Annotated in this window: 48 protein-coding genes and 1 pseudogene (1 of these 49 only partly in view); 28 read left to right on the forward strand and 21 right to left on the reverse strand. The window is 66.3% G+C overall.

Annotation, left to right across the window (positions count from 1 at the left end; genetic code table 11):
* Window positions 1-141 precede the first annotated feature (141 nt).
* Window positions 142-2,160, forward strand: coding sequence for an ASKHA domain-containing protein (locus GRZ55_RS18795; protein ID WP_169288578.1), 2,019 nt, complete (start codon window positions 142-144; stop codon window positions 2,158-2,160).
* A gap of 4 nt (window positions 2,161-2,164) precedes the next feature.
* On the opposite strand, the gene ligD is transcribed toward GRZ55_RS18795, so the two are convergent.
* On the reverse strand, window positions 2,165-4,702 hold the full coding sequence (gene ligD / locus GRZ55_RS18800) for a DNA ligase D (RefSeq protein ID WP_169288501.1): 2,538 nt from the start codon (window positions 4,700-4,702) through the stop codon (window positions 2,165-2,167).
* Between the two features lie 7 nt (window positions 4,703-4,709).
* Window positions 4,710-5,555: a Ku protein gene (locus GRZ55_RS18805; protein ID WP_169288502.1), complete on the reverse strand. Its 846-nt coding sequence runs from the start codon at window positions 5,553-5,555 to the stop codon at window positions 4,710-4,712.
* Window positions 5,556-5,746: 191 nt separating this feature from the next.
* Between GRZ55_RS18805 and GRZ55_RS18810 the strand changes: the two genes are divergently transcribed.
* The gene (locus GRZ55_RS18810; protein WP_169288503.1) at window positions 5,747-6,676 is read left to right on the forward strand and encodes an alpha/beta hydrolase; all 930 of its coding nucleotides are present in this window, start codon (window positions 5,747-5,749) and stop codon (window positions 6,674-6,676) included.
* A gap of 12 nt (window positions 6,677-6,688) precedes the next feature.
* Here the strand turns inward: GRZ55_RS18810 and GRZ55_RS18815 are convergent, their stop codons facing one another.
* Entirely contained in the window at window positions 6,689-7,588 is a 900-nt protein-coding gene (locus GRZ55_RS18815) for a LysR substrate-binding domain-containing protein (RefSeq protein ID WP_169288504.1), read from the reverse strand.
* Window positions 7,589-7,716: 128 nt separating this feature from the next.
* Here GRZ55_RS18815 and GRZ55_RS18820 point away from each other — a divergent pair, with 128 nt between their 5' ends.
* From GRZ55_RS18820 to GRZ55_RS18840, 6 genes are all read left to right on the forward strand, one after another.
* Window positions 7,717-7,875 carry a hypothetical protein gene (locus GRZ55_RS18820; protein WP_169288505.1) on the forward strand — a complete coding sequence of 53 codons (159 nt, stop codon included), beginning with the start codon at window positions 7,717-7,719 and terminating at the stop codon, window positions 7,873-7,875.
* An 11-nt stretch (window positions 7,876-7,886) separates the two neighbouring features.
* Entirely contained in the window at window positions 7,887-8,033 is a 147-nt protein-coding gene (locus tag GRZ55_RS18825) for a hypothetical protein (RefSeq protein WP_169288506.1), read from the forward strand.
* Window positions 8,034-8,122: 89 nt separating this feature from the next.
* A complete protein-coding gene (locus GRZ55_RS18830; RefSeq protein ID WP_169288507.1) occupies window positions 8,123-8,317 on the forward strand; it encodes a hypothetical protein in 195 nt (64 codons plus the stop codon).
* 141 nt (window positions 8,318-8,458) lie between these two features.
* Window positions 8,459-8,593 (forward strand): hypothetical protein, encoded by a 135-nt coding sequence (locus tag GRZ55_RS23640; RefSeq protein ID WP_256379818.1) that lies wholly within the window; start codon window positions 8,459-8,461, stop codon window positions 8,591-8,593.
* 160 nt (window positions 8,594-8,753) lie between these two features.
* Entirely contained in the window at window positions 8,754-9,752 is a 999-nt protein-coding gene (locus GRZ55_RS18835) for a GlxA family transcriptional regulator (protein ID WP_169288508.1), read from the forward strand.
* Between the two features lie 20 nt (window positions 9,753-9,772).
* A complete protein-coding gene (locus tag GRZ55_RS18840; RefSeq protein ID WP_169288509.1) occupies window positions 9,773-10,381 on the forward strand; it encodes a hypothetical protein in 609 nt (202 codons plus the stop codon).
* Between the two features lie 10 nt (window positions 10,382-10,391).
* On the opposite strand, the gene GRZ55_RS18845 is transcribed toward GRZ55_RS18840, so the two are convergent.
* A complete protein-coding gene (locus tag GRZ55_RS18845; protein ID WP_169288510.1) occupies window positions 10,392-11,276 on the reverse strand; it encodes a LysR family transcriptional regulator in 885 nt (294 codons plus the stop codon).
* Window positions 11,277-11,372: 96 nt separating this feature from the next.
* Between GRZ55_RS18845 and GRZ55_RS18850 the strand changes: the two genes are divergently transcribed.
* On the forward strand, window positions 11,373-12,353 hold the full coding sequence (locus GRZ55_RS18850) for an NAD-dependent epimerase/dehydratase family protein (RefSeq protein WP_169288511.1): 981 nt from the start codon (window positions 11,373-11,375) through the stop codon (window positions 12,351-12,353).
* A gap of 41 nt (window positions 12,354-12,394) precedes the next feature.
* Window positions 12,395-12,811, forward strand: a complete 417-nt coding sequence (locus tag GRZ55_RS18855; protein WP_169288512.1) for a DUF6220 domain-containing protein — start codon at window positions 12,395-12,397, stop codon at window positions 12,809-12,811.
* Window positions 12,812-12,860: 49 nt separating this feature from the next.
* Here the strand turns inward: GRZ55_RS18855 and GRZ55_RS18860 are convergent, their stop codons facing one another.
* Entirely contained in the window at window positions 12,861-13,697 is an 837-nt protein-coding gene (locus tag GRZ55_RS18860; protein WP_169288513.1) for a DUF1194 domain-containing protein, read from the reverse strand.
* 88 nt (window positions 13,698-13,785) lie between these two features.
* Window positions 13,786-16,305, reverse strand: a complete 2,520-nt coding sequence (locus tag GRZ55_RS18865) for an FAD-dependent oxidoreductase (RefSeq protein WP_169288514.1) — start codon at window positions 16,303-16,305, stop codon at window positions 13,786-13,788.
* 250 nt (window positions 16,306-16,555) lie between these two features.
* Here GRZ55_RS18865 and GRZ55_RS18870 point away from each other — a divergent pair, with 250 nt between their 5' ends.
* From GRZ55_RS18870 to GRZ55_RS18890, 5 genes and pseudogenes are all read left to right on the forward strand, one after another.
* The gene (locus tag GRZ55_RS18870) at window positions 16,556-17,815 is read left to right on the forward strand and encodes a sarcosine oxidase subunit beta family protein (protein ID WP_169288515.1); all 1,260 of its coding nucleotides are present in this window, start codon (window positions 16,556-16,558) and stop codon (window positions 17,813-17,815) included.
* Window positions 17,816-17,819: 4 nt separating this feature from the next.
* A pseudogene (locus GRZ55_RS23485) lies at window positions 17,820-18,086 on the forward strand (sarcosine oxidase subunit delta); the annotation flags it as partial.
* Window positions 18,087-18,229: 143 nt separating this feature from the next.
* A complete protein-coding gene (locus GRZ55_RS18880; RefSeq protein WP_169288517.1) occupies window positions 18,230-21,223 on the forward strand; it encodes a sarcosine oxidase subunit alpha family protein in 2,994 nt (997 codons plus the stop codon).
* Window positions 21,216-21,803, forward strand: a complete 588-nt coding sequence (gene soxG, locus GRZ55_RS18885; RefSeq protein ID WP_169288518.1) for a sarcosine oxidase subunit gamma family protein — start codon at window positions 21,216-21,218, stop codon at window positions 21,801-21,803. Before GRZ55_RS18880 ends, soxG begins: the two co-directional genes overlap by 8 nt.
* 78 nt (window positions 21,804-21,881) lie before the next feature.
* Window positions 21,882-22,496, forward strand: a complete 615-nt coding sequence (locus GRZ55_RS18890; protein WP_169288519.1) for an isoprenylcysteine carboxylmethyltransferase family protein — start codon at window positions 21,882-21,884, stop codon at window positions 22,494-22,496.
* Here GRZ55_RS18890 and GRZ55_RS18895 read toward each other — a convergent pair.
* On the reverse strand, window positions 22,480-23,190 hold the full coding sequence (locus tag GRZ55_RS18895) for a nitroreductase (RefSeq protein ID WP_169288520.1): 711 nt from the start codon (window positions 23,188-23,190) through the stop codon (window positions 22,480-22,482). The two genes, GRZ55_RS18890 and GRZ55_RS18895, sit on opposite strands and share 17 nt — an antisense overlap.
* Before the next feature lie 167 nt (window positions 23,191-23,357).
* On the opposite strand from GRZ55_RS18895, the gene GRZ55_RS18900 reads away from it, so the two are divergent.
* A complete protein-coding gene (locus GRZ55_RS18900; protein WP_169288521.1) occupies window positions 23,358-24,536 on the forward strand; it encodes a pyridoxal phosphate-dependent aminotransferase in 1,179 nt (392 codons plus the stop codon).
* A gap of 6 nt (window positions 24,537-24,542) precedes the next feature.
* Here the strand turns inward: GRZ55_RS18900 and GRZ55_RS18905 are convergent, their stop codons facing one another.
* The gene (locus GRZ55_RS18905; RefSeq protein ID WP_246734874.1) at window positions 24,543-24,845 is read right to left on the reverse strand and encodes a hypothetical protein; all 303 of its coding nucleotides are present in this window, start codon (window positions 24,843-24,845) and stop codon (window positions 24,543-24,545) included.
* A gap of 212 nt (window positions 24,846-25,057) precedes the next feature.
* Here GRZ55_RS18905 and GRZ55_RS18910 point away from each other — a divergent pair, with 212 nt between their 5' ends.
* The gene (locus GRZ55_RS18910) at window positions 25,058-26,227 is read left to right on the forward strand and encodes a diphosphate--fructose-6-phosphate 1-phosphotransferase (RefSeq protein WP_169288522.1); all 1,170 of its coding nucleotides are present in this window, start codon (window positions 25,058-25,060) and stop codon (window positions 26,225-26,227) included.
* A gap of 13 nt (window positions 26,228-26,240) precedes the next feature.
* Here GRZ55_RS18910 and GRZ55_RS18915 read toward each other — a convergent pair whose 3' ends face one another.
* Window positions 26,241-26,453, reverse strand: a complete 213-nt coding sequence (locus GRZ55_RS18915) for a hypothetical protein (RefSeq protein ID WP_169288523.1) — start codon at window positions 26,451-26,453, stop codon at window positions 26,241-26,243.
* A gap of 125 nt (window positions 26,454-26,578) precedes the next feature.
* Between GRZ55_RS18915 and otsB the strand changes: the two genes are divergently transcribed.
* Both otsB and otsA read left to right on the forward strand, forming a co-directional pair.
* Window positions 26,579-27,337, forward strand: coding sequence for a trehalose-phosphatase (gene otsB / locus GRZ55_RS18920; RefSeq protein ID WP_169288524.1), 759 nt, complete (start codon window positions 26,579-26,581; stop codon window positions 27,335-27,337).
* Between the two features lie 197 nt (window positions 27,338-27,534).
* Window positions 27,535-28,929, forward strand: coding sequence for an alpha,alpha-trehalose-phosphate synthase (UDP-forming) (gene otsA / locus GRZ55_RS18925; RefSeq protein WP_169288525.1), 1,395 nt, complete (start codon window positions 27,535-27,537; stop codon window positions 28,927-28,929).
* Between the two features lie 6 nt (window positions 28,930-28,935).
* Here the strand turns inward: otsA and GRZ55_RS18930 are convergent, their stop codons facing one another.
* Window positions 28,936-30,540, reverse strand: coding sequence for an alpha-amylase family glycosyl hydrolase (locus GRZ55_RS18930; protein WP_368856645.1), 1,605 nt, complete (start codon window positions 30,538-30,540; stop codon window positions 28,936-28,938).
* Between the two features lie 360 nt (window positions 30,541-30,900).
* Between GRZ55_RS18930 and GRZ55_RS18935 the strand changes: the two genes are divergently transcribed.
* Both GRZ55_RS18935 and GRZ55_RS18940 read left to right on the forward strand, forming a co-directional pair.
* Window positions 30,901-32,841 (forward strand): autotransporter assembly complex family protein, encoded by a 1,941-nt coding sequence (locus tag GRZ55_RS18935; RefSeq protein WP_246734875.1) that lies wholly within the window; start codon window positions 30,901-30,903, stop codon window positions 32,839-32,841.
* Window positions 32,841-37,448 (forward strand): translocation/assembly module TamB domain-containing protein, encoded by a 4,608-nt coding sequence (locus GRZ55_RS18940; RefSeq protein WP_246734876.1) that lies wholly within the window; start codon window positions 32,841-32,843, stop codon window positions 37,446-37,448. Before GRZ55_RS18935 ends, GRZ55_RS18940 begins: the two co-directional genes overlap by 1 nt.
* Before the next feature lie 12 nt (window positions 37,449-37,460).
* Here the strand turns inward: GRZ55_RS18940 and GRZ55_RS23710 are convergent, their stop codons facing one another.
* From GRZ55_RS23710 to GRZ55_RS18965, 5 genes are all read right to left on the reverse strand, one after another.
* Window positions 37,461-37,820, reverse strand: coding sequence for a hypothetical protein (locus GRZ55_RS23710; protein ID WP_306785616.1), 360 nt, complete (start codon window positions 37,818-37,820; stop codon window positions 37,461-37,463).
* Between the two features lie 79 nt (window positions 37,821-37,899).
* Entirely contained in the window at window positions 37,900-39,765 is a 1,866-nt protein-coding gene (locus GRZ55_RS18950; protein ID WP_169288527.1) for an acetyl-CoA hydrolase/transferase C-terminal domain-containing protein, read from the reverse strand.
* 3 nt (window positions 39,766-39,768) lie between these two features.
* The gene (locus GRZ55_RS18955) at window positions 39,769-41,874 is read right to left on the reverse strand and encodes a 3-hydroxyacyl-CoA dehydrogenase NAD-binding domain-containing protein (RefSeq protein WP_169288583.1); all 2,106 of its coding nucleotides are present in this window, start codon (window positions 41,872-41,874) and stop codon (window positions 39,769-39,771) included.
* Between the two features lie 10 nt (window positions 41,875-41,884).
* Window positions 41,885-43,291: an acetyl-CoA C-acetyltransferase gene (locus GRZ55_RS18960; RefSeq protein ID WP_169288528.1), complete on the reverse strand. Its 1,407-nt coding sequence runs from the start codon at window positions 43,289-43,291 to the stop codon at window positions 41,885-41,887.
* Window positions 43,291-45,591 carry an acyl-CoA dehydrogenase gene (locus GRZ55_RS18965; RefSeq protein WP_169288529.1) on the reverse strand — a complete coding sequence of 767 codons (2,301 nt, stop codon included), beginning with the start codon at window positions 45,589-45,591 and terminating at the stop codon, window positions 43,291-43,293. The genes GRZ55_RS18960 and GRZ55_RS18965 overlap by 1 nt, the downstream gene beginning before the upstream one ends.
* 195 nt (window positions 45,592-45,786) lie before the next feature.
* On the opposite strand from GRZ55_RS18965, the gene GRZ55_RS18970 reads away from it, so the two are divergent.
* Window positions 45,787-46,026: a hypothetical protein gene (locus GRZ55_RS18970; protein ID WP_169288530.1), complete on the forward strand. Its 240-nt coding sequence runs from the start codon at window positions 45,787-45,789 to the stop codon at window positions 46,024-46,026.
* Between the two features lie 32 nt (window positions 46,027-46,058).
* Here the strand turns inward: GRZ55_RS18970 and GRZ55_RS18975 are convergent, their stop codons facing one another.
* Window positions 46,059-46,973 (reverse strand): PhzF family phenazine biosynthesis protein, encoded by a 915-nt coding sequence (locus tag GRZ55_RS18975; protein ID WP_169288531.1) that lies wholly within the window; start codon window positions 46,971-46,973, stop codon window positions 46,059-46,061.
* A gap of 171 nt (window positions 46,974-47,144) precedes the next feature.
* Between GRZ55_RS18975 and GRZ55_RS18980 the strand changes: the two genes are divergently transcribed.
* The 5 genes from GRZ55_RS18980 (at window position 47,145) to GRZ55_RS19000 (ending at window position 51,960) form a co-directional block, all read left to right on the forward strand.
* Complete coding sequence (locus tag GRZ55_RS18980; protein WP_169288532.1) at window positions 47,145-48,455, forward strand: efflux RND transporter periplasmic adaptor subunit; 1,311 nt, start codon at window positions 47,145-47,147, stop codon at window positions 48,453-48,455.
* Window positions 48,456-48,473: 18 nt separating this feature from the next.
* Window positions 48,474-49,190, forward strand: coding sequence for an ABC transporter ATP-binding protein (locus tag GRZ55_RS18985; RefSeq protein ID WP_169288584.1), 717 nt, complete (start codon window positions 48,474-48,476; stop codon window positions 49,188-49,190).
* Complete coding sequence (locus tag GRZ55_RS18990; protein ID WP_169288533.1) at window positions 49,180-50,388, forward strand: ABC transporter permease; 1,209 nt, start codon at window positions 49,180-49,182, stop codon at window positions 50,386-50,388. The genes GRZ55_RS18985 and GRZ55_RS18990 overlap by 11 nt, the downstream gene beginning before the upstream one ends.
* A 63-nt stretch (window positions 50,389-50,451) precedes the next feature.
* Window positions 50,452-50,796, forward strand: a complete 345-nt coding sequence (locus GRZ55_RS18995; RefSeq protein WP_246734877.1) for a cytochrome c — start codon at window positions 50,452-50,454, stop codon at window positions 50,794-50,796.
* An 84-nt stretch (window positions 50,797-50,880) separates the two neighbouring features.
* Window positions 50,881-51,960, forward strand: coding sequence for a glycoside hydrolase family 3 protein (locus GRZ55_RS19000; RefSeq protein ID WP_169288534.1), 1,080 nt, complete (start codon window positions 50,881-50,883; stop codon window positions 51,958-51,960).
* Window positions 51,961-51,966: 6 nt separating this feature from the next.
* Here the strand turns inward: GRZ55_RS19000 and GRZ55_RS19005 are convergent, their stop codons facing one another.
* The 3 genes from GRZ55_RS19005 to GRZ55_RS19015 form a co-directional block, all read right to left on the reverse strand.
* Window positions 51,967-52,818, reverse strand: coding sequence for an alpha/beta fold hydrolase (locus GRZ55_RS19005; RefSeq protein WP_246734878.1), 852 nt, complete (start codon window positions 52,816-52,818; stop codon window positions 51,967-51,969).
* Window positions 52,819-52,952: 134 nt separating this feature from the next.
* On the reverse strand, window positions 52,953-53,681 hold the full coding sequence (locus GRZ55_RS19010) for an NUDIX hydrolase (protein WP_169288536.1): 729 nt from the start codon (window positions 53,679-53,681) through the stop codon (window positions 52,953-52,955).
* Between the two features lie 28 nt (window positions 53,682-53,709).
* Window positions 53,710-54,819 (reverse strand): endonuclease/exonuclease/phosphatase family protein, encoded by a 1,110-nt coding sequence (locus tag GRZ55_RS19015; RefSeq protein ID WP_169288537.1) that lies wholly within the window; start codon window positions 54,817-54,819, stop codon window positions 53,710-53,712.
* A gap of 130 nt (window positions 54,820-54,949) precedes the next feature.
* Here GRZ55_RS19015 and GRZ55_RS19020 point away from each other — a divergent pair, with 130 nt between their 5' ends.
* On the forward strand, window positions 54,950-55,420 hold the full coding sequence (locus GRZ55_RS19020) for a BA14K family protein (RefSeq protein ID WP_169288538.1): 471 nt from the start codon (window positions 54,950-54,952) through the stop codon (window positions 55,418-55,420).
* Window positions 55,421-55,486: 66 nt separating this feature from the next.
* Here GRZ55_RS19020 and GRZ55_RS19025 read toward each other — a convergent pair whose 3' ends face one another.
* Together GRZ55_RS19025 and ilvC are read right to left on the reverse strand one after the other, a co-directional pair.
* A complete protein-coding gene (locus GRZ55_RS19025) occupies window positions 55,487-55,777 on the reverse strand; it encodes a PilZ domain-containing protein (RefSeq protein WP_169288539.1) in 291 nt (96 codons plus the stop codon).
* A gap of 290 nt (window positions 55,778-56,067) precedes the next feature.
* Window positions 56,068-56,823 carry the 3' portion of a ketol-acid reductoisomerase gene (gene ilvC, locus GRZ55_RS19030; protein ID WP_169288540.1) on the reverse strand. Its footprint extends 264 nt past the window's final position, so only the last 756 of its 1,020 coding nucleotides appear in the window; its start codon lies beyond the right edge, outside the window; the stop codon is at window positions 56,068-56,070.

Raw genomic sequence — 56,823 nt, forward strand, 5'->3', positions numbered from 1 at the left:
CGCGGCAGCCCCGGCCGGCGGCGATGCGGGCCGCCGCCGCGGCGGCCGCGAGGCAAGGCTGGCGCGGGGATAGGCGAAACGTCGAATGCAGGTTGACCGGAATTGACCTCCCCCCAGACCCTCGACCCGCTGGTCCTCTTCATGCCGTCCGGCAAGCGCGGGCGCTTTCCCATCGGCACGCCCATCCTCGACGCCGCGCGCGAGCTCGGCGTCTATGTCGAGAGCGTGTGCGGCGGCCGGGCGACCTGCGGGCGCTGCCAGGTCGAGGTGCAGGAAGGCATCTTCGCCAAGCACAAGATCAATTCCACCCTCGACCACATCTCCCCCGTCGGCGCCAAGGAGCGCCGCTATGCCGAAAAGCGCGAGCTGGCGCCCGGCCGCAGGCTCTCCTGCTCGGCCACCATCCAGGGCGACCTCGTCATCGACGTGCCCCAGGACGTCCAGATCAACGCCCAGATCGTGCGCAAATCGCCGATCGAGCGCGTCATCGAGCGCAACCCCGCCGTCCAGCTCTGCTATGTCGAGGTCGACGAGCCCGACATGCACAAGCCGCTCGGCGATCTCGACCGGCTCAAGGTCAGGCTGGAGGCCGAATGGGGCTGGGAAGATCTGCTCGTCTCCCAGCATCTCCTGCCGCAGGTCCAGTCGATCCTGCGCAAGGGCAATTGGGGCGTCACCGCCGCCATCCACCGCGATCTCGATTCCTCGCGTCCCACCATCATCGCGCTCTGGCCGGGATTGAAGAACGAGGCCTACGGCATCGCCTGCGACATCGGTTCCACCACCGTCGCGATGCACCTCGTCTCACTGCTTTCGGGGCGTGTGGCGGCCTCCGTCGGCGCCCAGAACCCGCAGATCCGCTTCGGCGAGGATCTGATGAGCCGCGTCTCCTATGTCATGATGCAGCCCGAAGGCCGCGAGGCCATGACGAAGGCCGTTCGCGGCGCCATCAACGACCTCGTCGCCAAGGCCTGCCGCGAGGGCGAGGTGGAAGCCGATTCCATCCTCGACGCCGTCTTTGTCGGCAACCCGATCATGCATCACCTCTTCCTCGGCATCGATCCGACAGAGCTCGGCCAGGCGCCCTTCGCGCTCGCCGTCTCGGGCGAGGTCCATACATGGGCCAGCGAACTGGCGCTCACAATCAATGTCGGCGCGCGCGTCTACGTGCTGCCCTGCATCGCCGGCCATGTCGGTGCCGACGCGGCCGGCGCCGTTCTATCGGAAGGCCCGCACCGCCAGGACCGCATGATGCTGCTCGTCGATGTCGGCACCAATGCCGAAATCGTGCTGGGCAACTCGAAGCGCATGGTCGCCGCCTCCTCGCCCACCGGGCCCGCCTTCGAGGGCGCGGAGATTTCGGCCGGCCAGCGTGCCGCCCCCGGTGCGATCGAGCGGGTTCGGATCGATCCGGCCACGCTGGAGCCGCGCTTCAGGATCATCGGCTCCGACCTCTGGTCCGACGAGCCGGGCTTCGCGGAAGCCGCCGAGCAGCTCGGCATCACCGGCATCTGCGGGTCTGCCATCATCGAGGTCGTGGCGGAGATGTATCTGGCCGGCATCATCTCCGAAGACGGTGTCGTCGACGGCGAGATGGCCGCCCGCACCCCGCGCATCGTCCAGACCGGCCGCACCTGGGCCTATGTGCTGCACGACGGCAAGCAGAAGCATCTCGTCACCCAGAACGACGTGCGCGCGATCCAGCTGGCCAAGGCCGCGCTCTATGCGGGTATCCGGCTTCTGATGGAAAAGCAGGGTGTCGAAAAGGTCGACACGATCGGCTTCGCCGGCGCCTTCGGCTCCTTCATCGATCCCAAATACGCGATGGTGCTGGGCCTCATCCCGGACTGCCCCCTGTCGGAGGTCAAGGCGGTGGGCAACGCGGCCGGCACGGGCGCCCTGATGGCGCTTCTCAACCGCGAGTACCGACGCGAGATCGAGACGACGGTGAAGTGGATCGAGAAGATCGAGACGGCGCTGGAGCCGCGCTTCCAGCAGCTCTTCATCGACGCCATGGCCATCCCGAACCGGATCGACCCTTTCCCAAACCTCGCCGCCGCGGTGCCCCTCCCGGAGCGCCGCATGGCAACGGCCAACGGCGAGTCGGCGCCCCGCCGGCGCTCGCGCGAGGAGCGCGCGGCGCGGCGGGCGCGCGACTGATGCGTCAGTCGATCTCGGCGTCGACTGCCTTCAGCATCTTCGCCGTTATGGACTGGCGCCAATTGGAAGCCTCCGCCCAGGGATCGGCAGCCTTCAGCCGCTTCTCCATGTCGCCGATGCGGAAGCTGTTGGCGGCCTTCAGCGATTTCAGCTCGTCCCAGGAGACCGGCACCGCGACCGGCGCGCCTTCCCGCGATCTCGTCGAATAGGGAGCGATCGCCGTCGCCCCGCGCTCATTGCGCAGCCAGTCGATGAATATGCGCCCCTTGCGCTTGGCCTTGGAGGCCTGAGCGACATACCGGTCCGGCTCTTCTTGCGCCAGCATCCGCGCAAAACCGCGTGAAAAACCTTTCACCTCCGGCCATGCCGCTCGCCGCGTCAGCGGGGCGATGACGTGGACGCCCTTTCCGCCGGTGACCAGCGGGACCGTCGCCAGACCCAGGTTGGACAGCCTGTCCCTGATGTCGAAGGCCGCGCCCTTCAGGTCCTCGAAATCCAGCCCTTCGTCCGGATCGAGGTCGAACACCAGCCGGTCGGGCCTTTCCAGCACGTCGCCGCGCGAGCCCCAGATATGAAATTCGAGCGTGCCCATCTGCACGCCGGCCACCAGCGAGGACAGCGTGTCGAGCCGCAGATAGGTCGCCTTGCCGCCGTCCTTCTCGGCAATCTCCTGCCGTTTCATGGCGGCGGGAAAACCCTTGTGGTCGTGGCGCTGGAAGAAGCATTGCCCGCCCTCGCCTTCGGGACAGCGCACGAGGCTGACCAGCCGACCCTCGACCAGCGGCAGCATGCGTTCGGCCACGCGCTCGTAATGGGCCGCCAGGTCGGCTTTGGTCAGGCCCTGCCCCTCGAACAGCACCTTGTCGGGGCTGGAAAGCTTCACGCCCGCGATCCGGTCGCGCGTCTCGTGGCTTGTCATGGCCTGTCCTCCGGCTTCTTCCAGAACCACTTCCGCTGCGTCCTTGTCGCCGCGGATCCCTTTCAGAACGCCGTGCCGCACCACGCCATCGGCAGTAAACTCGGCGAAATCCACCTCGACGACCAGATCCGGTGTGACGAAGCGCGCGCCTCTGGCCACGTCTCTGGGCAGGCTGTCGAAGGGCGATGTTTTCCGCGCCCGGCTGGGCAGGGTCTCTCCCAGTTCTTCGAGCGTGCCGGCCGAAAAACTCCCGACGCGTCCCTTGTAGACGAATTTGCCATCTTCCTGCACGCCGATCAGGACGGAAGAGAAGGGCCGGGCCCTTTTGTCGGTCGGCGAAAAGCCGCCGATCACGAATTCCTGCCGGCGTGTGCACTTGACCTTCAGCCAGTCCTTGCTGCGGCCGGAACCATATGGTGCATCGGCCCGCTTGGCGATTATGCCTTCATGTCCCGCCCGGCAGATCTCCGCGAAGACCTTTTCGGCATTGCCGCGCACATGGTCCGAATAGACCAGCGCGCCCTGCCCGCGTCCCACGATCTTCTCCAGCCGTTCCTTGCGTTCGGTCAGCGGCAGGTCGGCGATCTCCTTGCCGTCCTCCATGATCAGGTCGAAGACGAAGCAGGACATGTCGCCGCCCTGCTTGATCGCCTTCTGCAGCGAGGAAAAATCCGTGCGTCCCTTGCCGTCGAAGGCGACGATCTCGCCGTCGATCAGCGTGCCGTCCGTATTGAGCGCGGCGGCGGCCGCGGCGATGCCGGGAAACTTGTCCGTCCAGTCCTTACCGTTCCGTGTGAAGATGCGCGCCTTGCCGCCGGCCACCGCGATCAGCGTCCGGTAGCCGTCATATTTGAGTTCCGAGAGCCATTCGCTGCCCTCCGGCGCATCTGCGACCAGTGTCGCCAGCTGTGGTTCGCGCCAGCGCGGCATCTTCGCCTTGGAAGCCTTCGGCGCGCCAGCCTTCTGGGGCGGCATGGAGGCCCTCTTGGCGGCCGCCGCCTTCGGCTTGTCCGTCAGATCGCTTGCCGCGAGCGCGCGCCCGCCCTTCGCGATCTGGTTCATGGTCCGGTCGGTGGCGACCGACTTCTGGTACTTGCGGGTGATGTCGCCGCGTGTCGTCGCCACCTCGTCCTTGTGCTTGATCAGCAGCCAGTTCTCGCGCTTCTCGCCCTTACGGGGCTTCATGCGCACCAGCGCCCAGCTGCCCTTCATGCGCTCGCCATGCAGCGTGAATCCGAGCTTGCCTTGTCTGAGCCCTTCCTCAGGATCGTTTTCCGGCTCCCAGCTGCCGCGGTCCCATAGCATCACCGTCCCGCCACCATATTGTTTGGGCGGGATCACGCCCTCGAATTCGCCATAGGCGAGCGGGTGGTCCTCGGTTCTGACGGCCAGGCGCTTTTCGGACGTGTCGAGGCTCGGACCGCGCGTTACCGCCCAGCTTTTTAGGACCCCGCCCCATTCCAGGCGGAAATCGAAATGCAGGCGCGTGGCATCGTGTTTCTGGACCACGAAGGAGAGATTGCCCTCGGCCCCGCGCGGTTCATGCTTGGCGCCCGGCTCCGGCGTCAGGGAAAAATCCCGCTTGTCGCGGTATTCCTTCAGCAGTGTATCGCCCTTCCCCATGGCGACCTCAGGCGGACTTCTTGCGCCGCGAGGTGGCGGAGGATGCGGCGCGCTTCTTGCCGCCGCCGCTGTCTTCGAGGCTCTTCTTCAGCGCCGACATGAGGTCGACCACATTGTCGCCCTTGGGACGGCTCCCGCCGCTCTCCACCGAGACCTTGCTCTTGCGACCCTTCGACTTGTCGGCCACCAACTGGCGGATGGCATCGGCATAGCGGTCCTTGAAGGCGCCGGCATCGAAGGGCGCGGTCTTTTTCTCGATCAGGTCGGCGGCGACCGAAAGCAGCTCCTTCTCCGCCTTCTTTTTCGAGATCGACGAGAAGAAGGGGTCTGTTTTGCGGATCTCCTCTTCGTAGTGGAGCGTCTCGAGCAACAGCCCGCTGCCGCATGGCCGCACCGCGACCAGATACTCGCGCCCGCGCATGGCGAGCTGCCCGAGGCCGGCCTTGCGGCTCTGGGCGAGCGCGTCGCGCACCACCCGGAAGGCGTCTTCGGCGAGTTCGTCGGTCGGCGCCAGAAAATAGGGCTTGTCGAAATAGATCGGCGGGATCTCGGTGATGTCGACGAACTGGATGAGTTCAAGCGTCTTTTTGGTCTCGAGCTTGATGCGATCGATCTCTTTCGGCTCGATCAGCACATATTCGTCGCTCTCGACCTCGTAACCCTTCCAGATGTCGTCGGCATCGACAGGTCCGATGCCCGGCACCACCTTCTCGTAGCGGACGGGTTTGCCCGACGGCTTGTGGATCTGGCGAAAGGAGATGCTCGATCCGCTGTTGGTGGCAGAATACATCTCGACCGGAATCGAGACGAGCGAGAGCCGCAACTGGCCCTTCCAGACAGGTCGGACAGCCATGACAAATTACTCCCGAATCAACGCAGAACCCATGCGCCTGAAAGCCGTGGCGCTGAAAATGGTTCCCCCGCCCTGCCTGGCACCCGGCAATCGTTGCGATCCCCGGGTCACGGAGTCATACTAAAGTCTGATCCACCCGCCCTCGCCGACAGCCGGTCCGGCTGTCGCGCAATCCCGATCGAGTTCCCGCCATGCAGTCCCTGAAGTCCCGCCTCGTCGCCTTCGTCCTGCGTCACACCCGCAAGAAGGCCTTCCGGAGCCCTGAGGGCTTGCAGGCGCTGATCGAGCGGACCCGCAAGATCCAGGATCACCGTCCGCCGCCGAAAGTGGCGTCCCGCCTCGACATCGAGACGCGAGAGATCGCCGGATGGCCCGTCTACGAGGCGCGGCCAAAAGGGTCGACGCCTGCCCGCCGCATTCTGTACCTCCACGGCGGCGCCTTCTGTTTCGAGCTGACGCCCTTTCACTGGCGGCTGATCGCCGAGATGGCCGAACGCCTCGGCGCCCATGTGAGCGTGCCGATCTATCCCCTTGCCCCGGAACACGATTTCCACGATGCCTATGCCTTCGCCGGCGCGGTGTGGCGCGATGTCGTAACCCATGATGACGAAGTCATCGTGATGGGCGATTCGGCGGGCGGCACCATGGCCCTCGTGCTCTCGATGATGGCCGCCAAGGAAGGCTGGGCGCGGGCGTCGCGCCTCGTCCTGATATCGCCGGCCGTCGACGCCACCCTGGCCAACCCGCGCACGCACGAGATTGCGCTGATCGATCCCTGGCTGGACATTCCGGGCGGCAGATACGCCTTCGAGCAGTTCGCCGCGGATGTGGAATTTTCGGACTGGCGCATCAGCCCGATTTTCGGGGATCTGGCCGTCCTGCCGCCGGCCCTTGTTCTCACCGGCACACACGATCTGCTTTATCCCGACACGGTCAGCTTTGCCGAGAAGGCCCGGGCAGCCGGCGTGGACGTGACCATGATGACGGCCGAGCGCATGTTCCATGTGTGGCCGTTGATCGACATGCGGGAGGCGCGTACCGCGCGCGACCGGATCGTCGAATGGCTCGAAGCTCCGCGCCCCGGCCACGCGGCCGAAGCGCGCGTCGCCGCAAAGGCCTGACCGCCCGGACGACTAGAAGCTGCCGGTTTCCTTGAAGGCCTCGAAGGCGGCGCGCACATGGTCGGCGGCTGCCCGCACGGGGGCCGATGGCTCTGCCGCCACGACCATGCCCAGGCTGTATTCGCCGATTTCAGGAAGTCCGTCCTTGTGGCCGAGTTCGACCAGTTCGTCGCCTATGAAGGTCTTGGGCAGAGGTGCGATGGCGAGGTCGGCCAGGATGGCGGCCCGCTGACCCGCCGTGTGGGCGCTCATATAGGCGACCCGGTAGTTTCGCCCGTCGCGACCTAGCGCCGTCAGCGCCCCTTCCCGCCAGGCACAGCCCTCTTCCCAGATCGAGACCGGCAACGGTTCGCGCATGTGCGCGCAGCCGCCCTTGGCGCCGGCCCACACGATCGGCTCCGTCAGCAGTATCTCCCCGCCAGATGGCGGCGTCGTGCCCCGGCAGGTCAGGATCGCCATGTCGAGCGTGCGATCTGCCAGCCGCCGCTGGAGATTGGAACTCTGGTCGATCACCACGTCGACCGCCACCGAAGGGTGCGACTGGGCGAACCGCTTGAGCACATGCGGAAGCACGCGCTCGCCGAAATCGTCGGGCGATCCGAGCCGGACCACGCCCGAAATGTCCGGCATGATGAATTTCGAGACCGCCTCGCGGTTCAGCGCCAGGAGGCGCCGCGCATAGCCAAGCAGCATCTCCCCGTCGATCGTCAGCGACACCGACCGCGCGTCACGCACGAAGACGGGGCGCCCCAGCAATTCCTCGAGCCGCTTGATCTGCATCGAGACGGCGGAGGGGGTGCGGAAGACAGCGCTTGCGGCGGTCGTGAAGCTCCCGGTCTCTGCGATCGCAACGAAGGTTCGCAACAGATCGAGGTCCAGAAGCGGCAGGGGATGATTGAGAGGTGCGTTCATGGCTCACATCAATTTCGCTGAATGAAGGCATCATTTCATTTCGTTGGATTGAACGCCAGAGTGACCCCATAGTCAAGTCCTGAGAGCGGGCATGGTGCCCGCCCGACAGGCGAAAAAGGAGTGTCACCATGTTCACCATCAACGCCTTCACTCACTTCGTCGACGGGATGAAGGCCGTGCACCGCCGCCGCCAGACCGAACGCGTGCTCAGGGAACTGCCGGCCCATATCCGCAACGACATCGGGATCGAGGAACTGCCGCCGATCCCACGCCGCGTGCGGTTTTGAGGGTGCTGGCCATGCGCCTCGTCGCCGGGCTGGCCCGCTTCCTGCGGGAGTTCGACGAGGCCTACGAGCACGCCCGCACCGGCCGCCGGCCGGCACGGCTGAACGCCCCGGGAGGCCAGCCCGGCCGTCGTGGCAGGAATTGTCACGAGACTTCGTGAAGACGGCGCACCCGGTCGGTTTCGGGTGTCGCCACACCCGCGCCTCGCCATGATCGAGGCACCCGCATCCGCCTCATGGGAAGACCGCCATGTCCTTGATCGACACATTCCTTCACCACCTTGCGGAACGGCGCCAACGCCGCCGACGCTATGCCGAGACGCTGGAGATTCTCAGCTTGCCGCCCGAGATTCAGCGCGACATCATCCGCCGGGAAGACGAGTCCGACATGCCCGCGGCGCGCAGCGAACGACGGCGCGAAGCGCGCCGCGACATCGCCGCCTGAAGCCATGTCGCATTTGGCGCGGCCGACTTCGCTTCTGTCTCTTTCGCCGCACCATGGTGTGCATATATGTGCCCCATCTACGGCAGCCTACTTCGCCAGAAGGCCGCTCCGTGTGACACCTCGATTTGCATGGAGTCCATCATGAAATTCTTCCGCTTCCTGAAGACCATCCGCCCCCTCAACCCGACCACCGTGCGCGAGCGCCAGCGCCTCGCCTCGACCATGCCGGGCCAGACCGGCGCGGTCACCGCCTCGCGCCACGGCATCTTCGTCTGAGCCCTCCTGCACAAGCACGGGGCACCGGTTGGCCGCGCGCGGAAAATCGCCATTCCGCGGCGGCACATTCCATTGACAGACAAGCGCTTTCCTGATGAGCCTTTGCTGATCGCGACACGACCTGTGCGCGGGTGATTTGGCCCGTCAGCGGGAGAATGGCATGGTTGGCGTGCAGCCCGTGAGACGATCGATCGTCTTCTTCCTGGTGCCCGATTTCACCATGGTCGCCTTCGCGACCGCGTTGGAACCGCTCCGCTCGGCCAACCGCATGCTCGGCTTCGATGCCTATAGCTGGCGGCTCGCCTCCGTCGACGGCAAGCCGGTTCAGGCCTCCAACGGGGTAGAATGCGCCGTCGACACGTCACTCGAGGACGAACGGCGCAAGATGACGGGCGCCGAACGTCCTTCCATGGTCATTGTCTGCGCCGGCCTCAACATCGAGACCTACGCGCCCCGCACGGTCCTTGCCTGGCTGCGCGAGGAATATAATCGCGGCGTGGCGATCGGCGGCCTGTGCACCGGGGCCTATGTGCTGGCACAGGCTGGACTGCTCGCCAACCGCCGCTGCGCCATCCACTGGGAGAACCTGCCTGGCTTTGCCGAGCGCTTTCCCAAGGCCCACGTCTTCGCCGATCTCTTCGAGGTCGACCAGAACGTCTACACCTGCGCCGGTGGCACCGCCGCGATGGACATGATGCTCAAGCTGATCGGCGACGATTTCGACGACCACATCGTCAACCGCGTCTGCGAGCAGATGCTCACCGATCGCGTGCGCAGCCCCACCGACCGCCAGCGCCTGCCTTTGCGCGCGCGCCTCGGCGTCCAGAATTCGAAAGTCCTGTCGATCATCGAACTGATGGAGGCCAATCTGGCCGAGCCGCTGTCGCTGGTCGAGATCGCCGGCCATGTCGGGCTGTCGCGGCGCCAGATCGAGCGGCTCTTCCGCCACGAAATGGGCCGCTCGCCGGCCCGCTACTATCTGGAGATCCGCCTCGACCGGGCGCGCCATCTGTTGCTTCAGTCCTCCATGCCGGTGGTCGAGGTCGCGGTTGCCTGCGGCTTCGTCTCCGCTTCCCATTTCTCCAAATGCTACCGCGAACTCTACGCCCGCTCGCCGCAGCAGGAACGTGCCGACCGAAAGCAGATGCTGGCTGCTTGAACCCGCCGAGGATCACCTGCATGCGATACACCGCCCCGGCAGCTGCCGCGTTTCTCTTGGCATCGTCTTTCGCGGGCGCTGCTTCCGCCCAGACGTTTGCCGTCGACGAGCTCTTCGACGCCGCCATCGGCGACTTCAACCGCGATGGCCGTCCCGATCTGGCCGTGCTCGTCCAGTCGGACAGCGACGACGCGGACACAAGCCTCTTCATCTACTTCCGCGAGGATGCCGAGGATGGGGTCCTGTCGCTGGCCTTCTCCGGTCCAGACATGCTCTGGGGCACCGGCGGCTCGCGAAGGTTCCATGGACAGGAGCCGTCGCTGAAGGTCCTGGCCAACGGCTCGCTGGCCGTTACCGAACAGAACTGGGGCGTGGGCCGTCAACGCTGGTCCTCGACGATCACGGTCGCCTGGCGTGACGCGCGTTTCGTGGTGGCAGGCTACACCTACAGTTCCTTCGACACGCTGCAGGAGGAAGAACCGCTCAATTGCGACCTCAACCTCCTCACCGGCCGTGGCACCATCAATGATCGCGACGTCGGTTTCACCGGTCGCACGATCGCGCTGGCCGACTGGTCCGGGGAATACGGCGAGAACCCTGGGCTGATCATCTGCCGCGGCGACCGATAGCCGCCCTGCCTCAGCCGCGCCCCATGATCCTGAACGATTCCACGAGACTGTCGAAGGCGGCGCGCACCCGCGGCACCCGCGCGAGATTTTCGTGCGTGACGATCCAGGTTTCCAGGATGGCGACGTCGAAATCGGGCAGCAGCCGCACAAGTTGCGCGTCGCGTTCGCCCACCGGCACCTGCGCCACGGCGACGCCGAGGCCGGCGCGCGCGGCGGCAAGCTGCGCGGGATGGCTGTCTGTGCGCAGGACAAGCTGTTCGCGCCTCAGCCCCATCTTCTCCGCAAACGCCAGGTCGCTGGGGTTGCGATCGGGCCCAAGAAACGCGTGACGCACCAGATCCTCGACACCTGACGGCAGGCCGCGTCGCTCCACATAGGCCGGCGAGGCAAACAGCCCCAGCGGTATCGCCGCCACCTTCCGGGCAAACAACGCTCCCTGCTTCGGCGCCACGGTGCGCACCGCCAGATCGACCTCCTGGGCCAGAAGGTCGGCCGGCAGGTTGCTCAGCGACAGTTCGACCCGGATGGCGGGATGCTTGTCCCGTAGCCGTGCAAGCATGGCCGGCACCACCTCGATGCCCATGAACTCCGGCACGCTGATGCGGACCCATCCCGCGATCTCGGCCCCGCTGGCGGAGGCCTGCCGCACGAAGCGTTCCGAAGCCATCGCCATCGCACGCGCTGGCTCGAGCAGCGCCTCGGCCGCTTCAGTCGGCCTCAGCCCGTTCACGGAGCGGGTGAAAAGCACTGTGCCGAGTGTTCGCTCGAGCGTCTCGATGCGGGAGCGGACGGTCGGATGCGACAGGCCGAGCCTGCGCGCGGCACCCGCCAGGCTCCCCTCCTCCAGAACCGCCAGGAAGATGCGCTGATCGTCCCACTGGATCGTCTTGCTCATAAAATTATGACTAGCAGATGCAGGAACGTTTGCAATTCCATTTCATGCAGCCACCCGCCATCTTCACAGCATGATCAATTTCGAGGAGCGACTGCCATGAGTGACCAGAAGCATGCACTGATACTCGGCGCCACCGGCGGTGTCGGCGGTGCCGTCGCCGCTGCCCTGTTGCGCCACGGGTGGCGGGTGCGGGGAATGGCCCGCCAGGCACCTGCACAGGCGGGACGGATCGAATGGTTCCTGGGCGATGCCATGCGCCGCGAGGATGTCCTGCGCGCGGCCGAAGGCGTCTCCGTGATCGTTCACGCCGTCAATCCGCCCAATTACGGCAATTGGGAAAAGCTGGTTCTGCCGATGATCGACAACACGATCGCGGCAGCCCGTGCGGCCGGCGGGGCAAGGGTCGTCCTGCCGGGAACGGTGTATAATTTCGATCCGAAAACCAATCCGGTTATCGGCTCGGATACAGCCCAGCGACCGAAAAGCCGCAAGGGCGCCATCCGTGTCGCGCTGGAGGAACGGCTGGAACAGGCTGCCCCCGAAGTGCCGGCCCTCATATTGCGGGCCGGCGACTTTTTCGGTCCCGGCGCCCGCTCCAGCTGGTTCTCCCAGGCCATGATCGCGCCCGGCAAGCCGGTGAAGCGCATCATGAACCCTGCAAGAGGCGCTGGCCACAGCTGGGCCTATCTGCCGGATCTGGCCGAGACCTTTGCTCTTCTTCTCGACCGCCCGGAACGTCTGCGCCCGTTCGAGCGCCTGCAATTCGAGGGTCACTACGACGACAATGGCCATCGGCTGACAGACGCCATTCGTTCGGCCGCTGGCCGGGATGTCCCCGTTCGGGCCTTTCCCTGGTGGGCGATGCGCTTGCTCTCGCCGTTCAACAGCTTCATGCGCGAGGCGGCCGAGATTGCGCCCTACTGGCGTCATCCCGTTCGCCTCGACAATACGCGCCTCGTTGAACTCCTGGAGGCCGAACCCCGCACGCCGCTTGCCGAAGCGGTCCGCGCCAGCCTCCACGACATGGGCAGCCTGGAGACGCAACCTGTGAGCGCTCGTCACGCGGCTACCGCGTGAGGCCCCCAAATCCGACCTCCCCCCTGAAAGGTCAATCCCGCATGGATAAGCGACACGACACTTTCACCGACCTGCATCTGGGCACCCCGATCTGGTTCACGCTCCTTGCGCGTTTGCTGCCGGTGGCACTGTTTGCCCAGTTCGTGACAGCCGGTCTCGGCCTGTTCTTCGATGCCCAGCTGATTGGCCTGCACATGGCGCTTGGCTTCACCCTGGCGCTACCGCCCCTGGGACTTCTGGCGGGCGCGCTTCTGGTGCCAAGGCTGCGCGGCTTCGCCTGGTGGGCTAGCGTCCTGTTCCTTCTCTATCTGGTCCAGGTCGCACTCGCGGCAGGCGGCAATCCTCTGCCGATGTCGCTTCATCCCGCCAACGGGGCCTTGCTGCTGGCCGCCAGCCTTGTCCTGCTCTTCAAGGTCGAGCGGCGGCGCGGCCAGCTCCAGCCGGCTTCGAAGGCCTGACGGGGAAAGAGTTCCAGGATCTCGTGCGAGGCGGCCGCTTCTGGCCGCCTCACGGCACCAGACCGCCGCCCCAGCGCCGCTCGCCGATCATGCAGTCATACTCCCCCGCCATCGACACCGTCAGCGCCTTCACCTCGCGCTCCGCATAGCGGCGCCATGTCGGCGACCAGGGACCGGCCAGTTCCAGCACGATCTTGCGCCGCACAGCCTCGGGAAAATCTGCCCAGTCCGTGACCGGGATCGAGAACGCGCCCGGCCCGCCGATGACGCAATTGGCGTAGTAGTCGTCGAGATCGTCAATGTCGAAACGGCCGGCCGGTCCCATATTGGTCATCAGCGGCAACCCGTTGATGGTCACGCCTTGGGCCACCAGCGCGTCGCGGATCGGCACGACCGGCGGCCCGCTATTGTTCGGCCCGTCGCCCGATACGTCGAGAACGCGGCGCATACCCGTGAAGTGGCTTTCGGCGAACAGGTCGCCGGCAAAGGCGATCGCGCCGGAAATCGAGGTGCGCCGTGCACTGCGCGGCGGCGTCCGCGCCATCTGTTGGACGACCTGTTGTGCATCCGCCCGGCTCTCTATGATCGTCCACGGTACGACCAGGAACTGCGAGCCCTCCCCCGCCCACTCGAAGATCGCGATCGCGATGCGCCCGTGCATGCCGTCCTTGATGGCGTTGATGACCGAGTCATGCGTGAGCGCCGCGACGTAGCCGTCGCGCTGGATGCGCAGTTCGTCGTAGGACATGGAGAGCGAGACGTCGGCTGCGATGATCAGTTCGACATCGACGGGTTCAGCCCTGGCCGCCGGCACGGACCAGCCGGAGGAAAAGACGAAGGCGGCACCGAGGACCAGCGCCGCCGCTGGATGACCAAGTGCTATCATTCGTCATGATAGCGCGAGTCCCGCGCCGCACACGCCGCGCGGGAACAATTCGGGTTACAACCCCATCACTTATGCGCGATCACCGGGCCTATGCGTCCATGCGCAGTGCCGCGTTCTCCGGATCATAGGGACTTTCGCCGATCACCGTCGCCTTGTGCGGCTTGCCGAGAATGGTGATGTCGAGTTCCGTACCCTGCGCCGCGACCTCGGGCTGGACCATCGCCAGCGCCAGGCTCTTGCCCACCCGCCAGCCATAGGTGCCGTGCGTGGCACGGCCGACCAGCCGTCCATCCTTGTGGATCGCCTCGTTGCCGCGCGCGTCGGCGTCGGTAACGCCGTGAACCTCGAGCGTCACGAAAGACCATCGCGGCCCCTTATCCTTCAGCCGCACCAGCGCTTCGCGCCCCAGGAAGTCCCCTTTATCCAGCCGCACGAAGCGGTCGAGCCCGCTCTCCCAGGCCGAATATTCGATCGACATCTCGCGCGGGATGAGCCGGTAGCTCTTCTCCACCGCCATCGCCGTCATCGCCCGGATGCCGAAGGGCTTGATGCCGAATTCGGCGCCCGCCTCCATCAGCGCGTCGAAGATCGCGTTCTGCTGCTCGATCGGGTGGTGGAGCTCCCAGCCCAGCTCGCCGACGAAATTGACCCTGAGCGCATGCGCCGTCGCCGTGCCGACCGAAATTGCTTTGCCCGAGAGCCAGGGGAAATCGGCGTTCGACAGGCTCGTGCGGGTCAACTTCTTCATGACCTCGCGGCTCTTCGGTCCGGCCAGCACCAGCACGCCATATTGCGCGGTGATCGGCGAAAGCCGCACCGAACCGTCCGTCGGCGCCAGCTTGGCCAGCACGTCATGGTCATGCGCCTCATAGGCGCCGGCCGAGACCAGGTAGAAGCGGCCGGGTTTCCACTCATACACGGTGAATTCGCTCTTCACCCCGCCATGCTTCGTCAGAAGATGGGCCAGCGCGATGCGCCCCCGCTTCTTCGGCATCGCATTGGCGAGGATCGAATCGAGCCACGCCCGCGCGCCCGGTCCCGAGACCTCCATCTTGGCGAAGGCCGACATGTCCAGCACGCCGACATTGTCGTGGACGTTTTTGACCTCGTTGCCGACATGCTCGAAATAGTTGGAGCGGCGGAAAGACCAGCGCTCCACGATCCGCCCGTCTTCCAGCGGCGGGGCGTGGTTCTCGTTGGTCAGAACATCGGCCCCGACCCCGATCTCGTCGGCCGGCACCTCATAGCCTTCCGGCGCGAACCAGTTGGCGCGCTCCCAGCCATAGACGGAGCCGAACACGGCGCCGTGCTTCTTCAACCGGTCATAGACCGGCGTTGTCTTCAGCGGGCGTGCGGCGGCCCGCTCCTCGTCGGGATAGTGCATTGTGAAGACGTTGGCGTAGGCCTCCTCGTTCTTCTCGATGAGGTAGCCTTGCGTCGCATAGGGGCCGAAGCGCCGCGGGTCGACGCCCATCATGTCGATGGTCGGCTCGCCGTCGACGATCCATTCCGCCAGCTGCCAGCCGGCCCCGCCCGCCGCCGTCACGCCGAAGGAATGGCCTTCGTTGAGCCAGAAATTCTTCAGTCCCGGCGCCGGGCCGATGATCGGCGAACCGTCCGGCGTATAGGCGATGGCGCCGTTATAGACCTTCTTGATGCCGACCTCGCCAAAGGCCGGCACGCGCGCGATCGCCGTCTCGATATGGGGCATGAGCCGTTCCAGATCCTCCTGGAACAGCTCGTATTCGCTGTCGTCGGAAGGCCCGTCCACATAGCAGACCGGCGCGCCATGCTCGTAGGGACCGAGCAGCAGCCCGCCATTTTCCTCGCGCATGTACCAGGAGGAATCGCTCTCGCGCAGCACGCCCATCTCGGGGAGGCCTTGGCTTTTGCGCTCCACGATCGCCGGATGCGGCTCGGTGACGATATACTGGTGTTCGACGGGGATCACAGGTACGTCGAGGCCGACCATCTCGCCCGTCTTGCGCGCGAAATTGCCGGTACAGGACACGACGTGCTCGGCCAGTATGTCACCCTTGTCGGTCTTCACCAGCCAGCGCCCGTCCTCCTGGGCCTCGATCGCGGTAACTGCCGTGTGGCGATGGATCGTGGCGCCCAGGTCGCGCGCGCCCTTGGCCAGCGCCTGCGTCAGGTCGGCCGGCTGGATGTAGCCGTCATCGAGATGCTGGATCGCGCCCAGAATGCCGTCGGTCTCGCACAGCGGCCAGATTTCCTTCAGCTCTTCCGGCGTCAGGAGCTTCACCGGCACGCCGATCGTCTCGGCGACGCCCGCGTAATACATGAACTCGTCCCAGCGGTCCTTGGTGCGCGCCAGCCGGATATTGGTGCAGTTGGTGAAACCGACATTCATGCCGGTCTCTTCCTGCAGCTCCTGGTAGAAGCGGACCGAATATTTGTGGATCTGGCCAACCGAGTAACTCATGTTGAACAGCGGCAGGAGCCCCGCCGCATGCCAGGTCGAACCCGACGTCAACTCCTTGCGCTCGATGAGCACGGCATCCGACCAGCCCTTCTTCGCAAGGTGGTAGAGCGTCGACACACCGACCACCCCGCCTCCGATCACCACCGCACGCGCCTCGGTCTTCATGCCGTCTCCAATCGCCCAACCGCATTGCGGAAGCCCTCGACCATCCGTTTCGGGCCTCCCTCTCGCAACGGACCATATGTCGCCACCTCATGGCCGCCTGCGCCTGTTTGCGACACGCGAAAAACGGCCCGCGACGCGCGCGCTCCCGCCATCCCTTCGCGACTGGAAAGAAGCACCGCCAGCGATTGCGCACCGCCGCCCGGCTGTCCTATAGCTTGGCCCATGACCTCCTTCGCGGTGCGCTCACCCCATGGCTGAATATTCGGTCTTCTCGCTCGTCAGGAACGCGCTTGGCGGCAACCGCGACTGGAAGCCCGCCTGGCGCAAGCCGGATCCGCGCCCATCCTATGACGCCATTGTCATCGGCGGCGGCGGCCACGGACTGGCGACGGCCTATTACCTCGCCCGCGAGCACGGCATCACCAATGTCGCGGTGCTGGAAAGGGGCTGGATCGGTTCCGGCAATGTCGGTCGCAACACGACCATCGTGCGCTCGAACTACCTGCTGCCGGAGAACATCCGTTTCTACGAACATTCGATGAAGCTGTGGGAGGGCCTCTCCCACGAACTCAACTACAACGTCATGTTCTCCCAGCGCGGCGTGCTCAATCTCGCCCACACCCCGGCCCAGCTCGACGAGCATGCGCGGCGCGGCAACGCGATGCGCCACGAAGGCGGCGACGCCGTCCTGCTCGGCAGCGAGGAGGTGGCCCGCATGGTGCCGGGGCTGGACGTCTCCGGCTCGGCCCGCTTTCCGGTGGTCGGCGGTCTCCTGCAACCGCGCGCCGGCACCGCCCGCCACGACGCCGTCGCCTGGGGTTTTGCCCGCGCGGCCGACAGGCTCGGCGTCGATATCATCGAGAATTGCGAGGTCACCGGGTTCCTGCGCGAGGGGGAGAAGGTCGTCGGCGTCACCTCGACACGCGGCGACATCCGCGCGCCCAAGGTCGCCGTGGCCGTTGCCGGCTCGACCAGCCGCGTGATGCATCTTGCCGGCATCGACAACCTGCCCATCGAAAGCCACGTGCTCCAGGCCTTCGTCTCGGAATCCCTGAAACCCTTCGTGCACCAGGTCGTCACCTTCGGCGCCGGCCATCTCTATATGTCCCAGTCCGACAAGGGCGGCCTCGTCTTCGGCGGCGATCTCGATGGCTACAACACCTACGCCCAGCGCGGGAACCTGCCGCTGGTTGAGGAGGTGATGAGCGAGATGGTCGCCATGTTCCCATCGCTGGCCCGGGTGCGGCTCCTGCGTTCCTGGGGCGGCGTCGCCGACATGTCGATGGATGGCAGCCCCATCATCGCGACCGGCCCCCTTCCCGGCATGTATCTCAATTGCGGCTGGTGCTACGGCGGTTTCAAGGCAACGCCCGGCTCCGGCTGGTGTTTTGCCTGGACGATCGCCCGCGACGAGCCGCACCCCATCAACGCCCCCTTCACCCTCGACCGGTTCCAGCGCGGCATCCTCATCGACGAGAAGGGCCAGGGGGCGACGCCGAAATGGCACTGACCTCATGATCATCCCCTGCCCCTATTGCGGACCGCGCGACCTCTCGGAATTCGCCTATCAGGGCGATGCCACCCGCACGCGCCCGGACCCCTCTTCGACCGATGAAGCGGCCTGGCAGCGCTGGGTCTATGAGCGGAAGAACCCAGCCGGCTGGCACCGCGAGTTCTGGCAGCATTCCGGCGGCTGCCGCGCGCATCTGGTGGTCGAGCGCAACACGCTCACCCACGAGATCGGCAAGGTCGCGCTGGCGCGGGACGCACACAACGCCGCGCCGGCACCCGGGCGACCCGTGCCGAAGGAACAGGCTGTCGCCCCGGCCGTCGAGCCCTCGCCCAAAGCGGAGGGGCGGCCTGTCAGGCCTCGCAAGCCGGCCGCGACCCCGCGCAAGCGAACCGCCCCCAAGGGGACTTCGACATGAGCCCGCGCCGCGCACCGATCGGCGGACGCATCGACCGTTCGCGACAGATCCGCTTCACCTTCGACGGGCGCCGCTTCATGGGTCATCCCGGCGACACGCTCGCCTCCGCGCTTCTGGCAAATGGTGTGAAGGTCGTCGGGCGCTCCTTCAAGTACCATCGACCGCGCGGCATATTCTCGGCCGGCATCGAAGAACCGAATGCGCTCGTCACCGTCCTGAAGGATGGCGTCCGCGAGCCGAACATCCCGGCCACCGCCATCGAACTTTTCGACGGGCTTGTGGTCGAGAGCCAGAACCGCTTTCCATCCCTCGCCTTCGACCTGGGCGCGGTGTCAGGGCTGGCGGGCCCGCTGCTGTCGGCCGGCTTCTACTATAAGACCTTCATGGGGCCGGCCGTCGGCCCGTTGCGCGGGACCCGCTTCTGGCGTTTCTGCGAATGGTTCATCCGCCGCGCCGCCGGCCTCGGCAAGGCGGGCTACGACCCCGACCCCTCCCGCTACGAACGCATGAATGCGTTCTGCGACGTGCTGGTCGTCGGCTCGGGACCGGCCGGGCTGATGGCGGCCAGAACCGCCGCCGAAGCCGGCAAGCGCGTCCTCTTGTGCGAACAGGAACCTGCACTCGGCGGTTCGGCGCGCTGGAGCGGCGAAACCATCGGCACCCGCTTCGCGAGCGACTGGGTTACGGAGACGGTGGCCGAACTGGCGGAATACGGCGACATCCGCATCCTGCCCCGCACCACGGTCTGGGGCTATTATGACGGCAACACGCTGGCAGCCCTCGAACGTGTTGCCGATCACAAGGCATATGCGGCCGTCGGAGAGCCGCGCCACCGCCACTGGACGATCCGGGCCGGTTCGGTCGTTCTCGCCACCGGTGCTCTCGAGCGGCCGCTGGTTTTCCCCGGCAACGACCGTCCCGGCATCATGATGGCTGGCGCTGCCGAGCGCTACGCGGTCGAATATGGCGTCCTGCCCGGCGACCGCGTCGCCCTCTTCACCAATAATGATACCGCCTATCGGGCCGCGCTCGGCCTGGAACGCGCCGGCGCAGACATCGTTTCCATCGTCGACACACGCAGCGATATCTCCGATGCCGCCCGCGATCTGGCCAGGCAGGCCGGCGCGGAGCTGATAAGCGGACACGCCGTCGTCGCCACCAGGGGCCTGAATGCGATCCGCCAGATCAGCGTCCAGCCTTTCGACGCCACCACCGGCAAGCTCACCGGCGCGCCCCGCACCCTGGATGTCGACAGCCTGTGCGTATCCGGCGGCTGGTCGCCGACGATCCATCTCGCCAGCCAGGCAGGCGCAGCGCCGCGATGGGATGCGCGTCTGCAGGCCTTCCTGCCGCCCGAGCCCCTGCAGAAATGGATTGGCGCGGGCGCCTTCAACGGTGCCTTCACCACCCGCGAAGCGATCGCCGGGGGCATCGCCGCCGGCGCGGCTGCGGCCGGTGTCGCCACGCCGCAGGAACCCCCGCCGCAGGTCGAATCTGCCGACCTCGACGTGCATCCCGCCCCCGTCTTCGAGATTCCCGCCGCTGGCAAGGCCTTCGTCGACCTCCAGCATGACGTCACCGCCGACGACATCCGCCTCGCCCACCGGGAGGGCTTCGTCTCCGTCGAGCACATGAAGCGCTATACGACGCTCGGCATGGCGACCGACCAGGGCCGCACCTCCAACGTGGCTGGCCTGGCCATCATGGCCGCAGCGCGCGGGCTCTCCATCCCGCAGGTCGGCACGACGCGCTTTCGCGCTCCGTTCTCCCCCGTATCGCTGGGCGCGCTGGCAGCCGAACGTCACGGCGAGCTCAAGCCCGACCGGCTGACTCCCCTGCATGACTGGCATCTGGCGCAGGGCGCCCGCATGTATGCCGCCGGCCTTTGGCAGCGGCCCATGATCTACCCCTTGCCCGGCGAGACCGTCGAACAGGCTTATGTGCGCGAGGCCCGCGCTGTGCGCGCCCGCGTCGGCATCATCGACGTCTCGACCCTTGGAAAGATCGCCGTCCAGGGACCGGACGCGGCAGAATTCCTCGACCGGGTTTACACGAACACCTTCTCCTCTCTCCCCGTGAACCGCGCCCGCTATGGTCTCATGCTGCGCGAGGAAGGCATCGCCTTCGATGACGGCACCACCTGGCGGTTGGGCGAACGAGATTTCCTGATGACCACGACGACGGCCAATGCCGGCAGGGTCATGCAGCATCTCGAATACTATCTCGACACGGTCTGGCCGGATCTGCGCGTTCGCGTCACGTCGGTCACCGACCAGTGGGCAGGTGCTGCCGTCGCCGGACCGCATGCCAGACAGGTCTTGGAACGCTGCATCCAGGGCGCCGCCCTCGACCATGCCTCGCTGCCTCCCTTGGGCATCGTCAGGGGCGAGGTTGCGGGCGCGCCGGTTGTCGTCTGCCGCCTCTCCTTCTCGGGCGAGCTTGCTTACGAGGTCTATTGCGGAGCCGGACACGGCCAGTTCGTCTGGGAAGAGCTGATGGCCGCGGGCGAGCCTTTCGGCATCCTGCCCTATGGGCTCGAGGCGCTGGGCACGCTGCGCATCGAGAAGGGCCACGTCACCGGCGCCGAGATCGACGGGCGCACCGGACCCCGCGATCTCTATCTCGACTGGATGCTGTCCAAGAAGAAGCCTTTCATCGGATCGGCCATGATGGACCGCGACGGACTCATCGCCAAGGACCGGCTGAAGCTCGTCGGAATCGTCTCACTCGACAACCGCCCGCTCTCGGGTGGCGCGCATATCGTCGAGAAGGCCGATCCCGAGAACCCGCGCGGCTCGATCGGACACGTGACCGCGGCCTGCTTCTCGCCCGCGCTCGGAAAATACATCGCGCTTGCCCTCGTCCAGGGCGGCAGGAAGCGTCATGGCACCCGCGCCTACATCTCCGATCCCGTCCGCGACCGCTACGGCCCGGTGGAAATCGTCAGCCACCACTTTGTCGACCCCGAAGGGAGCCGGATGAATGGTTGAGCAGGTTTCTCCGCTCGGTGCCGCCTATCGGCTCGGCCGCCACGGCAGGGCCGAAGGCACGCCGGGAATCACTCTCACGGAGACCCGCCCCGGCTCGATCGTCCAGATCGGCGCCTGGCCGGGCCGCGAGGGCAGTGTCGTTGCCGCCGCGAGCGCCGTGCTCGGCGTTCCGCTGGCCAACCTGCCGCGCGCCGGCGCCGTTTCCGGCCACCGCGCCATTTTCGGCATTGGACCGGGCCTCTGGCTGGCTAGCGATCAGGTGGAAGATCTCGCGTCGCGTCTGCTGGAGGCGATCGGGGCGGAGGATGGCACGGTCACCGATCTCTCCCATGGCCGCATCGCCCTGCGTATCGCCGGCCCCTCTGCCGAATGGGTGCTGTCCAAGTTCTTCGCCATCGACTTCTCGCTCTCGGCTTTTCCGGTCGAGGCCGGCCGCGCGACGGCACATCACGACATCTTCGTGCACATCCAGCGCACGGGCGAGGACGCGTTCGATCTCTACGTCTTTCGCTCCTTCGCCCGTTCCTTCTGGATCGCGCTTTGCCATGCAAGCGAGGAAACCGGCTACGAGGTTCGCTAGTCGGCTACCGTCGCGGCACCGTCATCCGGCGCGAATAGTCTCCCCGCATCGTTTGATCCGATGCAGGGGATTCGCCACATGCCGGTTCTTCTCGTAACCGCCATCGGCGCGGCCGCGGCCTTCGCGCTCGCTGCGCTGCTTGTTGCCGCGCTTGTGCGCCGCGATTTCCAGTTCTGGCCGCCGCCCACGACCGGAAGCTGGCAGGAAAACGTCTTCTGGGCGCTCTTCCGGATCTATTGCGGCGCCCTGATTCTCGTCGCCCCGCTCGATCCGACCCTCCTCGCCTGGGACCACTGGAGCCGGCTCGCGCTCGGTCTGCCGCTGCTCGTGATCGGCACAGCAACGATGCTCTACGGTTACGGCTTTCTCGGCCTGGCCAACACCTATGGCCGCGCCGAAGGTCTGGTGACCGGCGGGCTCTACGCCTATTCGCGCAATCCTCAATATGTGGCGTCGGTGGCGGCCGGTTTCGGCTGGGCGCTGGTCTTTGCCTCGCCGCTGGCCCTGGCTTTCGCGTTCGGCCTGTTTGTCCTCTATGCGCTTTTCGCGCTCAACGAGGAACGCTGGCTGCTGGCCCAATATGGCGAAGCCTTCGCGCGTTATTGCGAGGAGGCACCGCGTTTCCTGGACCTGCGCAGCGTCGCGCGGGCCTTGGCGCATCTGTCCAGGGCGCGCGCTATTTCAGAAAGGTAGCGAAGGCGTCGACCGGCTCGCGCTCGGTGCGCAGCTGGTTCTCGGGCTTCGAGCTGTCCTCGTAGCCGAGCGCCATGCCGCACACCACAATCTCCTCCTCGGGAATGTCGAGAACCGACCTGATCTGCCGGTGATACGGGGCAAACGCGGCCTGCGGACAGGTGTCGAGACCCCGCCCGCGCGCCGCGATCATGATCGACTGCAGGAACATGCCGTGGTCGAGCCAGGAACCGAGTTCGAGCCGACGGTCGATGGTGAAGATCATGCCGACCGGCGCGTCGAAGAACACGAAGTTCCTGTCATGCTGGGCGCGCATGCGCTCCACCTCGCGCCGACCGATGCCGAGCAGGCTGTAGAGCGCAAATCCGACCGCGCGGCGGCGCGACTGATAGGGCTCGAAGAATTGCTCGGGATAGTAGCGGTATTCGTCCCACTCGGCCTTGTCCGCCCGCACGCCCGAGTTGAGGATGGCGTCCGAAAGCCGCTGCTTGGCCGCGCCTTGCGTTACATACACCTTCCAGGGCTGCATATTGGTGCCGGAAGGCGCGCGTGCGGCGACCTCGAGTATGTCTCGGATGGTCTCGTCGGGCACCGGCGTCGGCAGAAAGGCACGCACGGAGCGCCGCGACAGGATCGCCGCGTCGACGATTGCCTGCTCATCGTCCTGTCCTTTCCGGTCGTCGGGCGCCAGCATCTGTTCCCCTTCTTTCCCGTATCATGACGTGCTTCGCACAGGGCAGATCGGCCACGCAAGCAATTCATTTGGTACAAGCTGTCACAACTCTTGATTTCGCGACGGGGGAGATTGACACACTCCGCCGGCCGCATGCCGACCCCGCCGCAACGTCAGGAACAGCCCCCATGCCGCAGCCCAGCCGCCGTGTTTCAGGTATCATCCCATCCGGCAAGGACGGCTGGGAGCTTCACTTCGCGGCCTGGCAGCGTCGCCAGGCAGGCGAGGAAATTCTGATGCTGTCGGCCGGCGATCACGATTTCGACTCGCCCGGCGAGACGGTCGAGGCCTGTATCCGCCATCTGCGCGAGGGTCGCCATCACTACACCCCCCTGCCCGGCTTTCCCCGCCTGCGCGCGGCGATGGCCGAGGTCTCCACGCGCTGCACGGGGGTTCGCACCGCGCCGGACGAGGTGATCGCCACCCCCGGCGGCCAGCTGGCCCTGTTTGCGGCGCTGCAGGGCGTGCTCGATCCTGGCGACCACGGCATCGTGGTCGCTCCCTATTACGCCACCTACCCCGGCACCTTCCGCGCGGCAGGCGCCCGTTTCACGGAAGTGGAAGCCCGGGCCGAGGACGGCTTCCAGCCCGATCTGGATGCCATCGCCGCCGCCATCGAGCCGACCACCCGTGTCATACTGATCAATTCGCCCAACAACCCCACCGGAGCCGTCTACAGCCGCGAGAGCCTCGAGGGTCTGGCCGAGCTCTGCCGGCGCCACGATCTCTGGCTCGTCTCCGACGAGGTCTACTGGTCGCTGACGGGCGAAGCCCAGCACCTGTCTCCCCGCGCCTTGCCGGGCATGGCCGAGCGCACGCTGGTGGTCAATTCCATGTCCAAGAGCCACGGCATGACGGGCTGGCGCATCGGCTGGCTGACCGGCCCCGCCGAGCAGATCCGGCTGCTCGTCAGCCTCAACCTCGTCACAACCTACGGACTTGCGGACTTCGTCTCGCGCGCGGCCATCGAAGCGCTGGAGGGCGGCTTCGGGCTCGACCAGATCGCCACGACATATGCCGCGCGCCGCCAGGCCTTCCTGGACGCCATCTCCCCCTATCCGGAGATCGTGGTGCGCGGCTCCAAAGGCGGCATCTACGCCATGCTGGACATCACGGCCGCCACGCCGGACTGCGAGGCCTTCGCCTGGAAATTGCTCGAGGCCGAGAAGATCGCCGTGATGCCGGGCGCGAGTTTCGGCGACGCGGCACGCGGCCACATCCGCGTCAGCCTCTGCCAGCCCGAAGACCTTCTGGCCGACGCCGCCCGGCGCATCGGTGCGCTCGTGCGGGATTGGGCTTCGCGCTGACGCCGCTCAGTCGCGATGGAAGCGGTCGAACAGCGGCTCGCCACAGCGCATGACCGTGCACATCCCGTCGCGCGTGTTGATGCTGTCGGGCCGGGTCGTGCTCGGATAGGAGCAATAGCGGGCATTCGCCACATAGCGATCGTAGGTGTGCTGACCGGTCGTCAGCACCACGGCGCCACTGCTGGCGATAAGGTCACCGACCTCTTGACAGGTCATGGTCCGCGAATCGGGACGTTGCGCGCTTGCGGTCGTGGCCAGTGCGACGGCCATGACGAGAGCGGTGGCGCCCACCTGCAGCATCGTCTTCATCTTTTCTCTCCCGTTTGAAGCAGCGCCCGGCCGAAGCGTGGCGCCGACAGCTCCTGAACCATCTGATACCGCAAGCATCTAGCGTCCCCGCGGCGGGGGTAAAGGAGATTTCCGGCCACCGGCCGGACACGGCCTTTCACGAAGACGCCATCCATGGCATCTATCGAGGCAGACATGATCGACCGATCTTCAGTTCCGGAGCAGCATTCAGAATGGCCATGACATTCGTCGTCGCACAGGGCGGCGGCCCGACCGCCGTCATCAACCAGACCCTGGCCGGCATCGCCATCGAGGCAAGGCGCCGCTATCCCGGCTCGAAGGTGCTCGGCGCGCGCTTCGGCGTGCGCGGCATCGTGAAGGGCGACTTTGTGGACCTTTCAGAGCTGCCCGAGGATCTCGTCATGGCGATCGCGGCCACGCCCAGCGCGGCGCTCGGCTCCACGCGCGACAAGCCCGATGCCGCCTATTGCGAAAGGATTCTGGCGGGGCTCGACGCCGTCGGCGCCGATGCCTTCATCAATATCGGCGGCAACGACACCTCCGGCACCCAGCAGATTTTGAAGGACGCCGCCGGCGATGCCCGCATGACCTTCGTCCATGCGCCGAAGACCATCGACAACGACCTGATGGAGAACGATCACACCCCAGGTTTTCTGTCGGCCGCCGAGTTCGTGGCAGGTGCCTTCCTCAGTGTCGATCTGGATTTCCGTTCCCTGCCCGGCATCTATTGCGGCATCGTCATGGGTCGCCACGCCGGTTTTCTGACCGCCTCCTCGGCCGCCTGGCGCCTCGACGAGGAAAGCGGTCCTCACCTCGTTTATGTCCCCGAACGCGCCTTCGAACGTGCCCGTTTCGTGGAGGATGTGAGATCGACCATGGCCGCGCATGGCCGTTGCATCGTCGCCATTTCTGAGGGGATCGCATCGCCGACTGGGCGCTCCCTGGTCGAGGAGCTCGTGCCTGCCGAGATGCAGGAGCGCGATGCGCACGGCAATCTGCGCCTGTCGGGCACCGATCTGGGCCAGGCGATCGAGCGCATCCTGGCCGAGGATCTGCCCGGTCAGCGCGCCCGTGTCGACACCTTCGGCTACCTGCCGCGCGGCAACATCGCGACGGTCAACGAGAATGACGCGCGCGAGGCGTTCGAGGCGGGAACCTTCGCAGTCGGCGCCGTGGAACAGGGAGGCGGGTCGGTGGCGTTGCAGTGGGCGGACGGAAAGACCGTGACGCGGCTGGTGCCGCTCTCGTCGGTCGCCGCCAAGACCCGCACGATGCCTGCGGATTTTCTGCATCCATCCGAAAATCGCCTCGACCAGGCGGCCTACGACTATTTTGCCAGGTTGCTCCCGCCCCGTTTCGAGCCGGTCAGACCCTTCGTTTGACGGCAGCGGGGTGTCAGATGACGGAAACGATCCAGATCGCGAGCACCACGCCCAGCGACAGGATGACGACCCGGCGCCACGGAAACGGCGCCGTGCCATTCGACTCTGCTGGTCGCGCCCGGTCCATGAGGTCGACGGGGTGAACGGATGCGGATGCGATGGCGACGACCGGCCCGCCCGGCTTGCGCTTGTCCGCCATATCGACGATCTTTACCTGGTCGAGCATCCTGCTTCGCTGTCGTTGCCGGACTGCCGGCAAGGCTCCCTGTTTCGCACAATCTTGGTATTCGAGCTAACGTAATGCTTGCAGGCCGGTTCCGCCTGTACGCGCGGTCTTGAGGTAATTTCGCAGTGAACGAGCCTATCGACATCGCCATCGCGCCCCCTCCCGTCGATCCGGCAGGCACGGCGCTCTTTCTCGATTTCGACGGAACGCTGGCCGACCTTGTCTCGCATCCCGACGAGGTCGTTCTTCTTCCCGCCACGCGCGAGGCGTTGCACCACCTCGTCGAGACCATGGGTGGCGCCGTCGCCATCGTGACGGGCCGCGGCATGGCCGATATCGACCGCCTGGTCGCGCCTCTGCGCGTCCCCGTGGCAGGGGTACATGGCCTGATCCGCAGGGGCCACAATGGCGACATCGTGCGTGCCGAACTCGACGACGCGTCGCTGGGCGGCATTGCCGACCGGCTGGAGCAGTTCGCGGCAGGGCTGCCCGGGACCTTGGTCGAGCGCAAGGAAGGTTCCGTCGCCTTTCACTATCGTCGCGCCCCGGAGGCGGAGGAAGCGTGTATACGTTTCGTCGAGGAAGCCCTCGCCGATATGCCCTCCCTGCACCTCGTGCGGGGAAAGATGGTCCTGGAGATCAAGGCGGGCCGTGCCTCCAAGGGCGACGCCGTGGAGGCGTTCATGTCCGAGGCTCCCTTTGCCGGGCGCACGCCCATATTCGCGGGTGACGACGTCACCGATGAAGACGCCTTCCGGACGATCAACCGGATGGGCGGCATATCGATCAAGGTCGGCGCGGGAGACACCGCCGCCACCCATCGGTCACGCGACGTGGTTGCCTTCCGCGATTGGCTCGCACGGCTTGCACGACAGGTCGCCTGACGGAGGAAAACTTGGGTAAAGGCGGAACGCAGCATATGTCGGTATTGTTAGGCAGGCACATTCACCCGAGACGATGCCGCAGATGCGGTGTTGTCGAAACTGGAGAGGATAATGCGAAGCCATAGGGAGGAAAACGGAGCGGTTCCGGCACTCGACCGGGCCGACTTATACCCGATCTGCGTGCGGAGGCTCGTGCAGTGAGTCGGTTGATCGTTATTTCCAACCGCGTCGCCGACCTGAACAAGAATGTCCAATCAGGCGGCCTGGCCGTCGCCCTCGCCGATTCCCTGCGCAAGCGCGGCGGCGTCTGGATGGGCTGGGACGGCGAAACCCGTGCCGATGCCGGCGAGCGGCCGCCCTCGGTGAAGCAGATCGGCGACGTGACCACGGTCACGATACCGCTCACGCGCGAAGACTACGAGGAATACTATCTCGGCTTCGCCAACAGCGTTCTGTGGCCGCTCTTTCACTACCGCCTCGATCTGGTGAACTTCGAAAGCGCGTTCCTCGAAGGATATCGCCGGGTCAACAAGCGCTTCGCCGACGTGCTCGTGAACTATGTCGAACCTGATGACATCATCTGGGTCCACGACTACCACCTTATCCCGCTGGCCACGGAACTGCGCAAACGGGGCTGCAAGAATCGCATCGGTTATTTCCTCCATATACCGTTTCCCCCACCCGACATCCTGTCGGCCGTGCCCGATCACAAATGGCTGGCCGACAGCCTGCTGAGCTACGACCTCGTCGGCTTCCAGACCCAGACCGATCTCGGCAACTTCCTGCGCTACGCCGAAGAACATGTCGGTATCCATCCGCATCCGGATGGAAGTTTGCGCTTCCGCAACCGCATGGTCCGGGCTGACGCCTTTCCCATCGGCATCGACACGGACGCCTTTGCGGCCATCGCGGCCCAGTATGCCGACGAGGTCCAGATCGACGCCATGCGCCGGTCACTGCTCGACCGGCAGCAGATCATCGGCGTCGATCGCCTCGATTATTCGAAGGGTCTGCCGGATCGGATGAAGTGCTTTTCACGTCTCCTGGAACTGTACCCGGAGCACATGAAGCGCGTCAGTTTCCTGCAGATCGCACCGCCCACGCGCGAGGATGTCGACGCCTATGCCGACATTCGCCAGGAACTGGAATCGCTCTCGGGCGCCATTAATGGGCGCTTCGCGGATTTCAACTGGACGCCGATCCGCTACATCCATCGCTCGGTGCCGCGCGACAAGCTCGCCGCACTGTACCGGGTCAGCCGTGTCGGGCTGGTCACGCCGCTCCGCGACGGCATGAATCTGGTCGCCAAGGAATATGTCGCGGCCCAGAACCCCGATGATCCCGGCGTTCTGGTGCTGTCGAAATTTGCCGGCGCAGCCGAGGAGCTGACCGATGCCCTCATCGTCAATCCCTACGACATCGACGCCATGGCCGAGGCCGTGCATCAGGCGTTGATGATGCCCCTGGAAGAGAGGCGGCGGCGCCATGCGGCCCTTTTCGACCGCATCAAGCGCCGCGACGCCCTCGCCTGGCAGAGGAGCTTCCTGTCGACGCTCGAAAGTCTGACGGCGACCGACGCGGATGCTGCCTGAGACCGGCTAGACCTTGTAGCGGCCGACGAAGAAACCGAAGGGCGGCAGATCGAACCGCCCTTCCGCCGGAAGCGCCGATCCCGGCAGGACCTCGCCGGGGCTGAAGTCGGACGGCACGTCCGCTTCCTGATGAACTGCCATCTCCCGGGACATGTTGAAGACGCCCAGCAGGCACTGGCCGTCGAAGTCGCGCCGGAAGGCCAGCACCGAACCCTCCCCTCTTGGCGCGCCCGGCCTTCCCTCGCCGGCCTCGACCGTCTGTCTGCGGAAAGCGAGCGCGTCACGATAGAAGGCCAGCAGGCTGGAAGGATCGCCGTCCTGCGCTGCGACGCAGCGCGCGACATGGGCCTCCTGCACGGGCAGCCAGCTCTCTCCCACCGAAAAGCCGGCATTGTGGGCTGCCCCGTCCCACACCATGGGGGTGCGGCAGCCATCCCTTCCCTTCAGGTCCGGCCAGAAGCGGATCGCGAAGGGATCGCGCAATTGCTCGTGGGGGATTGCGGCCTCCTCGAGCCCCAGCTCTTCGCCCTGGAAGATGCTGATCGCTCCCGGCAGGCTGACCAGGAGGGCGGCCGACAGGCGCGCCATCTGGTCGATCTCGCCGCCATGGCCGCCGAAACGGCTCACATGCCTTGTATGGTCGTGATTGGACAGCGCCCAGGCGATTCGCCCATCGGGCGACTGGTCGATGGCCTCGGCCAGGCGAGCGCCCATCTCCTCGGCATTCAGGAGCGCGCGTGGCAGGCAGTAGGTGTAGCATCGCGCGAGCCCCTGGCCGTCGCGCGCCTTCAGGCGGTTGCCGATCTCGCCCACCACCGTCGTGGCACCCAGCATCTCGATGGCCGCCACGAAGCTCTCCAGCGGGCCGATGTCGCCGCGCTGGACCCGGTCGTAGAGATGAAGCTGCTGCGCGAAGGGATTTGCCGCCGGATGTCGCCCGTCGCCCTGCGACGGCGCTGGCGGGTTGTCGCGCAGGTCGCGATCGTGGAAATACGAATTCAGCGTATCGATACGGAAAGCGTCCACGCCCCGCGCGACCCAGAATTCCGCAATGTCGAGCAGCGCCTTGCGCACATCCATGTTGGCGAAGTCGAGACTGGGTTGCGAGGGCAGGAAATCGTGCAGGTAGTACTGTTCGCGCTGCCGGTTCCAGGTCCAGGCCGATCCGCCGAAGGCCGACAGCCAGTTGTTGGGCGGCGTCCCGTCTGGCTTGGGATCTGCCCACACGTACCAGTCGGCCTTGGGGTTCGTGCGGTCGGCCATGCTTTCCTCGAACCAGGGATGGCGGTCCGATGTGTGCGAGAAGACGAGGTCGATCATCACCTTCAGCCCTGCCCCATGGGCAGCCGAGACGAGCTCGTCGAAATCCGCAAGCGTGCCGAACAGGGGATCGACCTCGCAATGGTCGGCGATGTCGTAGCCGAGATCGTCCATCGGCGAGGCGTAGAAAGGCGACAGCCAGATTGCATCGGCGCCCAGCGAGATGATGTGGGGCAGGCGCTGCAGGACTCCTTGCAGGTCGCCGGTTCCGCTGCCGGTCGTGTCCTGGAACGAGCGGACATAGACGTGGTAGACTGCCGCCGACTTCAGCCAGTCTGCGGGGTCGGCCACCAAACGTGGTTCGTTCCTCAACTCTTCCTCCCGCAATGGCGACATCGGCCTGCTGCTCCTAAAACGCTGTGATGAACGCGCATACTGGCCGGGCGAGCCGTGGGGCGCAATGTCATCCGTTAGTAAGTCCGGCCCGTGGTGTCGCCCAAACCACACGCTCGCCGTGCAAATCCTTTCTGTAGCCGTTCATCATTGGACAACGCATTGACCCGACACTAGGGTCCGGGACTGTTAGAGAAACCAAGCTGCCTTTTGAAAAGCTTGATCATTTTCGCCCGACAGCGAAGCCACTTCGATGGACATGTTTCGCTGCCTGGGGCATGATCGATAGTGGGCGGCAGTAAACTGGTGAGTGGCACGTTGAAGCGTCCGACCCCCATTCGGGGCTTATCCTCCTTCCTTGCGGCCGGTCTGCTGTGCGCCTCTCTGGCGTTGCCGCCAGCGCCTGCTCACGCCTTCGAGCTGTTCGGTTTCCGGCTCTTCGGCAGCGATCCCGCCGAGGAGATGAACGACTTCATCGGCGAGCCGCAATTCTACGAGGTCGAATTCGTCGTGACCGGCGACGACGACCTCGCCGACAGGCTCCGCCAGGCGTCGAGCCTCTGGGCCGACCGCGACGACCCGGCCTCGGGCGTTCCGGGCCTGGTCACCAAGGCGCGCGGCGACTATCGCCGCATACTGGCCGCCCTGTATGCCGAGGCCCGTTACGGGGGCGCCATCTCGATCCGGGTCGAGGGCCGCGAGGTCGCCGATCTGCCGCCCGACGCGACCTTGCCCGCGACCGCCTCGGTGCTGGTCACCGTCGATACCGGCCCGCTGTTCCGCTTCGGCCGCGCCGATATCGTCAACGCGCCGCCCCCGCTTCCGGCCGACCGCCGCGACGAGGTCGACGACCCGCGCGAGCGCGGCTTTGCCCTGGGCGAGGACGCGCGTTCGGGGGCCATCCTGCGCGCCGAACGTCTTTCCGTCGAAGCCTGGCGCCACCACGGTCACGCCAAGGCCGAGATCGCCGACCGCCGGGTCGAGGCGGTCCATGCCGTCAGCGAGGTGGAGGCGGTCATCACTGTCGCGCCCGGCCAGCTTGCGCGCTACGGTCCGGTCGGCGTACGCGGGGCCGAGCGCCTCGACCCTGAATGGCTGGCCTGGATGACCGGGCTGGTCCCCGGTGAGGTCTACGATCCCCGCGATCTCCAGCGCGCCGGCACCCGCCTCGCGCGGCTCGACGTCTTCCGGTCCCAGCGTTTCGAGGAGGCCGAGTCGATTGGCGCCGACGGCCTGCTGCCGATCGATCTCATCGTCCAGGAGCGCCAGCCGCGCCGCATCGGCATCGGCGGCTCCTACTCCACCGTCGACGGCTTCGGCGCGGAAGCCTTCTGGCTCCATCGCAATCTATTTGGCCGTGCCGAGCGGCTGCGTCTCGACGCGCGTGTCGGCGGCATCGGGCGGAGCTGGCAGCCGCGCAACTGGACCTATCGCCTGGGCAGCCGCTTCACCATGCCCGGCATCTTCACCCCCGATACCGATTTCAGCGCGGGTCTCGCCGGCGAGCGCGAGGTGCTCGACGCCTATACGCGCACCGGGGTCGATGCCGAGGCCGGTGTCACGCACATCTTCGACGACCAGCTGTCGGGCCGCCTCTTCGCCAATGTCAGCGCGGCACGGTTCGAGGACGGGCTTCGTTTTGCCTATCCGCGGCGCGAATTCGTCACTGCCGGCCTTCTCGGCGGGCTGACCTTCGACAACCGCGACGACCCCGCCAACGCCACGCGCGGCATCTATGCAGATGTCACGTTGCAGCCCTTCCATGAGTTCGTCTTCACCAACACCGCCATCCGGGCCACGGCGGAAGCGCGCGCCTATTTCTCGCTGACTGGCGATGATGGCCTCGTCCTGGCCGGGCGGGCACGTCTCGGCACGCTGGCCGGTGCGCCGGCCGCCGAAACCCCGCCGGACAAGCTCTTCCTGGCAGGTGGCGGCGGTTCCGTGCGCGGCTATCCCTTCCGCAGCATCGGCATCCAGCAGGGCAACCAGATCATCGGCGGACGCTCGCTCGTGGAAGCCTCCGCCGAGGTCCGCGCCCGAGTGACCGACACGATCGGCCTCGTCGGCTTTTTCGATGCCGGCCATGTCGGCGCCGACCCGGTTCCCAACTTCTCCGAGGGCTTCCGCATGGGCGCCGGTGTCGGCCTGCGCTACCAGACGGGGCTTGGACCGATCCGCCTCGACGTCGCGGTGCCGATCAACCGCCGCTCCAGCGACCCCCGCGCCGCATTCTATGTCGGCATAGGACAGGCCTTCTGATGAGACTGCTCGCCGCCATCGCCCTCTTCTTCGCCCTCGCCCTGCCGGCACTCGCCCAGGACGAGACACCCGAGGAGGAGCGTTCCCTGTTTCTCGGCTTCGTGGAGGACCAGCTGTCCGGCCCGAACCGGGACATCCGCATCTCCAACATCCAGGGCGTCCTGTCCTCCAATGCGACGATCGGCCTGATCACGGTCGCCGACAATGAGGGCGTCTGGCTGAGAATCGTCAACGCCTCCATCGTGTGGAGCCGCAGCGCGCTTCTCCTGCAGCGCCGGTTGGAAATCGAGACCCTGTCGGCCGAGCTGATCGAGGTGATCCGTCAGCCGGTCGCCGACGAGACGCTCCCCACCCCGGAGGCCACGGGTTTCGCCGTCCCGGAACTGCCGCTCGCCATCAATCTGGCCAATCTGGAGATCGAACTGGCCCGCTTCGGGCCGACGGTCTTCGGTCTAGAATCCGAGCTCGCCATGCAGGGCCGCCTGCGGCTGGAGGGCGGATCGCTCGATACCGCGCTCGAGATCCAGCGCCTTGATGGCCCCGGCGGCCAGCTGTCGCTGACCGCGCAATATGCCAACGAGACCCAGATCATCGATCTCGACCTGGCCCTGTCAGAGCCGCAGGATGGCGTTGTCGCCAACCTGCTCGACATCCAGGGCCGCCCGCCCATCGACCTCACCATTGCCGGTGCCGGCCCGATATCGGAACTCGATATCGAACTCACCCTCGATGCCGACGCAGAACGCGTTCTGACGGGCCTCGCCACGCTGCGCCAGCAGGCCGAGGGCCTGTTCTTCAATACCGAGCTCGGCGGCCCGATCGCCCGCCTCGTCCCGGCGCAGTTCCGCGGCTTCTTCGGAGAAGACACGGCGCTTCGGGCACGGGGCCTCATCCGCGACGAAGGCGGCCTTTCGCTCGACACGCTTGAGATCGACAGCGCGGCCCTGTCGCTTCAGGCCCTCGCCGAAACCACCTCCGACTGGTTCCTCAGCCGCCTCGAATTGAATGCCCTCATCGACGACGGCACCGGCGATCCGGTGGTGCTGCCCGTGCCCGGCGGCGACACCACCGTCGACCTCGCGCGGCTGTCGCTGGCCTATGGCGAGGCCATCGGCGAGGAATGGAGCGGCGCCCTGGTGATCGAGGGGCTGCGCACGCCGGAATTCCAGGCCGAGGACACGAGGCTGACCCTCAGCGGCCTGGCCCAGAATCTCGACAACCCGTTGGAGCGGCGCGTCACCTACGCGATCCAGGGCGTGCTCGATGGCATCACACCGGCCAGCCCGGAAGTCGGCGAAGCGCTCGGCGACCGCATCACCCTCGACATCGATGGTGAATGGAACGCCGGCGAGCCGCTGCTGATCGACGACGCACGACTGTCGGCGCGCGCGCTCGAGATCTATCTGACCGGCGCGTTCGAGGATTTCGAGTTCCTCGGCGAGATCGGCGTTGAGACCGCCAGTATCGCGCCCTTCTCCGCCCTCGCCGGACGCGATCTCGCCGGCGCGATGAATCTGCGCGCCAACGGCGAGATCTGGCCGCTGAGCGGCCGGTTCGAGCTTCTTGTCGACGGCACGATCCAGGAGCTGCGCATCGACAACCCGGCCGTAGACAATCTCATGGGCGGCGAAACCCGCATCACCGGCGCCATCGGGCGCACCGAGCTGGGACTGTCGACGGATGATTTCCGTGTCGTCAACGAGCAGTTCGACCTCCAGGCCAACGGCATCTTTGCCACGGGTGCTGCCGATTTCAGCTTCGATTTCGAACTTGCGGATCTTGCCCTCGTTTCCCCGCAGGCCTCGGGACGCCTTGTCGCCACGGGGCGCGCTCAGGGCGAAGAAGGCGTCATCAACCTGACGACCTCCGTCGATGTCCCCTCGGGCACGCTCGCCGGCCAGCGTCTGTCGCAGGCTACGTTCGGCTTTGAGGGAGATCTGGAAGACGGCACTCTCGACGGACGCCTGACAGGGACCGCTTTTCTCGACGGCGTGCGGGCGGAACTGGCCGGCGACGTCCTTCTGGACGACGAACAGCGCCGGCTTTCGGGTTTCCGGCTGTCGGCCGGCGGCGCCCAGGCCAGCGGCGACATCGTCCAGGACATCGCAAGCGGCCTTCTCGACGGCACGATCAGGATCGCTGCCCCTGACATCTCCACCGCCGCCGCCCTCTTCCTGGTCGAGGCGGCCGGCACGGTGAACGCCGACATCGTGCTCACCGCGTCCGAAGGCCGGCAGGATCTCGCCATCGACGCCGACTTGGCCGCTTTCCGGCTCGACGATACCCGCGTCGAGCAGGCGACGCTCGAAGCGACCGTCGCCGACCTCTTCGGCGTGCCCGCCATTGAAGGCACGCTTGCGGCACGCGTCGCCGATGTCGCCGGCACCACCATCGAGACGCTCGATCTCTCCGCATCGAGTGACGGCGAGACGACCGACTTCACCGCCCAGGCCCAGCTTGCCGACAACGTAACCGCGAACGCCGCAGGCTCGCTGTCCCCCGAAGCCGGTGGCTATCGCATCGTGCTGGAGAGCGCGCGGCTGGGACGCGGGGCCGTTGCCGCCGTGCTCACCGAACCGAGTTCGCTCCTCGTCGTCGGCGACGACATCACCCTCGATTCGCTTGTGCTGGACGTGGCCGGCGGTCGGGTCGCTGCCGCAGGCACGGTCGCCGGGACGATCGACGTCGCGCTCGACATCGACGACCTGCCCCTCGTCATCGCCAACCTCGTGCAGCCGGAACTGGGCCTCGGCGGCACGGTCAACGGCACCGCCCGCATCACTGGCGCCCGGGACAATCCCGACGTCGCCTTTACGCTCCAGGGTCGGCAGATCGAAGCGGCCGCCCTGCGCGCCACCGGCATCTCGACACTCACTGTCGATGCCCGCGGCACCACATCGGCCGGGCGACTCAACATCGACGCGACGGTGGCAAGCCCGGAAGGCCTTCGCGCGACCGCCAGCGGCGCAATCCCCCTTCCCGACGGTCAGCTCGCGCTCGACATCCAGCTGAACGCCTTCCCGCTGGCCATCGTCAATCGCGCCGCCCCGGGCCAGAACCTGGGCGGCCAGTTGACCGGCACAGCCCGCGTCACCGGAGCGCTCGACGCGCCTCGGGTAGCCTTCGACATAGCGGGCGCCAACGTGTCGGCCGCCCCGTTGCAGGAATTCGGCATCGGCGCGCTCAACATTTCGGCCGCCGGCACATTCGCCGACGACGTCGTGACGCTGACTCGCGCGCAGGCCGACGGTCCGCTTGGGCTGACCCTGAGTGCCAGCGGCACCTTGCCGGTCACCGGCGCGGGCGCCAATCTCACCTTCCAGGCCACCGCGCCCCTGGCGCTGGCCAACCGTTTCCTGATCGATCGCGGAACCCAGCTGGCGGGCACGATCCAGGCCCAGGGCACGCTGACCGGCAGCCTCGACGACCCCAACATCCAGGCCAATCTGACGACGGCCGGGGCGCAGGTGATCGATCCGCTGGCCAATATCGGGCTGAGCAACATCAACCTCAACGCCTCCATTTCCGGCCAGACCGTTTCCGTGACCAGCCTGTCGGCGGCCATAGCGGGGGGCGGCACGGCGACCGCCTCGGGCACCATTTCGCTTGATGCCGCGGCAGGTTTTCCCGCCGATCTGAGGCTCGCGCTTGCCCAGGCACGCTACGCAGACGGCGACTTCATCGTGGCCACCGCCAGCGGCAACCTGTCGATCACCGGGCCGCTGGCCCGCGACCCGCTGATTGCGGGACAGATATTCGTCGAGCGTGCGGACCTCTCCGCGCCCGAAAATCTCGGCGGCGGACCTGCCGCCATCGACGTCATCCACCGCGCACCCCCGCCGCCCGTTCGCGCCACGCTGGAACGCGCCCGCGCCAATGACGGCACGCCCGTGCCGGCCGGCCGGCCAGCCGTCGCGCGTCTCGACATCCAGATCAATGCCCCCAACCGCATCTTCGTGCGCGGCCGTGGGCTTGATGCCGAACTGGGCGGCAGCGTGCGCATTACCGGCCCCGTCACCAGCGTCCAGCCCGTGGGCAGCTTCGAGCTGATCCGCGGCCGTCTCGGCATTCTGGGGCAGCGCATCGAATTCGACGAAGGCACGCTGACGCTGGTGGGCGATCTCGATCCCTTCGTGAACCTGATAGCGCGCACGAGCGGCCAGGAAATCACCGTGATCATCACGGTGACCGGCCGCATTTCCGAACTCGATATCCAGTTCTCCTCGCAGCCCGAACTGCCCGAGGACGAGGTGCTCGCGCGCCTCATCTTCAACCGCGGCATCGGGGATTTGTCGCCGCTCCAGATCGCGCAGCTTGCGGCGGCGGCGGCCGAACTTGCCGGCGGTAGCGATACGAGCCTGTTGGGAAGTCTGCGGGAGGCGACCGGCCTGGACGATATCGACATCGTGAGCGATGCCGAAGGTAATGTCGCGGTGCGCGCCGGGCGCTACATCCAGGAAAATGTCTATCTGGGCGTGGAAGCGGGGGCACAAGGAACCGCGCGCGCGACCATCAATCTGGATATTACAGACGAGGTTCGCGCGCGCGGGTCGCTCGGCACAGATGGCGATTCAAGTCTCGGCATCTTCTTCGAGCGTGACTACTGATGTCCGAGGCCGTCAGGCGCTGCGGGAAACTTTGTCATTCTTGGGCGGCGGCCCCGTGATGCTGGAGCTGGTGGCTGAAACCGGATCGCTGGCGGGGAAGGTATCCTCCAGGCCTTCGTCCAGCTGCTCTTCGAGATTCAGGCGCCGGCGGCGTTCCGCTTCCAGGCTCACGGCGGCGGCACTCGCGCCGGCTTCGCGCTGGTTCTCGGGCTCCATCTCTTCAGGCTCGGTATAGAGTTCGCGGGTGGCCTGGTCGCTGGCGGCCTGCTCCGTCGGGGTCAGCCGGCGGCGCCGCAGCAAAACGTAACCAATGGCCAATGCCAGGACCAGCGGTCCGGCGACGGTCAGGAACGACCAGAAAAATCCATCCATCTCAGCACTCCGTGATTCAGAAGCTCGGCGGCGAACCGCTTGTGCCTCCTCAACGCGCCATGTGCGGAATTGATCCGCTTCACCTGTTCTTTTGCTTGAGCGCCCAGCCGAGCAGACGGCGATAGAGCTTCTGGCGTGCGCCCTCGGGCTTGTCGAGCCCCATGCGCGCCAGCAGGGCGGCATCCTCCGCGCGGGGCCTGCCCGAAGCAAGCGCCCCCAGCACTGCCGTCGCCATGCCCGGCCGGCTCGCCGTCTTCTCCTTCAGCAGCGCAAGCGCGGGCAATAGGCGCCTCTCCTCCTCCGTGAAGGAGGAACCGAAAGGAAACGTCGCGCACTCCCCCGCGTCCTTGAGCGGTTTCAGCGCCTCGGCAATCCTGTTGGGCGTGTTGCCGCGCGCGCGGTCGGGAACGATGTAGCCTTTCTCGAGCTTGCCCGCTTCCTTGGCCTCGCGCACCAGCTCGTCCTGAAAGCGGCTGTCGCAGATCGCGACCATTGCCGCGATGCAGTCGCGGTCGCTCTTGCCTCTGAGATCGGCCACGCCGTATTCGGTCACGAAGACATCGCGCAGATGGCGCGGGATCGTGGTGTGCGCGTATCGCGCCAGGATGCGCGAGACGGTCTTGCCCGAACTCTTGCGCGTGGCGTTCAGCGTCATGACCGACCGCGCGCCGTCCAGCGCGAAGGCCTGCGCCACGAAATTGTACTGCCCGCCCACGCCCGACACGATGCGGCCATCGTCGAGCCCGTCGGAAATCGCCTCGCCCAGCATGGTGGCCATCATGGCATTGTTGACGAACCGCGCCTGCACCCTGTCCTTGCGTTTGGCTTCCTCCTCGCCATAGAGCTCGTTGACGAAGGAGATGCCCCGCATCTGGAAGAGATCGCGCTCGTCTTCCGGCAGTTCGCGCAGGAACTGGTAGAACTGCTCGGTGCCCAGGAAGAAGCCGCCATGCAGGACGGCCCCGTCGCTGGCCCGACGTTTCAGGATGCCCGTGCGGTAGAGCTCCATGAAACCGTCGACGAACATCTCGCTCGCCGCATAGAGGCCCTCCTCGAAGGGGGCGCCATGTGCGCCCTCGGGCAGGTTTCCCCCATTGAGGCGCTTCAGCCCTTCGCCAAACAGCTCCGGCTGGCGGTGGCGTAGGGCGAGCGCGGCGGCGAAGGCGTCACCGATCGAGCCGATGCCGATCTGCAGCGTGCCGCCATCCGGCACCAAGGCCGCGGCGTGGAGCCCGATGGCATGGTCGGCATCGGAGACCGGCTTTTTGGGCACTGAGAACAGGCGCGCACTCCGACCTTGCCCATCGAGGACCATGTCGAAATCCGATGCGGGCAATGCCGCCGGCCCGGTCATGAAGGGCAGATTGTCGTTCACCTCGCCCACGAGAAGGCAGGCGTCGCCGGCCGCTTTCACCATCGGCAGGATGTCGAGCGTGATGTCGCTGTTGCAGGACAGGCTGTAGCGTTCATTCTCGCCCTCGCCCCGTTTGGCCACCATCTGGGCGATCACGTTGATGCCGCGCTCCACCATGTAGCCTGCCGCATGCGTGTAGTTCGCCGAGACATAGGCCTGCTGGGCTGCGGGAACCGAAAGCCAGCGTCCGGCCAGGAAAAAGAACTCGCTGACCGTCACGTTTGACGGCAGATCGCCCGAACGCAGCGCCGCCGCATAATCGAGTTCCGTCACGCCCGAAAAGAGCCTTTCGCGCAACGGATCGATGAACCGGCTCTCCAGTTCGGACGAACCTTGCGGCGGCTCCAGCGTCAGCGCGGTCGAGATGTGCAGCGTGATGCCGCGGTCCGCTTTGGCCAGCCCGTAGAGCGCATTGGCGATGTGGTTTGCCTTGCCCAGCCCTAGCGGCAGGCCCAGCACGATCTTGCCGTCGAGACGTTCGACGATGCGCCGCGCGACCGTTTCCGCCTTGTCGTGACGCTCAGGCTTCATCGGTCAGGCGGCTTGCTTGGCGTTTTCCGTGTTCCAGCCGGCATCGGGCGCAAACCGATCGCCATGCTTCTCCGCCAGGCGGGTCAGCGATTTGACGATGTCGGAATGTCCGCGCTCGGCGGCATAACACATGGGACCGCCGCGGAAGGGTGCGAAGCCCGTGCCGAAGATCATCGCCGCGTCGAGCGTGTCCTCGTCGCCGACCACGCCTTCACGCAGGCAGCTCATGCAGGTGTTGATCATCGGCAGCACGAGGCGGTCGATCATCTCGGCATCTGCCGAAGAGGTATGTTTCGCCTTCGTTGGCTTGCCGTCGCTGTCGTAATCGTAGAGCCCCTTGCCGGTTTTCTTGCCCAGCTCGCCCTTTTCGACCTTTTCCGTCAACCAGGCCGGAATCTCGGGCATCGACCCGTCGAGCTCTTGCTTCAGCATCGTCGCGACCGAAAGGCAGATGTCGAGGCCCACCCGGTCCGCCAGTTCGATCGGTCCCATCGGCATGCCGAAATCCTCGGCCGCGCGGTCGATCGTTTCCTTCGACACGCCTTCCTCCAGCAGCATGAAGGCCTCGACGAGATAAGGCGTCAGCGCCCGGTTGACGAGGAAGCCCGGAGCGCTCTTCACGGGTGCGGGCAGGCGCGAGATGGCGCCGCAGAAGGCATTCGCCTTCTCCAGCATCTCTTTGGAGACCTTGTCGTGCGCCACTACCTCGACCAGTTCCATGCGGTTAACGGGGTTGAAGAAATGCAGCCCGACCAGCCGCGAGGCGTCGGGCAGCGCCTTGGCCAGCACCTCCAGGCGGATGCTCGACGTGTTGGTGCCGATCAGCGCGTCCTTGCGGGCACCGGCGGCAATGTCCTTCAGCACCTTGTGCTTGATCTCCGTCTTCTCGGCCACCGCCTCGATCACCACATCGGCTTTGGCCAGGCCGGAGCCGGAGAAGTCCGGCACCAGCCGGTCGAAGGCGTCGCGCCGGTCCATGCTGGAGTGCAGCGACTTCTCGAACAGAGCCCCTGCCCGGCCGATGGCAGCCGCGATCGCTTTTGGATCCAGATCTGTCAGCGTCACCGTCAGCCCTTGTCGCGCGCACCAGGCCGCGATGTCGCCGCCCATGGCGCCCGCGCCGATGACGTGGACATGGCCGATATCGGCCTTCACCTTGCCGTTGGCGCGGAGCTTCTCCCGCAGGAAGTAGGCGCGGACGAGGTTCTGCGAGGTACGGCCGGCGAGCAGCCGCGAGAATGAGGCGATCTCCTCCGACTGCATGGCCTTTGGATCCCCGCCATGATCTTCCCAGAGATCGATCATCCGGAACGGAGCGGGATAATGAACCTCCCTGGCGCGTTCTGCGGTCTTGGAACGCATGCGCCGCGCTGCCACCGCCCGCGCGGGCTTCAGCGAGAAGGCCGTGCCCTTCCATGAACCGCCCGCCCTGTCGATCTTGCCGGCCAGGACGGCGCGCACGGCGTTCTCGACATGCCGCTCCTCGATCACGGCATCGACGAGACCGAGTTTCTTCGCCTTCTTGGCATGAGCCGTCTTGCCGGTCAGCATCATCGTCATCGCCTCGACCGGATCGATCAGGCTCGTCAGCCGGAATGTCCCGCCGAGCCCCGGATGAAGGCCCAGCATCACCTCCGGAAAGCCGAGTTTGGCCCCGTCGACGGCCAGCCGGTGATCGCAGGCAAGCGCCAGTTCAAGCCCGCCACCCAGGCAGTGCCCATGGATGATCGCGATGGTCGGAATGTCCAGGGCGTCGAGCCTGTCGATCACCGCATGCGCTCGTTTCAGCTGGTGGCCCGCCTCGTCGGGTTGGCCGAGATCGCGAAACTCGCGAATGTCGGCCCCGGCGGCGAAACCGGCCTTTTTGGCGGAACGGATGACGAGCCCGCGTGGCCCCTTCCCGTCGACGGCCGCCAGCATCTTGTCCAGCTCTTCGAGCACTTCGCCCGATAGCGTGTTGGCGCTCTCGCCCTGCCGGTCGAGGATCAGCCACGCGACCTTGTCGCCATCGATGGACAGGCGCCAATGCTTGAGCGCCTTGTCCGCTTTGCCCTGCGGTCCCAGTGCCATTTCGCGGTCGGCAAGAACGTCGCGTACGGGGGTATCCATCTTCTTCATCTCAGACTGCCTCGATCAGCATTGCGCCGCCCAGCCCACCGCCGATGCACTCGGTCGCGATTCCCCGCTTTTCGCCCAGCCGGCGCATCGCATTGACCAGGTGCAGGACGATCCGGTTCCCGCTCGTGCCGACCGGATGGCCCAGACTGATGGCTCCGCCATCCACGTTGAGCTTCTTTCGATCGATCGCGCCGAACGCCCCGTCGAGTTTCAGCACCTCCCGGCTGTAGGTTTCGTCCTCCCAGGCGGCAAGGCATCCCAGGACCTGCGCGGCGAAGGCCTCGTTCAGTTCCCAGAGACCGATGTCGTCGCGGGAGAGTTCATGCCGCTTCATCAGCGCGGTTGAAGATAGCGTCGGCCCGAGCCCCATGATTGCGGGATCGAGCGCCGACCATTCCGAATCGACCAGCCGCGCCAATGGCGTCAGCTTGTGCTTCTTCACCGCCTCTTCCGAGGCCAGGATCACCCAGGACGCGCCGTCGGTGATCTGCGAGGAATTGCCCGGCGTGACCTTGCCATAGGGTTTCTCGAAGACCGGATCGAGCTTGGCGAGCTTGTCCATGGAGGAATCCGGCCGCACGCCGTCATCCTTCTCGTGCAGCCCGCCATCCCTGTCGACGGCGGCCATCACCTCGTCGGCGAGGAAACCTTCGCTCTGCGCCCGCGCCAGCCGCTGGTGGCTTTCGAGCGCATAGGCATCCGCCTGTTGGCGCGAGATCTTGAACAGATGCCCGACCAGTTCGGCCGTCTGGCCCATGTTCATGTCCGTGATCGGATCGGTCAGGCCGCGTTCCAGCCCGATCACCGGCTTGGCGAAACGCGCGCGCAGACCGGTCAGCGCGCTGGCGCTGTCGAGGGGGCCCTTGGCCGTCGCGAAGGAAGCAAACCACTCCGTCGCCTCGCGGCTCAGCACCAGCGGCGCATGCGACAGCGCCTCCGTGCCGCCGGCCAGCACGAGATCGGCCCTGCCGCCCTCGATGGCGCGAAACGCGTCGTCGATGGCCAGCATGCCGGTGCCGCAATTGATCTGCACCGTCCAGGCGGGCATCGAGGCGCCCATGCCGAGGCGAAGCGCCGCCACGCGAGCCGGATTCATCTCGTCGGCCACGACGTTGACGCAGCCGAGCACCACCCGGTCGAAGGCGTCGGGCGCAAAAGGCTGGCGCATCAGAAGCGGCCGTCCGCACTGGACCGCGAGATCGACCGGAGTGAACGGGCCGGGCTTGCCGCGCGCCCGCAGAAACGGCGTGCGCGCGCCGTCCACGATATAGACGGGACGCCCGCCGCCATTGGAGGCCGCGCGTCGCGACGGCGCCTTGCGCGCCGCCGTCTTGGCAGGGCCGCGCGCGGCGGTCGTGCGCTTCGAAGTCGCTTTCGCCTTGGGCGTGCTTGTCGCTGCCTTGGCCATTATTCGGCTGCCTCCCGGGTCTCGCTGCGGCGTGCCGGTGTCTTCTTCTGCTTCTTGGCCGGCGGTTCGCGGTGCTGCTTGGAGATGGGGGACACCTCCTCCATCGGGAAGGCATCCACGGCCACCACGCGGTCATGCGCCTCGCGCGCTCGTTTCAGGAGCGCGGCATCTTCGGCGGTAATGGCGCCCTTGGCCAAAGCCTCCTCGACGTCGCGTATCTTGGCCTCGCGCATCTTCTTCTCCGCGGGCTCGCTGGCGACCGCCAGTTCGAAGGCCTCTTCGAGGTCGCGCATCGGATGGCCCTCGCGACCTTCGCCGAGATAGACGTCGACCGTCAGCCGGTCGCGCTGGGCGCCCGGAACCATCAGCATCTCCGCCAGCCGCGAGACCAGTCGGTCGGCCGGCGCGCGGCGCGCGAATCCGCCCGGAAAGGCCAGAAGCCGCACCACGACCGACGCCCAGCGGGCGGGCAGGTTCTGCAGCACGCCCTCGAAGGCGTCGGCGATGCGTTCGGAGCCGGTGATCATCAGATAGTCGACGATCGGCCGGTCTTCCTCATGACGGCCCTCGTCCTCGAAACGTTTCAGCGCGGCGGCCAGCAGGTAGATCTCGGACAGGATGTCGCCCAGGCGTGCGGAGATCATCTCCTTGCGCTTCAAGGCCCCGCCCAGCGTCAGCAGCGAAAGGTCGGCCAGCAGCGCGAAGGCGGCCGAATAGCGCGACAGCTGGCGCCAGTGCGGCGCCATGGCCGCATCCACCGGCGCCGGGCCGATGAGGCCACCGGACCAGCCGCGCAGGAAAGCCCGGCCGCTGTTCTTGATCGAATGGCCGACATGCGACCAGAAGCTGCGGTCGAACGCCTCCAGCCCTTCCTGCTTGTCCTCGTCCGACAGCGCCAGAAGTTCGTCCAGCATATGGGGATGCGAGCGGATCGCGCCCTGGCCGAAGATCATCAGGTTGCGGGTCAGGATGTTGGCGCCCTCGACGGTGATCCCGATCGGAACCGACCGGTAGGCGGAGGCGAGATAGTTCTTGGGGCCCTCGATGATGCCCTTTCCGCCATGGATATCCATGGCGTGCTCCACTGAACGCCGCATGCGCTCGGTGGCATGGTATTTCATGATCGCCGATATAACCGACGGCTTGTGGCCCTCGTCGAGCGCGGCCACCGTGGCCCGCCGCGCCGCGTCGATCAGATAGGCGTTGGCGCAGATTTCGGCGAGCGGCACCTGTATGCCCTCGAACATCCCGATCGGCACGTTGAACTGTCGGCGCACGCGGGCATAGGCGCCCGTTGCACGCGCGCAGGCTGCCGCCGACGCCGCCGATTGCGACGGAAGCGAGATGCCGCGGCCGGCGGCCAGCGCCGTCATGAGCATCTTCCAGCCCTGGCCGATGCGCTCCGGCCCACCGAGAATCCACTCGAGCGGAATGAAGACGTCCTCGCCGTAGAGCGGTCCGTTCTGGAAATGGGTGAAGAGCGGCACGTGCCGGTCTCCGTGTCGCACGCCTGGCGTGCTTGTGGGCAGCAGAGCGACCGTTATGCCGCGCTCTTCGCCGCCACCGAGATGATTTTCAGGGTCGCGCAGCTTGAAGGCCAGCCCCATCACGGTCGCCACCGGCCCCAGCGTGATGTAGCGTTTCTCGAAATTGAGGCGGATGCCGAGGACCTTCTTGCCCTCGAACTGGCCAAATTCGACGATGCCCTCGTCCTTCATCGCGGCCGCGTCCGACCCGGCGTCAGGCGAGGTCAGGCCGAAACAGGGGATTTCGCGCCCGTCGGCCAGGCGCGGCAGCCAGTGATCGCGCTGATCCTGCGTCCCGAACTCGACAAGCAGTTCGCCCGGCCCGAGCGAGTTCGGCACCATCACCGTGACACCCGCCACGACGCTGACGGTCGAAAGCAGCCGCACCACCTCCGAATGGGCGGTGTTGGAAAAGCCCAGCCCGCCATACTCCTTCGGGATGATCATGCCGAAGAACTTGTTTTTGCGCATGAAATCCCAGGCTTCCGGCGGCAGGTCCCGGTCTTCCCAGTTCAGCTTCCAGTCGTCGACCATCGCGCAGAGTTCGCGCGTCGGCCCGTCGAGAAACGCTTTCTCGTCGGGTGAAAGCGCGGCTGGCTTCATCTCGAGAAGCGTCTTCCAGTGGGGATTGCCGGTGAATATCTCGCCGTCCCACCAGACCGTGCCGGCATCGATGGCGGAGCGCTCTGTCTCCGAGATCGGCGGCATGACGCCCTTGGCCCAGGTGAAGATCGGCTTCGTTATGTTGTCGCGTCGGAAGTCGCGCAGTGCCATGATTGCCCCGCTGGCTGGTGTTCACGCGTTCCTTTCACAATGTTGCAGCGCCAGGATCGTTCCAGAATCAGGCTCGCGCGCACCCGCCGCATTCACCCCTTCGTGACACGCGGCTGGCCGCGATCACGCTAGACTGGGGCTGCGGTCGCGCTCTCGGGGGCGGGCCAACCCGGCCGCAAAGGGAGGAATACCACCATGCTGCGCATCATCATGCTTTCGGCGGCGATCGTCCTGTCACCGGCCGCTGCCTTCGCCCATTCCTGTCCCGCCGTCATGGCTGAGATCGACGCCGCGATGCCAACGGCCGAGCTGTCGGACGGCGACCGCGCGCGCGTCGAGGAGCTTCGCGCCCAGGGCGAGGAACTCCACAATGCCGGCGATCACGACGGCTCCATCGCCGCGCTAGAGGAAGCCAAGGGCATTATGGGCATGTGAACGCCCTGCCCGCGTCGCATCGCGGCGCGGGCTCAATCCAGGTACAGGCGCCCTTCCGCGACCCTTACCGCGTGACCGCCGATACGCGCGGACACCGCCTTCCCGTCCGAAATCTCCATTTCTAGCCGGATGCGCGAGGGTCGGCCCATCTCGATCCCCTGCTCGATCCAGATGGCGTGCGGCCCGTCGGGCGGCGCATCGAAGGTCAGCACCGCCCCGCTGAAGGCGGCCGCGGCCGAGCCGGTGGCCGGGTCCTCCGGGATGCCGGACTTGGGCGCGAACATGCGGGCATGGAAGTGGCAGTCGTGGTTGACCGTCTCGCGGCAGTACACATAAGCGTCCGCCGGAACGCCATCGATCACGGGCGCGATCTCTCCCCATAGCTTCTGGTCGAGCCGGGCACGCCCCGCCGCGTCCAGATCGGCCACGGGCACGGTGACATAGGGCACGCCCGCCGTCCGGAGCGCCGGCACGTGGTTCTCGAAGCCGATCTCGTGCGGCCCGAGACCGAGCGCTGCACCGATCATTTCCTGCGGCACCTCGAAGTCCAGCTTCTCGGAAAGCTTCGGCAGGTCGAATTCGGCAAAGTTCGCGCCGTCGCGGAAGCCGACCACGCAGCGAACGTCGCCAACCTTCTCCTCCAGCACGAGGATCGCGCCGTCGCCGCTGGCAACGCCCTGTTCTTCGGCCAGCGCGATTGCCGTCCCGACCGTCGGGTGTCCCGCGAAGGGCAGCTCCAGCCCGGGCGTGAAGATACGCAGCGCGGCCTGGTGCACCGGGTTTCGGGCCGGCAGGACGAACACCGTTTCTGACAGGTTGAACTCCCTGGCGATCGCCTGCATCCGCCGCGTATCCAGCCCTTCGGCGTCCAGCACCACCGCCAGCGGATTGCCCGCCAGCGCGGTATCGGTGAACACGTCGTAGATAAGGTAGCGGCGTTCTGACATGGGGGGCTCCAAATGGGTTCGCCGGGCACTCTAGCCGCCAAATGTGGCGGGGGCGTTCTGCCAGCACCGGCACGCGACCGGACCAACATGACACAAGTTTAATTTGTCTTTGCGGCCGAAAACACCGATCTCTTGACGCAAGGGACATCACGGAAACAGGCAGGCGTTCTCATGGATCAGATCGTGGAGCGGCCCACGCGACGTCCCGATCCCGACCGGCAATCGATCGACGACGTCCTCGCGATGGGCAAAGGCCGCCCGTCGCGCCGCCGTTGGCCTGCCCTTCTCGGCCTCGCACTCGTGCTGGGTGCCGGCACGGGGATCTATGTCTACGCGGCCCAGCCCGACCCAGCCCCCACATACGAAACGGTCGAGATCGGATCCGGCGCCATGACCGTCATGGTCTCCGCCACCGGCACGCTCGAGCCGCTGACCCGTGTCGAGATTTCCAGCGAGCTGTCGGGCGTCATGCGCTCGGTCGCCGTCTCCGAGAACGAGATCGTCGAAACCGGCCAGGTGCTGGCACAGCTCGACACCACCCGCATCCAGGCGCAGGTTGAACGCGCCGAGGCTGGCGTCGCGGTCGCCGCCGCGCGCGTCTCCGAAGCCCGCGCCACCTTCAACGAGACCGAACGCGCGCTTGCCCGCGCACGACAGCTGTCGGAGCGCGGCATGGTAGCCGACCAGGCGCTCGACAACGCTCTTGCCGCCCATGAACGCGCGCAGAGCGGCGTCGAGGTCGCCGAGGCCAATCTCGCCATCGCCCGTGCCGATCTCAGGCTGCAACAGGCCGATCTCGCCAACGCCACGATCTATTCCCCCATCGACGGCATCGTGCTCGAGCGCGCCGTCAATCCGGGCCAGACGGTCGCCGCCTCGACGTCGGCCCCTATCCTCTTCGTGATCGCCGAGAATCTGGAGCGCATGGAACTGAAGGCGGCGATCGACGAGGCCGATATCGGCGAGGTCCGGGCTGGCCAGACCGCGCGTTTTGCCGTGGATGCCTTCCCGGCGCGCCGTTTCGATGCCGAAATCCGCGACATCAGCTTTGCCTCCCTGGTGACGGAAGGCGTGGTCACCTACGAGGCCCGCCTGGCCGTCGACAATGCGGATCTGGTGCTGCGCCCCGGCATGACGGCGACCGTCGACATCGTCACCCGCGAGGCCGACGACGTAATGCTGGTGCCGGCTTCCGCCCTTCGCTTCACCCCGCCCCAGACGGGCACCGGCACGTCGGGCTTCAGCTTTTCCAATCTCTTCTCGCCCCAGCGCATGTCTGGCATGCGCGGCGGTCGCGGTCCGGGCGCAGGCGATGGCTCAAGACGCGGTGGCGGCGAAGGCACGCGCACGCTGTGGCTCCTCCAGGACGGACAGGCTCGCCCCGCCCGCGTGACCACCGGCGCGATGTCCGGCGACCAGATCGAGATCCTCTCCGGCCTCAATCCCGGCGACCGTGTCATCACCGGCACGACGCAGCGCTGACGGGCCGGCTTCATGAACATGATCGCCGACATCCCGCTATTGTCCTTCCGCGAGGTCTGGAAGACCTATGGCCATGGCGAGGCCAGGGTCCCTGCGCTGGCCGGTGTCGATCTCTCCATCGCGCGCGGCGAATTCGTCGCCATCATGGGGCCTTCCGGCTCCGGCAAGTCGACGGCCATGAACATCATCGGCTGCCTCGATACGCCGAGCGCCGGGCGTTACGGCTTTCTCGGCGTCGATGCCGGCACGCTCGACCGCTCGCGCCGTGCCATTTTGCGCAACCGCTATATCGGCTTCGTCTTCCAGGGCTACAATCTGCTCGCCCGCACCACAGCGGCCGAGAACGTCGAATTGCCCCTGATCTATCGCGGCGTGCCGGCGCGCCAGCGGCGTGACCTCGCCATGGAGGCGCTGGCCCAGGTAGGTCTTCAGGGACGCGAACACCACACGCCTTCGGAACTCTCGGGCGGACAGCAGCAGCGCGTCGCCATCGCACGCGCCATCGTGACCCGCCCCACCTTGCTCGTCGCCGACGAACCGACGGGCAATCTCGACACCCAGCGCAGCCACGAGATCATGGAACTCTTGGTCGGCCTCAACCGTGACCATGACCTGACCGTCGTCATGGTCACGCACGAGCCCGACATTGCCGCCTATGCCGAGCGCACGGTCGGCTTCCTCGACGGCAACATCGCCTATGACCGCGTCAACACGGAGCCGGTCCATGTGGCTTGAGACGATCCGCCTCGCTTTGCGCTCCGTGCTGCGCAACCCGCTGCGCTCCTTCCTGACGCTGCTCGGCATCGTGATCGGCGTGGCCGCCGTGATCGCCATGATCACCATCGGCTCGGGCACCACCGAACGCGTGAAGGAAGACATCGCCAAGCTCGGCTCGAACCTGCTTGTCGTCTCCGCCGCGAGGCCATCGCGCGGCGGCGGCGCCTCGTTCACCCCGCGCCGGCTGGACGCGCGCGACCTCGAAGGCCTGCGCAACGGACTGACCGATGTGGTGGCCGTTTCGGCCACCGCCCAGCGCCAGCAGCGGGTGGTCTTCGGCCCGCAGAACATGGCAGCCGAGGTGACCGGCACGGACGCGCAATATTTCATCGCCCGCGACTGGGCGGTGGCCGACGGCCGCACTTTCGGCGACACGGAGGGCGGTGCCGGCGGCAATGTCTGCATGATCGGCCAGACCGTGAAACAGGAACTGTTCGGCGGCGGCGATCCGCTCGGCCAGTCCCTGCGCGTCAACCGCATGAGCTGCGAGATCGTCGGCGTGCTCGAGGCCAAGGGCACGACGGGCTTCGGTCAGGACCAGGATGCCGCGGTGCTCATGCCGCTCTCGACCTTCCAGCGGCGGCTCGCCGGCAACCGTGACATAAGCGCGATCTACGTGTCGGCGCGCGACGGCGTCTCCACCGAGCGCGTGGCTGCCCAGATCGAGGACATCATGCGCCAGACGCGGCGCATCGGCCTCGACCAGGAAGACAATTTCTCCGTCCGCGACATGACCCAGATCGCCGACACCATGGCCAGCGCCACCGGCGTCATGACGGGCATGCTCAGCGCGCTGGCCGGCGTCAGCCTGCTGGTCGGCGGCATCGGGATCATGAACATCATGCTGGTCTCCGTCACCGAACGCACGCGCGAGATCGGCATAAGGCTCGCCATTGGCGCGCAGGAGCGCGACATCCTCTGGCAGTTCCTGGTGGAGGCCACGGTTCTGTCCGCCTTGGGCGGCATATTCGGCGTGCTGTTCGGCCTGGGCATCGCCGGCGCCGCATCGATAACGCTCGGCATTCCCTTCGCGCCCAGTCTCGCGGTGATCGCCCTCGCCGTCGGCTTCTCCGCGCTGATCGGCATGGTGTTCGGGTTCTTTCCCGCCCTCAGGGGCGCCCGTCTCGATCCGATCGACGCGCTGCGCCACGAATGATGCGATTGACGTGAGCGCCGCACGGCTTAAGCATCTCTCTCGAATGTCTGAGGAGACGATGCCATGCGGCCCACCCGATTAGCCATCCTGATCCTTCCAGCGCTCTTTGCCATGACCGCGTCCGCCATCGCCGAGCATTGGGAAGGTTCCGACAACGAGATGATCCTGCGCGGACGCGCGCTGGTGGTCGAGAACTGCTCCGGCTGCCACGCCATCGGACATGGCGACGCCAGCTCCCATCCCCAGGCCCCACCCTTCCGCGACCTGTCGCAGTTCTACCCCATCGACGCGCTGGAAGAGGCCTTCATCGAAAGCATCGACACCGGTCACCCCGGCATGCCGGTCTTCCTTGCCTCACCCCAGCAGATCGCCGACATTCTCGAATACATCTACTCGGTCATGGAGTAGGCGCTGCCATCCCTCCCTTCATTTCGCCGCCTCATCCTCCCTGCGGGCGGGCTACTCCTCGTCGTCGGCCTCTCGCTGGCTCTCATGCAGTTCTGGCGCGCGCCCGAGCCCCCGATCGACGCCGATCTGCGCGGGCAGATCGGCCAGATGCTGATGGTCGGCTTCGTCGGCACCAGCCTTGATGACCCGTGGCCACGAAGGGTCGTCGAGCAGATCGCCGAAGGAAGCGTGGGCGGGGTCCTCATCCTGGGCCGCAACGTATCGACGCTCGAGGAACTGAGCGCCATGAACCGCGCCTTCCACGATGTCGCGCCCGCCGACCCGCCTCTGATCGCCATCGATCAGGAAGGCGGCCGCATCCAGCGCCTGCGCAGCCTGCACGGTTTCCCGGAGACGCCGTCAGCTGCCATGCTGGGCCGTCACGGCGATCCCGACATGGCGCGCGACCTCTACCGCACCATGGCGGATGCCCTCGCCGATCTCGGCTTCAACGTCAATTTCGGCCCCGTCGTCGATCTCGACGTGGAGCCTGCCAATCCGATCATCTCCGAGCTCCAGCGCGCCTACGCGGCCGATCCGGAGACCGTGGTCGCCTTTGCCCGCAGCTTCGTCGAGGCGCACCGCGCCGCCGGCCTGATCACCTCGCTGAAACACTTCCCCGGCCACGGCTCGACCCTGCGCGACAGCCATCTCCATCTCCCCGACATCTCCGCGACCTGGAGCGCCTTGGAGCTGGAACCCTACAGTGTCCTGTTTGCCGAGGGCCTCGCCGACACGGTGATGGTCGGCCATCTGGTGCTCGATCGCGAGGGCGCGGAAACGGGACTTCCGGCGACGCTCTCGCCCGATCTCGTCGACGGTCTCCTTCGCCATGAACTCGGCTATCGGGGCGTGGCGGTCTCCGACGACATGGAGATGGGCGCCATTACCGGGGATCACGAGATGGCCACGGCGCTGATCGCGGCCATCCGCGCCGGCATCGACCTCCTGATCGTATCGAACTATCTGTCGAGAGACCCTGAACTCCCCGAAACCCTCATCCGAGAGATCGGCCGCGCCGCCATGGAAGACGACACGCTGCGCGCCCGCATCGCGGAATCGGCCATGCGCATCGAGACCCTGAAGCGCACGCGGCTCCCCGCCTCCGCGTCCCCCGCGAGCTGATCGCCTCTATCGCACCGTCTGCTCGCTCTGGCTCCACGCAGGCCCGCTGTTCGCGCCGTCGAGGAAGCGCAGCGCCGTCTCTACCATGACCGGCGACATGAAGACCTCGTAGTGAGTCAGGTCCGGCAGGATCGCCAGCCGGTTGGTGGGCATGTTCTCGCGCATCCATCCCGCATCGCCCCGCCCGCCGCCGAGCCGCTTGTAGAACTCGACCACGTGCTCCAGTCGGAACATGTCGCCATCGCCATAGATGAGCATGACCGGCATGGTCAGTTTCTCGACCTCAAGTTCGTAGACGTCGGGCCGGCGCACCATGTCGCCCAGGGCGTCCAGCAGCCGCGGAAAATCATCCGCCACCGGAGCAACCGCCGCATAGGCCTCGTGCATCGGCGTTCCGCGCATGGCGTCCGCCACCTGCGCGCTGATCTGGTGCATCTGGTTGACGATATCGGGATAGAACCCGTCCTTTGCGGCCGGCGTCGAAACCAGCACGAGCCGCCGCACGAGGTCGGGGTTCTGCACGGCGATCTGGGCCGCCACGCCGCCGCCCATCGAGTAGCCCATCACGTCGATCTGCTCGTAGCCCAGGGTGTCGATGACGCGCCCGAGATCGCCGCCCATCTCGACGAGGTTTATCGCACGGTCGCCGAGCGGCGTCCGTCCGTGGCCATGCATGTCGATCGCGACGACCTGGCGGGTGGCGGTCAGGCTTGGCAGGATGGGAACGAACATGTCCAGCGTGCCGAGCCCCCCATGCAGCAGCAGCAAGGGCTCGCCTTCCCCGTGGATCTGGTAGTGGTAGTCGACCCCGTTGATCTCGACATGGCCGCTGGCGGCCGGATCCATTGCCTGCGTCATCGCTTGCTCCTGCGCTTGTGCGATTGGGAGGGTGATGGCCAGCGCGTATGCCGCCAGGGTGGTTCTTGCAACGCTCCACATGTCCGCCTCCTCGATGATGTCCGATCGTGAACACCCCGAGGACGGGTCGGCACTCAGTCTTCCGACACGGGACCGTTCGAAAAATGCCATTCGACCAGCGGCGGCATCTGTCCGGCGGCGCGGTCGGGTAGGTCGGCGGGCGAACGCAGGATCACGGCACCCTCGATCTCGTCGTCGCCGCCATGCTCGGAATGGTGGCGGATGTTGCGTGCGAGTTCCTCGGCCGTGAGGCTCGAAAAATAGCGGCGGAAGAAGACCGTACCCTCCTTGCGCGAGAGCCCGAAAAGAAGCGGCTCGGCCACGCAGTCATCTAGATCGACGCCGATCTCCTCCATCGCCTCGCGGCGCATGTTGAGATCGACATCGACGCGCCCGCCCGGAAAATCCACCGGTTCGAACGAGCCCGACGCGAAATAGACCTGGCCGGCATTGAAGGTGTGCGCAGCCATCCGGATCGCCACCAGCGCATTGTCGGCGGAAACCAGGATCGGGTGGGCATAGGCATGTTCCGCACTCTCGACGGGACGGCGGCTGCGCCAGTAGAGAAATTGCGAATAGCGCACCGCGTGACAGGTCCCCGAAAGCTTGCCCGCGTCCCACTCCAGGCGCGACAGGAGCACCACCTCGCCATCGAAAAGCGCCGGCTTGGCCTCCTTCTCGATCTGCCAGCGCGCCGCCACAGCCGCCTCGGCTCCCTGCATGAAGGGGTGCGGGCCGGGATCGAGCCGAACGTCGATCTCGTCGATCTGGAAGATCCTGTCTCTGGGCAGGTCGAATTTCATCACGGCCTCATCTTGGGCAAGTTTCGTCTCACGAAAGTGACAGCGAGACCGCCACCGGGCAGTGGTCGGAAGCCTTGGGCCTGTCCCATCCTGTTCTCGGATAGCGTTCCACCTCCTGGCCGGGCGGAAACAGGGTGCGGAAGGGCTGGCCGTTGCGGATGATATCGGGCCGCGTCTGCGGGTTGGCCTTGGCCAGCGCCGGCGAGGCCATCAGATAGTCGAGCTGGCACAGATGCCGCTCTTTCGGCCCGCGCGTGTGATAGAGCGTCCAGCGGTCGAGCGCGTCGCGGCGCTCGACGAGGTTCTCGCAGAACCCGCCCGCCGTCAGCACGTCGACGCAGCTTGTTTCCTCGCGGCGCGGCTCGAAACGAAGACCGCCCTCCCCATCCTCGATCACCATGACCCGCTCGCGATAGTCGTTGAAATCGCCCGCCACGATCCAGTCCGCATGCCCGATACGGCTGCCGAACCGCGTCTCGATGATGCGGCGCACGGCGGCGGCTTCCGCGATGCGGATCGGCATCGACGCCTCGCGTCCGGGGACGCCCTCGCGCGGCGGCCCCATCGACTTGAAATGCACGCAGAAGACCGTGAGCGGCAGCCCGCCGATCCTCAGCCTCAGTTCCAGGCAGTCGCGCCGGAAGATGCGTGAAGTCGGGTCGACGCCGATCTCGGCCAGCGCAGGGGTGAACAGGCCGAATTCCTCGAAGCTCACATGAGCATGGCTCACCATCTCCTCGACCTCGATCGCCTGCCCATCGGCCGTCTCCTCGCGCAACATGATGGCCACGTCGATGCCCCGCCCGTCATTGCCGGGCGTGGTGAACTTGTGCCGGAAGCCCGAGCCGATCATCTTGTAGAGATAGCCGTATTCGAACGCCTGCAGCGCCGCCAGATTGTAGACCTCCTGCAGGCAGATGATGTCGGCGCGCGTGGCCGCGATGGCGAGCGCCGACAATTGCCGCGTGTCGTCGGCATGGGTGATGGCGCGTGCCATTTCCAGGAGCCGGTAGTCGGACTCCTCGCGAATCTCGAACAGCGACAGCGCGCGATCCTGCAGCAGCTGGTTGCGGAAACCTGAGAAATCGAAGCGATTCATCAGGTTCTCGACATTGAAGGTGGCGATGCGAAACGGCATGGCCCAAGCTTTGAACGCTCGCATGCCGCAACGCAAGCACCCAGGCCGTTCATCCGGTGTTCAGCTTCGCCCCGCCAGACTTGTTCCAAAGGGGCGATCGAACCGCGATGACAACACGGGAGGTCCCGAAATGAGACGTCTGAAAACAGCAATCACCAGCTTTGCCTGCGCCGCCGGGCTGGCGCTTGGCCTTGCGGCCATTGCGCCTGCCCATGCCGCGGGCCCCGCCAGCGCCATGAGCCAGGCCCGCGCGGCACTCGCACCGGCGGTTTCGTCGGCCCACATCATTCAGGTTCAGGATGGTGATTTCGGCCATCGCTATCGCCATCTGGATCGCAGGAACCGCCACTGGCGGGGGTCGCGCCAGTACCATCACCGGCGCCACTACAGTCCCGGACCGGGTTTCTACTTCCAGTTCGGCACGCCGCGCCATTATGGCCCGCCGCCACGCCACTACGCCCCGCCGCCGCGCCACGCCTATCGCTTGCCGGTTGCCCATGTGCGCTGGTGCCAGAACCGATACCGGTCCTACCGCGTGTCGGACAACAGCTTCCAGCCCTATAACGGGCCGCGCAGGCAGTGCCGCTCGCCCTATTACTGAGCCGCTGACGGCAGAATAGAAGGGCGGCGGCCCCCAAGCCGCCGCCGCCCTCTCCCCGCCCCCAACCTATTCGAAATCGATCCCGACCGCCTCGCCGGTCCGCCAGCGCACGCGCGCCGTGCGCACGCCTTCCTCGCCTGCAATAACCAGGTCGAAGCGCGCCGGCACGCCCATCGTATCCCCTAGCACGAGCCTTGCGCCGCGATCGGACTGGTTGCGCAGCACGCATTCCATGGCGCCATATCCCTGGTTGAATTCCAACCGGGCGCCCTTCAGCACGCGCCGCCGTCCTTCCGCGCGGCGATCGGCGAAGATCTCGCCATCGATTGCGATCGATCTTTCCGTAATCGGCATCATCACAGCCTCCATCTGGCTACATGACGTGTGATGCGAGATCCGTGCCAACTCGATTGCGTGCCGAAACGAAACAGGCCGGGGTCTCCCCCGGCCTGTCGCGAAAGTCACGTCTGTGCTCGACCTTCAGTTTGCGCTCCTTGTCGACCAGGCGGTTGGCGGAAGTCTCCCGCGACGCCGCAGGCGCGCAAGACAAGGATCGTGGATCGATCAGTTCCGCTCCTTGTCGACCAGCCGGTTGGCGGGAGTCCCCCGCGACGCCGCAGGCGCGCAAGACAAGGATCGTGGATCGATCAGTTCCGCTCCTTGTCGACTAGGCGGTTGGCGGAGATCCACGGCATCATGCCGCGCAGCTTCTCGCCCACTTCCTCGATCTGGTGGCTGTCGTTCATGCGGCGGATGCCCTTGAAGCGGGCCATGCCGGAGCGATACTCCTGCATCCACTCGGAGGTGAACTTGCCGGTCTGGATGTCGGTCAGCACACGCTTCATCTCGGCCTTGGTCTCGGCGGTGATGATGCGCGGGCCCGAAACATACTCGCCCCACTCGGCGGTGTTGGAGATCGAGTAGTTCATGTTGGCGATGCCGCCCTCATAGATCAGGTCGACGATCAGCTTCACTTCGTGCAGGCACTCGAAATAGGCCATTTCGGGAGCGTAGCCGGCTTCCACCAGCGTCTCGAAGCCGGCGCGGATGAGCTCGACGAGACCGCCGCACAGGACCACCTGCTCGCCGAACAGATCGGTCTCGCACTCTTCCTTGAAGTTCGTCTCGATGATGCCGGAGCGCCCGCCGCCCACGCCGCAGGCATAGGAGAGGCCGAGATCGAGCGCATTGCCCGAGGCGTCCTGATGGACGGCGACCAGGCACGGCACGCCGCCGCCCTTCTGGTATTCGCCGCGCACCGTGTGGCCGGGACCCTTGGGCGCCACCATCAGCACGTCGACACTGCTCTTGGGTTCGATCAGGCCGAAATGCACGTTGAGGCCGTGCGCAAAGGCGATGGCCGCACCGTCGCGGATGTTCGGTGCGATCTCGTCCTTGTAGAT

It is taken from the genome of Chelativorans sp. ZYF759 (assembly GCF_012911015.1).
Lineage (GTDB): Bacteria > Pseudomonadota > Alphaproteobacteria > Rhizobiales > Rhizobiaceae > ZYF759.

What these genes read in the sequence shown, in the direction of transcription:
- GRZ55_RS18900 (WP_169288521.1), top strand. Translation starts at nt 23,358, where the DNA reads ATGCCGCAGCCCAGCCGCCGTGTTTCAGGTATCATCCCATCCGGCAAG.
- GRZ55_RS18810 (WP_169288503.1), top strand. Translation starts at nt 5,747, where the DNA reads ATGCAGTCCCTGAAGTCCCGCCTCGTCGCCTTCGTCCTGCGTCACACC.
- GRZ55_RS19015 (WP_169288537.1), bottom strand. Translation starts at nt 54,819, where the DNA reads ATGCCGTTTCGCATCGCCACCTTCAATGTCGAGAACCTGATGAATCGC.
- GRZ55_RS23710 (WP_306785616.1), bottom strand. Translation starts at nt 37,820, where the DNA reads ATGGATGGATTTTTCTGGTCGTTCCTGACCGTCGCCGGACCGCTGGTC.
- GRZ55_RS18845 (WP_169288510.1), bottom strand. Translation starts at nt 11,276, where the DNA reads ATGAGCAAGACGATCCAGTGGGACGATCAGCGCATCTTCCTGGCGGTT.
- ligD (WP_169288501.1), bottom strand. Translation starts at nt 4,702, where the DNA reads ATGGGGAAGGGCGATACACTGCTGAAGGAATACCGCGACAAGCGGGAT.
- GRZ55_RS18855 (WP_169288512.1), top strand. Translation starts at nt 12,395, where the DNA reads ATGGATAAGCGACACGACACTTTCACCGACCTGCATCTGGGCACCCCG.
- GRZ55_RS18895 (WP_169288520.1), bottom strand. Translation starts at nt 23,190, where the DNA reads ATGCTGGCGCCCGACGACCGGAAAGGACAGGACGATGAGCAGGCAATC.
- GRZ55_RS23640 (WP_256379818.1), top strand. Translation starts at nt 8,459, where the DNA reads ATGAAATTCTTCCGCTTCCTGAAGACCATCCGCCCCCTCAACCCGACC.
- GRZ55_RS18910 (WP_169288522.1), top strand. Translation starts at nt 25,058, where the DNA reads ATGGCCATGACATTCGTCGTCGCACAGGGCGGCGGCCCGACCGCCGTC.
- GRZ55_RS18950 (WP_169288527.1), bottom strand. Translation starts at nt 39,765, where the DNA reads ATGAAGCCTGAGCGTCACGACAAGGCGGAAACGGTCGCGCGGCGCATC.
- GRZ55_RS18880 (WP_169288517.1), top strand. Translation starts at nt 18,230, where the DNA reads ATGAGCCCGCGCCGCGCACCGATCGGCGGACGCATCGACCGTTCGCGA.
- GRZ55_RS19010 (WP_169288536.1), bottom strand. Translation starts at nt 53,681, where the DNA reads ATGAAATTCGACCTGCCCAGAGACAGGATCTTCCAGATCGACGAGATC.
- GRZ55_RS18985 (WP_169288584.1), top strand. Translation starts at nt 48,474, where the DNA reads ATGATCGCCGACATCCCGCTATTGTCCTTCCGCGAGGTCTGGAAGACC.
- GRZ55_RS18980 (WP_169288532.1), top strand. Translation starts at nt 47,145, where the DNA reads ATGGATCAGATCGTGGAGCGGCCCACGCGACGTCCCGATCCCGACCGG.
- GRZ55_RS18840 (WP_169288509.1), top strand. Translation starts at nt 9,773, where the DNA reads ATGCGATACACCGCCCCGGCAGCTGCCGCGTTTCTCTTGGCATCGTCT.
- GRZ55_RS18990 (WP_169288533.1), top strand. Translation starts at nt 49,180, where the DNA reads ATGTGGCTTGAGACGATCCGCCTCGCTTTGCGCTCCGTGCTGCGCAAC.
- GRZ55_RS19005 (WP_246734878.1), bottom strand. Translation starts at nt 52,818, where the DNA reads ATGACGCAGGCAATGGATCCGGCCGCCAGCGGCCATGTCGAGATCAAC.
- GRZ55_RS18965 (WP_169288529.1), bottom strand. Translation starts at nt 45,591, where the DNA reads ATGGCACTGCGCGACTTCCGACGCGACAACATAACGAAGCCGATCTTC.
- GRZ55_RS19000 (WP_169288534.1), top strand. Translation starts at nt 50,881, where the DNA reads ATGCAGTTCTGGCGCGCGCCCGAGCCCCCGATCGACGCCGATCTGCGC.
- GRZ55_RS18975 (WP_169288531.1), bottom strand. Translation starts at nt 46,973, where the DNA reads ATGTCAGAACGCCGCTACCTTATCTACGACGTGTTCACCGATACCGCG.
- GRZ55_RS19020 (WP_169288538.1), top strand. Translation starts at nt 54,950, where the DNA reads ATGAGACGTCTGAAAACAGCAATCACCAGCTTTGCCTGCGCCGCCGGG.
- GRZ55_RS18815 (WP_169288504.1), bottom strand. Translation starts at nt 7,588, where the DNA reads ATGAACGCACCTCTCAATCATCCCCTGCCGCTTCTGGACCTCGATCTG.
- GRZ55_RS18960 (WP_169288528.1), bottom strand. Translation starts at nt 43,291, where the DNA reads ATGGCCAAGGCAGCGACAAGCACGCCCAAGGCGAAAGCGACTTCGAAG.
- GRZ55_RS18825 (WP_169288506.1), top strand. Translation starts at nt 7,887, where the DNA reads ATGCGCCTCGTCGCCGGGCTGGCCCGCTTCCTGCGGGAGTTCGACGAG.
- GRZ55_RS18850 (WP_169288511.1), top strand. Translation starts at nt 11,373, where the DNA reads ATGAGTGACCAGAAGCATGCACTGATACTCGGCGCCACCGGCGGTGTC.
- GRZ55_RS19025 (WP_169288539.1), bottom strand. Translation starts at nt 55,777, where the DNA reads ATGATGCCGATTACGGAAAGATCGATCGCAATCGATGGCGAGATCTTC.
- soxG (WP_169288518.1), top strand. Translation starts at nt 21,216, where the DNA reads ATGGTTGAGCAGGTTTCTCCGCTCGGTGCCGCCTATCGGCTCGGCCGC.
- GRZ55_RS18865 (WP_169288514.1), bottom strand. Translation starts at nt 16,305, where the DNA reads ATGAAGACCGAGGCGCGTGCGGTGGTGATCGGAGGCGGGGTGGTCGGT.
- GRZ55_RS18940 (WP_246734876.1), top strand. Translation starts at nt 32,841, where the DNA reads ATGAGACTGCTCGCCGCCATCGCCCTCTTCTTCGCCCTCGCCCTGCCG.
- GRZ55_RS18970 (WP_169288530.1), top strand. Translation starts at nt 45,787, where the DNA reads ATGCTGCGCATCATCATGCTTTCGGCGGCGATCGTCCTGTCACCGGCC.
- GRZ55_RS18955 (WP_169288583.1), bottom strand. Translation starts at nt 41,874, where the DNA reads ATGGATACCCCCGTACGCGACGTTCTTGCCGACCGCGAAATGGCACTG.
- GRZ55_RS18905 (WP_246734874.1), bottom strand. Translation starts at nt 24,845, where the DNA reads ATGAAGACGATGCTGCAGGTGGGCGCCACCGCTCTCGTCATGGCCGTC.
- GRZ55_RS18795 (WP_169288578.1), top strand. Translation starts at nt 142, where the DNA reads ATGCCGTCCGGCAAGCGCGGGCGCTTTCCCATCGGCACGCCCATCCTC.
- GRZ55_RS18870 (WP_169288515.1), top strand. Translation starts at nt 16,556, where the DNA reads ATGGCTGAATATTCGGTCTTCTCGCTCGTCAGGAACGCGCTTGGCGGC.
- GRZ55_RS18995 (WP_246734877.1), top strand. Translation starts at nt 50,452, where the DNA reads ATGCGGCCCACCCGATTAGCCATCCTGATCCTTCCAGCGCTCTTTGCC.
- GRZ55_RS18820 (WP_169288505.1), top strand. Translation starts at nt 7,717, where the DNA reads ATGTTCACCATCAACGCCTTCACTCACTTCGTCGACGGGATGAAGGCC.
- GRZ55_RS18830 (WP_169288507.1), top strand. Translation starts at nt 8,123, where the DNA reads ATGTCCTTGATCGACACATTCCTTCACCACCTTGCGGAACGGCGCCAA.
- GRZ55_RS18915 (WP_169288523.1), bottom strand. Translation starts at nt 26,453, where the DNA reads ATGCTCGACCAGGTAAAGATCGTCGATATGGCGGACAAGCGCAAGCCG.
- GRZ55_RS18860 (WP_169288513.1), bottom strand. Translation starts at nt 13,697, where the DNA reads ATGATAGCACTTGGTCATCCAGCGGCGGCGCTGGTCCTCGGTGCCGCC.
- GRZ55_RS18805 (WP_169288502.1), bottom strand. Translation starts at nt 5,555, where the DNA reads ATGGCTGTCCGACCTGTCTGGAAGGGCCAGTTGCGGCTCTCGCTCGTC.
- GRZ55_RS18890 (WP_169288519.1), top strand. Translation starts at nt 21,882, where the DNA reads ATGCCGGTTCTTCTCGTAACCGCCATCGGCGCGGCCGCGGCCTTCGCG.
- GRZ55_RS18835 (WP_169288508.1), top strand. Translation starts at nt 8,754, where the DNA reads ATGGTTGGCGTGCAGCCCGTGAGACGATCGATCGTCTTCTTCCTGGTG.